This is a genomic window from Viridibacillus sp. FSL E2-0187, assembly GCF_038006425.1.
Taxonomy (GTDB): domain Bacteria; phylum Bacillota; class Bacilli; order Bacillales_A; family Planococcaceae; genus Viridibacillus; species Viridibacillus arvi.
Map to the genome: position 1 here is coordinate 461372 of NZ_JBBOVG010000002.1, position 57671 is coordinate 519042.

The 57671-nt window shown below is 36.6% G+C and carries 58 protein-coding genes (2 of these 58 running past the window's edge); 43 read left to right on the forward strand and 15 right to left on the reverse strand.

The window, feature by feature from the left end; translation table 11 throughout:
• Nucleotides 1-1122: the 5' portion of a methyl-accepting chemotaxis protein gene (locus MHH85_RS21475; RefSeq protein ID WP_340708453.1), read on the reverse strand. Its footprint begins 348 nt before the window's first position; the window shows 1122 of its 1470 coding nt (coding positions 1-1122); its start codon is at nucleotides 1120-1122; its stop codon lies off the left edge, out of view.
• Nucleotides 1123-1359: 237 nt separating this feature from the next.
• On the opposite strand from MHH85_RS21475, the gene MHH85_RS21480 reads away from it, so the two are divergent.
• The 4 genes from MHH85_RS21480 (at nucleotide 1360) to hflX (ending at nucleotide 6858) form a co-directional block, all read left to right on the forward strand.
• Entirely contained in the window at nucleotides 1360-2991 is a 1632-nt protein-coding gene (locus tag MHH85_RS21480) for an AMP-binding protein (protein WP_340708454.1), read from the forward strand.
• Between the two features lie 178 nt (nucleotides 2992-3169).
• Nucleotides 3170-4657, forward strand: a complete 1488-nt coding sequence (putP, locus tag MHH85_RS21485) for a sodium/proline symporter PutP (RefSeq protein ID WP_340708541.1) — start codon at nucleotides 3170-3172, stop codon at nucleotides 4655-4657.
• Nucleotides 4658-4735: 78 nt separating this feature from the next.
• Nucleotides 4736-5428 (forward strand): VOC family protein, encoded by a 693-nt coding sequence (locus MHH85_RS21490; protein ID WP_340708455.1) that lies wholly within the window; start codon nucleotides 4736-4738, stop codon nucleotides 5426-5428.
• Nucleotides 5429-5589: 161 nt separating this feature from the next.
• Entirely contained in the window at nucleotides 5590-6858 is a 1269-nt protein-coding gene (hflX, locus tag MHH85_RS21495; protein ID WP_340708456.1) for a GTPase HflX, read from the forward strand.
• 41 nt (nucleotides 6859-6899) lie between these two features.
• Here the strand turns inward: hflX and MHH85_RS21500 are convergent, their stop codons facing one another.
• The gene (locus tag MHH85_RS21500; protein WP_340708457.1) at nucleotides 6900-8618 is read right to left on the reverse strand and encodes an ABC transporter ATP-binding protein; all 1719 of its coding nucleotides are present in this window, start codon (nucleotides 8616-8618) and stop codon (nucleotides 6900-6902) included.
• A gap of 228 nt (nucleotides 8619-8846) precedes the next feature.
• On the opposite strand from MHH85_RS21500, the gene MHH85_RS21505 reads away from it, so the two are divergent.
• The 7 genes from MHH85_RS21505 (at nucleotide 8847) to MHH85_RS21535 (ending at nucleotide 15445) form a co-directional block, all read left to right on the forward strand.
• The gene (locus MHH85_RS21505; RefSeq protein ID WP_340708458.1) at nucleotides 8847-10334 is read left to right on the forward strand and encodes a peptide MFS transporter; all 1488 of its coding nucleotides are present in this window, start codon (nucleotides 8847-8849) and stop codon (nucleotides 10332-10334) included.
• Nucleotides 10335-10707: 373 nt separating this feature from the next.
• A complete protein-coding gene (locus MHH85_RS21510; protein WP_053419146.1) occupies nucleotides 10708-11658 on the forward strand; it encodes an ABC transporter permease in 951 nt (316 codons plus the stop codon).
• Nucleotides 11651-12601, forward strand: a complete 951-nt coding sequence (locus MHH85_RS21515; protein ID WP_340708459.1) for an iron chelate uptake ABC transporter family permease subunit — start codon at nucleotides 11651-11653, stop codon at nucleotides 12599-12601. The genes MHH85_RS21510 and MHH85_RS21515 overlap by 8 nt, the downstream gene beginning before the upstream one ends.
• Nucleotides 12598-13359, forward strand: a complete 762-nt coding sequence (locus MHH85_RS21520; protein ID WP_038186197.1) for an iron ABC transporter ATP-binding protein — start codon at nucleotides 12598-12600, stop codon at nucleotides 13357-13359. The genes MHH85_RS21515 and MHH85_RS21520 overlap by 4 nt, the downstream gene beginning before the upstream one ends.
• Before the next feature lie 19 nt (nucleotides 13360-13378).
• Entirely contained in the window at nucleotides 13379-14359 is a 981-nt protein-coding gene (locus tag MHH85_RS21525) for a siderophore ABC transporter substrate-binding protein (RefSeq protein WP_340708460.1), read from the forward strand.
• A 1-nt stretch (nucleotide 14360) separates the two neighbouring features.
• On the forward strand, nucleotides 14361-14669 hold the full coding sequence (locus MHH85_RS21530) for an antibiotic biosynthesis monooxygenase family protein (RefSeq protein ID WP_193737698.1): 309 nt from the start codon (nucleotides 14361-14363) through the stop codon (nucleotides 14667-14669).
• Between the two features lie 149 nt (nucleotides 14670-14818).
• A complete protein-coding gene (locus MHH85_RS21535) occupies nucleotides 14819-15445 on the forward strand; it encodes a phosphatase PAP2 family protein (protein WP_340708461.1) in 627 nt (208 codons plus the stop codon).
• 366 nt (nucleotides 15446-15811) lie between these two features.
• Here the strand turns inward: MHH85_RS21535 and MHH85_RS21540 are convergent, their stop codons facing one another.
• Nucleotides 15812-17005 (reverse strand): MFS transporter, encoded by a 1194-nt coding sequence (locus MHH85_RS21540; protein WP_340708462.1) that lies wholly within the window; start codon nucleotides 17003-17005, stop codon nucleotides 15812-15814.
• A 247-nt stretch (nucleotides 17006-17252) separates the two neighbouring features.
• Here MHH85_RS21540 and zupT point away from each other — a divergent pair, with 247 nt between their 5' ends.
• The gene (zupT, locus tag MHH85_RS21545) at nucleotides 17253-18062 is read left to right on the forward strand and encodes a zinc transporter ZupT (RefSeq protein ID WP_193737694.1); all 810 of its coding nucleotides are present in this window, start codon (nucleotides 17253-17255) and stop codon (nucleotides 18060-18062) included.
• A 43-nt stretch (nucleotides 18063-18105) separates the two neighbouring features.
• Here zupT and MHH85_RS21550 read toward each other — a convergent pair whose 3' ends face one another.
• The 4 genes from MHH85_RS21550 to thrC form a co-directional block, all read right to left on the reverse strand.
• Nucleotides 18106-18741: an NAD(P)-dependent oxidoreductase gene (locus MHH85_RS21550; protein ID WP_340708463.1), complete on the reverse strand. Its 636-nt coding sequence runs from the start codon at nucleotides 18739-18741 to the stop codon at nucleotides 18106-18108.
• Nucleotides 18742-18810: 69 nt separating this feature from the next.
• A complete protein-coding gene (locus MHH85_RS21555) occupies nucleotides 18811-19224 on the reverse strand; it encodes an Rrf2 family transcriptional regulator (RefSeq protein WP_340708464.1) in 414 nt (137 codons plus the stop codon).
• Between the two features lie 152 nt (nucleotides 19225-19376).
• Complete coding sequence (thrB, locus tag MHH85_RS21560; RefSeq protein ID WP_340708465.1) at nucleotides 19377-20276, reverse strand: homoserine kinase; 900 nt, start codon at nucleotides 20274-20276, stop codon at nucleotides 19377-19379.
• Entirely contained in the window at nucleotides 20273-21325 is a 1053-nt protein-coding gene (thrC, locus tag MHH85_RS21565; RefSeq protein WP_340708466.1) for a threonine synthase, read from the reverse strand. Before thrC ends, thrB begins: the two co-directional genes overlap by 4 nt.
• 209 nt (nucleotides 21326-21534) lie before the next feature.
• Here thrC and MHH85_RS21570 point away from each other — a divergent pair, with 209 nt between their 5' ends.
• From MHH85_RS21570 to menC, 12 genes are all read left to right on the forward strand, one after another.
• A complete protein-coding gene (locus MHH85_RS21570; protein ID WP_340708467.1) occupies nucleotides 21535-22752 on the forward strand; it encodes an MFS transporter in 1218 nt (405 codons plus the stop codon).
• Nucleotides 22753-23047: 295 nt separating this feature from the next.
• Nucleotides 23048-23389 (forward strand): DUF6054 family protein, encoded by a 342-nt coding sequence (locus MHH85_RS21575; protein ID WP_340708468.1) that lies wholly within the window; start codon nucleotides 23048-23050, stop codon nucleotides 23387-23389.
• Between the two features lie 25 nt (nucleotides 23390-23414).
• Nucleotides 23415-23954 (forward strand): adenylate kinase, encoded by a 540-nt coding sequence (locus tag MHH85_RS21580; protein ID WP_340708469.1) that lies wholly within the window; start codon nucleotides 23415-23417, stop codon nucleotides 23952-23954.
• A 133-nt stretch (nucleotides 23955-24087) separates the two neighbouring features.
• Nucleotides 24088-24834, forward strand: coding sequence for a gluconate 2-dehydrogenase subunit 3 family protein (locus MHH85_RS21585; RefSeq protein WP_053419160.1), 747 nt, complete (start codon nucleotides 24088-24090; stop codon nucleotides 24832-24834).
• 17 nt (nucleotides 24835-24851) lie between these two features.
• A complete protein-coding gene (locus MHH85_RS21590) occupies nucleotides 24852-26564 on the forward strand; it encodes a GMC family oxidoreductase (protein WP_340708470.1) in 1713 nt (570 codons plus the stop codon).
• A 17-nt stretch (nucleotides 26565-26581) separates the two neighbouring features.
• On the forward strand, nucleotides 26582-26776 hold the full coding sequence (tatA, locus tag MHH85_RS21595; RefSeq protein WP_038186132.1) for a twin-arginine translocase TatA/TatE family subunit: 195 nt from the start codon (nucleotides 26582-26584) through the stop codon (nucleotides 26774-26776).
• Between the two features lie 15 nt (nucleotides 26777-26791).
• A complete protein-coding gene (gene tatC / locus MHH85_RS21600; RefSeq protein WP_340708471.1) occupies nucleotides 26792-27673 on the forward strand; it encodes a twin-arginine translocase subunit TatC in 882 nt (293 codons plus the stop codon).
• Nucleotides 27674-27885: 212 nt separating this feature from the next.
• Nucleotides 27886-28683, forward strand: coding sequence for an MIP/aquaporin family protein (locus MHH85_RS21605; RefSeq protein ID WP_053419163.1), 798 nt, complete (start codon nucleotides 27886-27888; stop codon nucleotides 28681-28683).
• A gap of 30 nt (nucleotides 28684-28713) precedes the next feature.
• The gene (gene glpK / locus MHH85_RS21610; protein ID WP_193737684.1) at nucleotides 28714-30207 is read left to right on the forward strand and encodes a glycerol kinase GlpK; all 1494 of its coding nucleotides are present in this window, start codon (nucleotides 28714-28716) and stop codon (nucleotides 30205-30207) included.
• Nucleotides 30208-30565: 358 nt separating this feature from the next.
• A complete protein-coding gene (locus MHH85_RS21615; RefSeq protein ID WP_193741095.1) occupies nucleotides 30566-31861 on the forward strand; it encodes an acetyl-CoA hydrolase/transferase family protein in 1296 nt (431 codons plus the stop codon).
• A 176-nt stretch (nucleotides 31862-32037) separates the two neighbouring features.
• Nucleotides 32038-33183 (forward strand): M20 peptidase aminoacylase family protein, encoded by a 1146-nt coding sequence (locus MHH85_RS21620; protein ID WP_340708542.1) that lies wholly within the window; start codon nucleotides 32038-32040, stop codon nucleotides 33181-33183.
• A gap of 67 nt (nucleotides 33184-33250) precedes the next feature.
• Nucleotides 33251-34357, forward strand: coding sequence for an o-succinylbenzoate synthase (gene menC, locus MHH85_RS21625; protein WP_340708472.1), 1107 nt, complete (start codon nucleotides 33251-33253; stop codon nucleotides 34355-34357).
• A gap of 40 nt (nucleotides 34358-34397) precedes the next feature.
• On the opposite strand, the gene MHH85_RS21630 is transcribed toward menC, so the two are convergent.
• Complete coding sequence (locus MHH85_RS21630; RefSeq protein ID WP_193737681.1) at nucleotides 34398-35204, reverse strand: GNAT family N-acetyltransferase; 807 nt, start codon at nucleotides 35202-35204, stop codon at nucleotides 34398-34400.
• A 313-nt stretch (nucleotides 35205-35517) separates the two neighbouring features.
• Here MHH85_RS21630 and MHH85_RS21635 point away from each other — a divergent pair, with 313 nt between their 5' ends.
• Complete coding sequence (locus MHH85_RS21635; protein WP_340708473.1) at nucleotides 35518-36444, forward strand: manganese-dependent inorganic pyrophosphatase; 927 nt, start codon at nucleotides 35518-35520, stop codon at nucleotides 36442-36444.
• Nucleotides 36445-36512: 68 nt separating this feature from the next.
• Here the strand turns inward: MHH85_RS21635 and MHH85_RS21640 are convergent, their stop codons facing one another.
• Nucleotides 36513-37892, reverse strand: a complete 1380-nt coding sequence (locus tag MHH85_RS21640) for an FAD-dependent oxidoreductase (protein WP_340708474.1) — start codon at nucleotides 37890-37892, stop codon at nucleotides 36513-36515.
• 117 nt (nucleotides 37893-38009) lie between these two features.
• On the opposite strand from MHH85_RS21640, the gene MHH85_RS21645 reads away from it, so the two are divergent.
• Nucleotides 38010-38717, forward strand: coding sequence for a DsbA family oxidoreductase (locus MHH85_RS21645; RefSeq protein WP_340708475.1), 708 nt, complete (start codon nucleotides 38010-38012; stop codon nucleotides 38715-38717).
• Between the two features lie 133 nt (nucleotides 38718-38850).
• Nucleotides 38851-39492 carry an FMN-dependent NADH-azoreductase gene (locus MHH85_RS21650; protein ID WP_340708476.1) on the forward strand — a complete coding sequence of 214 codons (642 nt, stop codon included), beginning with the start codon at nucleotides 38851-38853 and terminating at the stop codon, nucleotides 39490-39492.
• Nucleotides 39493-39556: 64 nt separating this feature from the next.
• Here MHH85_RS21650 and MHH85_RS21655 read toward each other — a convergent pair whose 3' ends face one another.
• The 3 genes from MHH85_RS21655 to MHH85_RS21665 all read right to left on the reverse strand — a co-directional run bounded on the left by MHH85_RS21655 (nucleotide 39557) and on the right by MHH85_RS21665 (nucleotide 41770).
• On the reverse strand, nucleotides 39557-39955 hold the full coding sequence (locus tag MHH85_RS21655; RefSeq protein WP_340708477.1) for a DUF2500 domain-containing protein: 399 nt from the start codon (nucleotides 39953-39955) through the stop codon (nucleotides 39557-39559).
• 309 nt (nucleotides 39956-40264) lie between these two features.
• Entirely contained in the window at nucleotides 40265-40789 is a 525-nt protein-coding gene (locus MHH85_RS21660; RefSeq protein WP_340708478.1) for a YceI family protein, read from the reverse strand.
• A gap of 123 nt (nucleotides 40790-40912) precedes the next feature.
• The gene (locus MHH85_RS21665; protein WP_340708479.1) at nucleotides 40913-41770 is read right to left on the reverse strand and encodes a VOC family protein; all 858 of its coding nucleotides are present in this window, start codon (nucleotides 41768-41770) and stop codon (nucleotides 40913-40915) included.
• Between the two features lie 147 nt (nucleotides 41771-41917).
• Between MHH85_RS21665 and MHH85_RS21670 the strand changes: the two genes are divergently transcribed.
• From MHH85_RS21670 to crcB, 6 genes are all read left to right on the forward strand, one after another.
• Nucleotides 41918-42223, forward strand: coding sequence for a winged helix-turn-helix transcriptional regulator (locus tag MHH85_RS21670; RefSeq protein WP_193737674.1), 306 nt, complete (start codon nucleotides 41918-41920; stop codon nucleotides 42221-42223).
• 77 nt (nucleotides 42224-42300) lie between these two features.
• Nucleotides 42301-43224, forward strand: coding sequence for a UDP-N-acetylmuramate dehydrogenase (gene murB, locus MHH85_RS21675; RefSeq protein ID WP_340708543.1), 924 nt, complete (start codon nucleotides 42301-42303; stop codon nucleotides 43222-43224).
• A gap of 90 nt (nucleotides 43225-43314) precedes the next feature.
• On the forward strand, nucleotides 43315-44067 hold the full coding sequence (locus MHH85_RS21680; RefSeq protein WP_340708480.1) for an exodeoxyribonuclease III: 753 nt from the start codon (nucleotides 43315-43317) through the stop codon (nucleotides 44065-44067).
• A gap of 117 nt (nucleotides 44068-44184) precedes the next feature.
• Entirely contained in the window at nucleotides 44185-46560 is a 2376-nt protein-coding gene (locus MHH85_RS21685) for a penicillin acylase family protein (protein WP_340708481.1), read from the forward strand.
• Nucleotides 46561-46578: 18 nt separating this feature from the next.
• Nucleotides 46579-46950: a fluoride efflux transporter FluC gene (locus MHH85_RS21690; RefSeq protein WP_340708482.1), complete on the forward strand. Its 372-nt coding sequence runs from the start codon at nucleotides 46579-46581 to the stop codon at nucleotides 46948-46950.
• Nucleotides 46947-47297 carry a fluoride efflux transporter CrcB gene (crcB, locus tag MHH85_RS21695; protein ID WP_340708483.1) on the forward strand — a complete coding sequence of 117 codons (351 nt, stop codon included), beginning with the start codon at nucleotides 46947-46949 and terminating at the stop codon, nucleotides 47295-47297. The genes MHH85_RS21690 and crcB overlap by 4 nt, the downstream gene beginning before the upstream one ends.
• A gap of 39 nt (nucleotides 47298-47336) precedes the next feature.
• Here crcB and MHH85_RS21700 read toward each other — a convergent pair whose 3' ends face one another.
• Nucleotides 47337-48317: a P1 family peptidase gene (locus MHH85_RS21700; protein ID WP_340708484.1), complete on the reverse strand. Its 981-nt coding sequence runs from the start codon at nucleotides 48315-48317 to the stop codon at nucleotides 47337-47339.
• A gap of 163 nt (nucleotides 48318-48480) precedes the next feature.
• Here MHH85_RS21700 and MHH85_RS21705 point away from each other — a divergent pair, with 163 nt between their 5' ends.
• The 3 genes from MHH85_RS21705 to MHH85_RS21715 are packed head-to-tail and all read left to right on the forward strand — an operon-like array spanning nucleotide 48481 to nucleotide 52080.
• Entirely contained in the window at nucleotides 48481-48846 is a 366-nt protein-coding gene (locus MHH85_RS21705) for an ArsR/SmtB family transcription factor (RefSeq protein WP_340708485.1), read from the forward strand.
• Nucleotides 48806-50941, forward strand: a complete 2136-nt coding sequence (locus MHH85_RS21710; RefSeq protein ID WP_340708486.1) for a heavy metal translocating P-type ATPase — start codon at nucleotides 48806-48808, stop codon at nucleotides 50939-50941. The genes MHH85_RS21705 and MHH85_RS21710 overlap by 41 nt, the downstream gene beginning before the upstream one ends.
• A 29-nt stretch (nucleotides 50942-50970) precedes the next feature.
• Entirely contained in the window at nucleotides 50971-52080 is a 1110-nt protein-coding gene (locus tag MHH85_RS21715) for a GNAT family N-acetyltransferase (protein ID WP_340708487.1), read from the forward strand.
• Between the two features lie 41 nt (nucleotides 52081-52121).
• Here MHH85_RS21715 and MHH85_RS21720 read toward each other — a convergent pair whose 3' ends face one another.
• Entirely contained in the window at nucleotides 52122-52277 is a 156-nt protein-coding gene (locus tag MHH85_RS21720) for a lmo0937 family membrane protein (RefSeq protein ID WP_157059314.1), read from the reverse strand.
• Nucleotides 52278-52373: 96 nt separating this feature from the next.
• Here MHH85_RS21720 and MHH85_RS21725 point away from each other — a divergent pair, with 96 nt between their 5' ends.
• The 7 genes from MHH85_RS21725 to MHH85_RS21755 all read left to right on the forward strand — a co-directional run bounded on the left by MHH85_RS21725 (nucleotide 52374) and on the right by MHH85_RS21755 (nucleotide 57331).
• Nucleotides 52374-52682: a late competence development ComFB family protein gene (locus MHH85_RS21725; RefSeq protein WP_227751943.1), complete on the forward strand. Its 309-nt coding sequence runs from the start codon at nucleotides 52374-52376 to the stop codon at nucleotides 52680-52682.
• A gap of 83 nt (nucleotides 52683-52765) precedes the next feature.
• Nucleotides 52766-53185, forward strand: coding sequence for a transcriptional regulator MntR (gene mntR, locus MHH85_RS21730; protein WP_053419185.1), 420 nt, complete (start codon nucleotides 52766-52768; stop codon nucleotides 53183-53185).
• A gap of 26 nt (nucleotides 53186-53211) precedes the next feature.
• The gene (locus tag MHH85_RS21735) at nucleotides 53212-54072 is read left to right on the forward strand and encodes a CvfB family protein (protein ID WP_340708488.1); all 861 of its coding nucleotides are present in this window, start codon (nucleotides 53212-53214) and stop codon (nucleotides 54070-54072) included.
• Between the two features lie 251 nt (nucleotides 54073-54323).
• Nucleotides 54324-55256: a DUF1002 domain-containing protein gene (locus MHH85_RS21740; protein WP_193737664.1), complete on the forward strand. Its 933-nt coding sequence runs from the start codon at nucleotides 54324-54326 to the stop codon at nucleotides 55254-55256.
• A 187-nt stretch (nucleotides 55257-55443) separates the two neighbouring features.
• On the forward strand, nucleotides 55444-56418 hold the full coding sequence (locus MHH85_RS21745) for a ring-cleaving dioxygenase (protein WP_340708489.1): 975 nt from the start codon (nucleotides 55444-55446) through the stop codon (nucleotides 56416-56418).
• A 36-nt stretch (nucleotides 56419-56454) separates the two neighbouring features.
• Nucleotides 56455-56736, forward strand: coding sequence for a GNAT family N-acetyltransferase (locus MHH85_RS21750; RefSeq protein ID WP_193737662.1), 282 nt, complete (start codon nucleotides 56455-56457; stop codon nucleotides 56734-56736).
• 136 nt (nucleotides 56737-56872) lie between these two features.
• A complete protein-coding gene (locus MHH85_RS21755; RefSeq protein WP_193737661.1) occupies nucleotides 56873-57331 on the forward strand; it encodes a DUF4064 domain-containing protein in 459 nt (152 codons plus the stop codon).
• A gap of 40 nt (nucleotides 57332-57371) precedes the next feature.
• On the opposite strand, the gene MHH85_RS21760 is transcribed toward MHH85_RS21755, so the two are convergent.
• On the reverse strand, nucleotides 57372-57671 hold the 3' end of the coding sequence (locus MHH85_RS21760; protein WP_193737660.1) for a TetR/AcrR family transcriptional regulator. It continues 306 nt past the right edge of the window; only the last 300 of its 606 coding nucleotides appear in the window; the start codon falls outside the window, past its right edge; its stop codon occupies nucleotides 57372-57374.

Here is a 57671-nt window from a genome sequence, read left to right on the forward strand (position 1 = left end):
GTTACGTAAGTTCGAATCAATTTTCACGAGTGTTTCATCCGTTACACTAGCAAGTTTACGAATTTCATCTGCTACGACAGCAAAACCTTTTCCATGTTCACCAGCACGAGCTGCTTCAATGGATGCGTTTAATGCTAGTAAATTCGTTTGCTCCGTAATTTGACGAATGGCTACTGTAAAGGAATTTGTTTCAGATATTTTTTCTGTTAAATCTTTGAAAGCCATACTTAAATCGATAAAAAACTTTGTGAAGTCATCAATATCATTTTTCATGACTTGCATCCGAGTAGCACCATTCGTTGCTTGGGTACCAGCCTGGCTCGATTGTTGTACAGCCTCTTTCAGTGAAGTAGAAATACTACGGATTGTATGTGTTGTAGCTTCTGAGTTTAGTACGATATTTGAAATTCGATCAGCTTGTTGCTCCGAACCTGCGCTGATCTCGTTAACAGCGATCAGCATTTCTCGTTGTGCAGCTGTCGCACTGTTAGTATTCTGTGTAATGCTTTGAAGATTTGTTGTGATCGTTTGAACTGAAAAAGAAAGTTTGTCCATCAACAAAGTTTCTTGATGAGATTTCGCTTCTAATTGTTCATAGAGTTTCGCGTTATTATTTGCGTTGTGAGTATTCTGATGAATTTGTAAAAAGATTGCAATACCAGATAGGAAGTGCACAAGTAATAAGTTTTTATATTGTCCAGCCATCATATCCACTTGTCCAAAATATATTTGGTTAAAGACCATCGAAATAGCGCTTAAAAGGTAACCAAAGATCAGTAGCTTTTTACTCGAGTGTATACTAGATACCATTAATAAGAAAAAAGATAATGCTATAGAACCCAATGTGCTAACGCCTTCACCAAGTATTGAACCCATGATAGTGAAGAAAACCATTAACAGAATGAAGTACGGAAAGAAACGTTCGAAAATAGCTAATTTACGTTCAATAAGAAAAGAAATGAATACGAGTGCAAAAATACTACCTACCACAAGTTTGACCATTGGATGTGAGTCGAAAAGTAACTGTGCTAGAAAACCTATGCCTGAAGCGATGATTGTTACTAGGAAAATAAAAAAGTTCTTTCTCTTCCAATCTTCTTTAGATAATAATTGCATGTTCATAGGAAAGGACCTCCTTAAGTGAATTATTTTCAATTTCTATAGACAGGTATATAGTATCTTTTTTTGGAAATTATATAATTCTTATTAACCAATAATAATGTAGAGAACAAAAGATTACTATACTTTATTGGAAGAAATAATAATAAATAATAAACCCTACCATTTTGTAAGTTAATTAATCAGAATTTTATGATAAAATAACAAAAGATAATACTTCGATCAAAGGGGGCATGTTTTATGTTATTTCATAAGACTGTTGGGGAAGTTTTACGTAACACAGTGGAAGCGTTTCCGAATAATGAGGCATATGTATATCCTGAAAATAATGTGAGAAAAACGTATGCGGAATTTAATCAAGAAACAGATGAATTAGCGAAGGCATTTATCGGTATGGGTATTGCAAAAGGGGAGCATATTGCCATTTGGTCGGATAATAAGAGAGAATGGCTACTAAGTCAGTTTGCATCAGGGAAAATGGGAGCTGTTCTTGTAACAGTAAACACGAATTATCAAGAAAAAGAGCTTGAATATTTGCTAGAGCAATCGGACTCAACGACATTAATTTTAGGAGAAGAATTTAAAGGTACTTCTTATATTAATATCATCCAAAAAATATGTCCGGAACTAATGAACTCTAAAAAAGGTTTTATTCAATCAGAGAAATTACCACAATTCAAACGTGTAATAGTTATGAGTGAAAATGATTATCCAGGCATTTATAAATGGAGTGAACTCGTAGAATTTGCTAAGCAAGTGACAAATGAAGAATTAGAAGAACGTTTTCAATCTCTGGATCCAGGTGATGTTATTAATATTCAATATACATCAGGTACGACAGGTTTTCCTAAAGGGGTCATGTTAACACATAATAATGTCGTTAATAATGCTCAGTTAGTTGGAGAGTATATTCACTTAACGGAGCATGATCGTTTGTGCATCCCAGTACCATTCTTCCACTGCTTTGGTTGTGTGATGAGCACATTAGCTTCTGTATTACGCGGTGCCACAATGGTCGTGTTGGAACAATTTGAACCGGGCTTAGTGTTACAAACCGTCCAAGATGAAAAGTGCACAGCTTTACAAGGGGTACCTACAATGTTCATCGCAGAATTAAATCATCCTGACTTTGGGGAATTTGAATTATCTTCACTACGTACAGGTATTATGGCGGGGTCAATTTGTCCAATTGAGGTAATGAGAAAGGTCATTAACGATATGGGTGCTCGTGAAATTACGATTTGCTATGGTCAAACAGAATCTTCACCAGTTATTACACAAACAAGCACGGATGATTCGATTGAAAAGCGTGTATCTACAGTTGGTAAGCCACATCCGAATGTAGAGGTAAAGATTATTGATCCAGTGACTGGAGATGAAGTGAAAAATGGTACACCAGGTGAATTATGTGCTCGTGGCTATTTAATCATGAAGGGTTATTATAATAATCCAGAAGCTACACATGCAGCAATTGATCATGAAGGTTGGCTTCATACAGGAGATATCGCAGTTATGGATGAGGATGGTTATATCGACATTACGGGGAGGATTAAGGACATGGTGATTCGTGGTGGTGAAAATATTTATCCACGTGAGGTGGAAGAATTCTTATATGAGCATCCACAAATACAAGATGTTCAGGTTGTCGGAGTACCGGATGAAAAATACGGGGAAGAACTAATGGCTTGGGTCATATTGAAAGAGGGGGCATCTGTCACGGAAGAGGAGCTTAGAGCATATTGTAAAGGGAAGATTTCCTATCATAAAATTCCGAAGTATATTCAGTTTACAGATGAATATCCAATGACAGCTTCAGGGAAAATTCAGAAGTTTAGATTAAGAGAATTATCGCAAGCACAACTAGTTAAGTGAGTTGTTATGAGGTAGGGTAAATGTTGGAGACTTGTATATTTCGTTTGCGCTTTTAGTAATTTAATAGATGAGAAATGTTGGCGCATTATGAATAAATATACCACCCTAGTTACTTATGCTAGGATAATCATGATAAAATGGCTATACCATATAGGTGAAGGGAAGAGTGAGATTTATCATGTCTGATAATACGTATCAACTCATTGCGATCGTTATTTATATGATTGCAATGTTAGTAATTGGCTGGTATGCATTTAGGCGTACGACTAATTTGACAGATTACATGCTCGGCGGGCGTTCATTAGGACCTGCAGTTACAGCATTAAGTGCTGGAGCAGCAGATATGTCGGGTTGGTTATTAATGGGACTACCAGGTGCAATTTACGCAAGTGGATTAATAGAAGCCTGGATTGCTGTTGGTTTAACTGTAGGAGCATATTTAAACTGGGTGTTTGTTGCACCACGTTTACGTATGTACACACAAGTATCAAATAATTCAATAACAATTCCAAGTTATTTAGATAACCGCTTAAGAGACAAAACGAAGTTACTTCGCATTGCTTCAGGTTTAATTATTCTTGTGTTCTTTACTTTCTACGTTTCTTCGGGAATGGTTGCAGGGGGAGTATTTTTCGAGAGTTCGTTTGGATATGATTATCATACGGGACTATTAATTTCATCTGGTGTTGTAATTGCATATACACTATTTGGAGGGTTTTTAGCTGTTAGTTATACAGACTTTATTCAAGGGTTAGTCATGTTTTTAGCACTTATAATTGTCCCGATTTTCGGTTTATTCTTAACAGGTGGATTTGGAGAAACTGTAGATTCAATTAAAGAAGTTGATCCGAAATTATTAAGTTTATTTGCTGGAACAACGATTACAGGAATTATTTCTACTGTGGCATGGGGGCTAGGCTATTTTGGTCAGCCACATATTATCGTTCGTTTTATGGCTATTAAAAGTGTGAAGGAAACAAAGCAAGCTCGTAGAATCGGAATAAGCTGGATGTTACTAAGTTTATTTGGTGCTATTGCAACCGCGCTTGTTGGTGTTGCCTATTACCAACAAAATGCAGGAGTATTAAAGAATCCTGAAACAGTCTTTATTGTTTTAGGGCAAATTTTATTCCATCCGTTCATAGCAGGTATTATGCTTGCTGCTATTTTAGCAGCAATTATGAGTACGATTTCATCTCAATTAATCGTAACGTCATCTGCATTAGTGGAAGACATTTATAAAGCTGTATTTAAATCAAATTCTTCAGATAAACAATATGTATTTTTAGGACGTATGGCTGTACTTTTAGTATCTATTTTAGCTATGGCGTTAGCCTGGAAACAGGATAATAAAATTTTAGATTTAGTGTCCTTTGCTTGGGCTGGCTTTGGTTCAGCATTTGGCCCTATTATTTTATTGACATTATACTGGAGGAAAATCACAAACTGGGGTGCTTTAGCAGGTATGGTAACGGGCGCAGTGACAGCTTACGTTTGGGGCTCAAATGATAAGCTTCATGCGGCTATGTACGAAATTGTACCTGGATTTATCATCTGTTTACTCGTAGCGATTGTTGTTAGTTTATTAACTTATAAACCTAATAAAGAAATTGAAGAAGAGTTTGATAGAACAATAGAGTTATTGAAAGAAGAACAAGAAGGCTAATCATTCTTGTGTCCGTAGTTGGCTATGCTTGCATACATACAGCTACGGACTTTTCTATATACATAAGGGGTGATAGGGATGTTTGAATTAGATCATGTCGTATATTTCACAACAAAAAATCCGCAGCAAGTAGTCGAACAGGAAAAAATTGAAGGTTTGCATCCTGTTGAAGGTGGGCAGCATTTGGATTGGGGTACGTATAATGCACTATTTTATACAAAGAATAGTTATATCGAATGGTTGGCTGTTGAACATGAAAATATAGTAGAACAATCAACTCAGCCTCTAGTGAAACAACTTTTATATGATATTGTCGATGGTGAAGGTTTTGCATCATTATGCCTACGTTCAAACGATTTAGAAAAGAAGAATCACTATTTTCAAAAAATGGGCTATCGTACATCAGGCATTATCCCTGCCGAGAGAAGAACGTCCAATGGTGGCTTGCGCAAGTGGAAAATGCTTTTCATCGATCATAAAATAGACCATACTTTACCTTATCCATTTTTTATACAGTGGGAGCAGACGGATGAAGAACGTTATTTGTCATTAAGAAAAGATGGAACAGTTAAACCGGAAAATGAAGAGTTGACGATTAAACGCTGTATCTTCCATGTGAAAAACGTAGAAGAGAAGCTTATTCATTGGTCAAGACTATTATCGTTACCGACAAAAGGAAATACTTTGATACTGGGGAATACAGTATTTGTTTTTGAGGAAAAACATGATAGTAAGGAACGATTGCATACAATCGAAATTGCAAAAGGTTGAGAGTTAAGAAATGAATATGTTAGGATAAATTTACCTTTTTAAATTTTATGTTTAATAGTAAGTGAAGAGTGGATATATCAGCTCTATTCTACTGTTTATTTCAGTGGAAATTAAAAATATATTCATACTTTTTGTGTTGCGTAGTAAGAGGAGGAAATTTATTGGATGAATTAATTGAAAAAGCCGTATTAGTTGGTGTTAATTTACGAGGGGATGTTCATTTTGAATATTCGCTTGAGGAGCTCCGAAATTTAGCGGAAGCGCTAGATGTAGAAGTAGCTGGCACCGTTACGCAAAATTTAGAACGTGTAAATCCATCTCATTATGTTGGAACAGGTAAAATAGAAGAAATTAAAAATTTCTATGATGAATCAGACGCAAATTTAGTCATTTTTGATGATGAGTTATCACCATCTCAAATACGTAATCTTGAGGCTGATCTAGAATGTAAAGTTATTGATCGTACAATGTTGATCTTAGATATATTTGCTAGACGTGCAAAATCAAAAGAGGCACAAATGCAAGTAGAATTAGCACAGTTACAATATATGCTACCACGCTTAGTAGGTTTGCATGCGTCCCTTAGCCGCCAAGGTGGAGGGACAGGTGGCGGCTTCAAAAACCGTGGTGCAGGTGAAACAAAACTTGAACTAGATCGCCGCAAAATCGAGGATCAAATTGCAAAATTACGCCGTGATTTAGAAGTGGTCAAAGAACAGCGAGAAACACAGCGTAAGCAACGACGCAAAAATGAAATACCTGTTGTATCCATTGTAGGGTATACAAATGCTGGAAAATCGACGATTATGAATCAGCTGTTACGTAAAACTGAGCATGAAGAACATAAGCAAGTATTCGAAAAGGATATGCTTTTTGCTACTCTTGAAACATCAGTTCGACAGATAGAATTACCAGATCATAAAAGCTTCCTATTAACTGATACTGTTGGTTTTGTTAGTAAATTACCTCACCATTTAGTAAAGGCGTTTCGTTCTACTTTGGAAGAAGCACGAGATGCAGATTTACTTTTACATGTTGTGGATTCTTCAAACGAAGAATATCAGTATATGATGGAAGTAACGAATGATACATTACATGCTGTTGGAGTTGAAGATGTACCAACAGTATATGTGTATAATAAGGCTGATCTTGCTAATGCAGAGTATCCGCAAGTAAGTGGAGATACGGTATGGATGTCTGCAAAAGAGGGAGTGGGATTAGACGAACTTTTACAAGTTGTTCGTCGCCACATTTTTTCTGATTATGTAACATGTCGTATTTGCATACCATATGATCGAGGGGATATTGTCTCATATTTAAATGAGTATAGTAATATTCATGAAACAGCATATGAAGAAGAAGGTACTGTGTTGAAAGTTGAAATGAGAGAGGCAGACGCAAATCGCTTTGCTGAGTTTATCTTGAAATAAAGAAGAGTAGAGAGTCGATGTTAAACCGACTCTCTACTCTTTTAGTTTTGATTAAATTGAATGTTGTGTAGCTTTGTGAAAATTCCGTTTGCTGCGACAAGTTCATCGTACTTGCCATCTTCAGCAATTCCGTCTTCAGTGACAACTACTACTCGATCGGCATCTCGTATTGTTGCAAGGCGGTGAGCGATGACGAGAGTTGTACGATTTTTTGCAAGTTCATTTAAAGCACGTTGAATAATTTTCTCTGTTTCTGTATCTAGGGCAGATGTTGCTTCATCTAAAATGAGAATAGGAGGATTCTTTAGGAACATTCGTGCAATTGCTAGTCGTTGTTTTTGACCACCAGATAACTTCAATCCTCTTTCACCAATTTGTGTATCATAACCATCTTGAAGACCTTCGATAAATTCCACTAAATGAGCCTTTTTTGCAGCCTCTTGGATTTCTTCAAATGAAGCCCCAAGTTTACCATAAGCAATATTATCGCGGACCGTTCCCGTAAATAGGAATACGTCCTGTTGTACGATGCCAATTTGTGATCGTAAAGAGTGTAACGTCATATCACGTACATCGATGCCATCAATTGAAATCGAACCTTCAGTGACATCATAAAATCTTGGTATTAATGAACAAATCGTTGTTTTACCAGCACCTGAAGGACCAACGAATGCAATTGTCTGCCCTTCTTGAATCGATAAATTAATATTGGACAAAATCTCTTTATAAGACTCGTATCTGAAATGTACATTTTTGAATTGAATATTTCCAGACAACGCATGATTATCGATTGCATTTTTACGATTTTGGATGTCAGGTTCTTGGTCAATAAGCTCACGAAATCTCTTGAATCCAGCCATTCCTTTAGGATACAACTCTAAGAGGGCGCTAATTTTATCGACTGGTTTAATCAGTACATTTGAATAGAGCACGAAACTAACCAATTCACCATAAGTTAGCGAACCGTTGAAGCTCAACCATGCTCCAAAAACCAATATGATTAGTGTGACAAGGCGGGTCATCATATAAATGCTGGAATGTGTACCAGCCATGATTTTATATGCGGAAAGCTTTGCAAGACGGAAACGACCGTTATTTACTTTAAAGCGATCCATTTCAAATTGTTCGTTTGTAAATGCTTGTACAACACGTACGCCTGACACGCTATCTTCTACACGAGCATTGACGTCTGCAATACTGCCATACATCGATTTCCAAGCTACATTCATTTTAACATTGCAATATGTTACTAACCAAACTAAGAAGGGTACCATTATTATAGCGATAATGGCTAGTTGTGGATTAATACTGAACATAATAGCAAAAGCACCGAAGAACGTCATAATGGCAATAAAGAGATCTTCAGGACCGTGATGAGCGAGCTCACCAATATCAAATAAATCATTCGTAACCCGACTCATAATATGGCCGGTTTTCGTGTTATCAAAAAAGTGGAATGACTGTTTTTGTACATGATTAAAGAGTTCTTGTCGCATATCGGTTTCAATATTAATGCCAAGTTTATGACCTAAATAACTGACGATATATTGCAACAGGGTACTAAAAAGGTAAATGATCAAAAGGAGTACACTTACTGTCACGATTGTACCCCATTCACCGCTTGGTAAAAGTTTATCAATAAACCATTGTACGGCAATTGGGAAGGCAAGTTCTAAAATTGCAACGACGACAGCACTTGTAAAATCGACAATAAATAATCGCTTATGCGGTTTGTAATAGGAAAAAAACTGTTTTAGCATGTATTTGCTCCTCTGTAAATTCAATTATTTGTATTATAACGAAAAAGATAGATAAATGTAATAACTTATCCAACCTATAATTATTTCACAATTCAAAAAAATGTTAAAATAATCAATATTTTGCAAACTTCTATTCTTTGACATGCGTACAACTGTCTATTTATAATAGACTTACTGTTTTTTCAGAAAATAGATATCCTATTTACTTATTGGAAAGAGGGAATTTAAATGATAACGAAAGAAGATATCGTTAAATCGGTACCCCAAAAAGGTTTTGTTGGTCATCCTAAAGGACTATCAACCTTATTCTTTACTGAATTCTGGGAACGTTTTTCATACTATGGCATGCGGGCCATTTTACTTTACTTTATGTACTATAGTTTAAATGATGGTGGTCTAGGATTAGATCGAACTACAGCTAACTCAATTTTCGCTATATACGGCTCACTTGTATATATGTCAGGGATTATTGGTGGTTGGATTGCTGACCGTGTATTAGGTACCAGAAGAACCGTGTTTTACGGTGGTGTCTTAATAATGCTAGGTCATATTTGTTTGGCATTCCCAGGTGGATTGACAATGCTACTAATTTCAATGGTATTCATTGTAATGGGGACAGGCTTATTAAAACCAAACGTTTCAAGTATTGTTGGTGACATCTATGCTGAAAGTGATAACCGTAGAGACGCTGGATTCAGTATTTTTTATATGGGTATTAACTTAGGTTCATTCATCGCACCTTTAATAGTCGGAACAATTGGACAAAAGTACAGCTTCCATTTAGGTTTTGGTGTTGCTGCAGTCGGAATGTTTGTTGGTTTAGTTATGTATGTAATTACTGCTAAGAAATATCTAGGTTTAGCAGGTAAACAAATTAATAATCCATTAACAAAAGATGAATTCTCAAAATTAGCAATAAAAACAATTATTGGCGTTGCAATTGTTGCGGTACTCGCAGTGATTGCTTATATTAATGATCAATTAACAATAAACAATGTTATATTATTTATTTCTATTTTAGGGATTCTAATTCCTACTGCGTTTTTTGTGGTGATGTATAGAAGTCCAAAAACTAACGCAGAAGAAAAATCGCGTGTGTTAGCTTATATACCAATGTTCATTGCTGCTGTAATGTTTTGGGCAATCCAAGAGCAAGGTTCAAATATTCTTGGAACGTATGCAGACTCACGTACTGATTTAAACCTTGGTCCAATTAAATTGGAATCTTCTTGGTTCCAGTCATTAAATCCGTTATTTATTATTACAATGGCACCGTTATTTGCTTGGATTTGGATGAAACTTGGAACGCGCCAACCGTCTACACCAGTTAAATTTTCATTGGCGTTATTTTTCTCCGGATTCTCATTCATTGTCATGGTAATTCCCGCATTTCTTTCTGGTGGTACAGCTTTAGTAAGTCCTTGGTGGCTAGTACTAAGCTTCTTCCTAGTAGTAATAGGAGAATTATTAATTTCTCCAGTAGGGCTATCTGTTACAACGAAATTAGCACCAAAGGCATTTAGTGCACAAACCATGAGTTTATGGTTCCTAACGAGCGCAGCAGCCCAAGCGGTGAATGCACAGTTAGTAAAAATATTCGATAAAATTAGTGAAGTTGCATACTTCGGTACAATTGGTACTGCGTCTGTACTTCTTGGTATCGTGATGTTAGTAATTTCACCAATGATTTCGAAAAAAATGCAAGGTATTCGATAATAAACAATTTTAAAAGCGCTGAGATTGACTAAATCTTAGCGCTTTTTATTTTTTATGAAATATAAGAAACTAATGCATAAAATCCTAGGATATTATGTATTTATAACGAAATTAGTCAGAATAAACAAGGTTAATTAAAATCTAATAGAGTGAGAAATCTTGAAAGCGTTTTACTTTTAAGTGTTACTATACCTGTGTTTTAAGGCAATGATCAACTTTCTGAATTCACAAAACTGCCAATGTAGTATGATAATCATTTTCATTTAGGGTTGACGGAAAAAGTCGTCATGTTATAATGGAAATTGTGAGTCAATGATAATCATTTTCAATAAGAAGATTATGTACTCATAAAATGAATACATCGGGGATTACAATGAAGAAACGATACCTTTTTATAGCACTTATCTTGTTATCATTAATATCGCTTTTTGTGGGAGTGAGCCGAATCTCTCCGACAGATTTGCTAGATTTTGAATCTGAAGAAACTCAAATTTTCTTAATTAGTCGTGTACCTAGACTAGTAGCCATCATTTTAGCTGGTATGGGAATGAGTATAGCAGGTTTGATCATGCAAAGTTTAAGTAGAAATAAATTTGTGTCGCCAACAACTGCAGGTACATTAGATGCCACTAAGCTAGGCATACTAGTATCGATGTTACTGTTTGCGAATGCATCTTTGATTGAAAAAATGGCGGTTTCATTTGTATTTGCGCTAGCCGGCACGCTTTTATTTATGCAAATTTTAAATCGTATTAAATTCAAGGATGCCATTTTTATTCCACTTGTTGGATTAATGTTCGGTAATATTTTATCGTCTATCACGACGTTTTTCGCTTATAAAGCGGATGTCATTCAAAATATATCTTCGTGGTTACAAGGTGATTTTTCTATGGTTATGAAGGGGCGTTATGAACTTCTATACATAAGTGTACCTATATTAATCATCGCTTATTTATATGCGAACCGATTTACGGTTGCGGGTATGGGTGAAGATTTCTCAAAAAATCTTGGCCTTGCTTATAAAAGAATCGTTAACTTTGGTTTAATCCTCGTGGCACTCGTTACAACAACCGTTGTGCTAACGGTTGGTATGATACCTTTCCTTGGTTTAATCATTCCGAACATTGTATCGATCTTCAAGGGAGATCATTTACAAAAAACACTTCCGCATACCGCATTATTAGGTGCGATTTTCTTATTAGCCTGCGATATTCTAGGTAGGATATTGATTTATCCATATGAGATTTCAATTAGCTTAATGGTTGGGGTAATTGGTAGTGGCGTCTTCCTATACTTGTTATTTAGGGGGAAGGCGTATGCGTAACAGTACAAAAATGATACTATTAGCAGCATTTGCTGTAGTATTCTGTGGATTATATTTGTTTCAAGGTTTAAATGGAAGTTATGACTATGCATTGCCTCGCCGAGGTATTAAAGTGCTAGCAATGGCCATAACGGGTATTGCAATTGCGTATTCAACAGTTGTATTCCAAACAATTACGCATAACCGCATTTTAACACCAAGTATTATGGGACTAGATTCACTTTATTTGCTATTGCAAACAGTGATAATCTTCTTCTTAGGTTCCGGGCATATAGTAGTTCTCAATACAAAAGTAAACTTCGTTATTTCATTAGTCGTCATGATTGGGTTCGCACTTCTACTATACAAATTTCTTTTCCGTACAGGAAAACAACCAATTTATTTCCTACTTCTTGTAGGTATTATTCTTGGTACTTTGTTAGGTAGCATAACGACATTCATGCAAGTATTAATTGATCCAAACGAATTTATGCGCGTGCAGGATAAAATGTTTGCCAGCTTCAATAACGTAAGTGGAGACTTAGTATGGTTTGCATTAATTATTGTACTAGTTACGATGATATATGGGTGGCGAATGGTTCGCGACTTGGATGTATTATCTCTAGGGAGAGATAATGCCATCAACCTAGGTGTTCCTTATGATAAAGTCGTCAAACGTATGCTTGTTATTTCAGCGATTTTAATTGCTTCGTCTACTGCACTAGTAGGACCGATAACTTTCTTCGGTTTAATCGTTGCAAACTTGTCTTATCAATTCTTTAAAACGTACAAGCATACTGTGTTAATCACTGGTGCTGGTCTAATGAGTTTAGTGGCGTTAATTGGTGGGCAATGGATTGTTGAGCGTGTATTCACATTCTCAACAACATTAAGTGTTATCGTCAACTTTGTCGGTGGTATCTACTTCATCTATCTATTATTAAGGGAGAGTCGATCTGCATGATCCAAGTAAAAGAAATATCTAAACTATTCGGCAAGAAAGTTGTAGTTGATAAGGTAAGCGTCGATATTCAACGCGGCAAAATCACGTCTTTTATCGGCCCAAATGGTGCAGGTAAATCTACGCTTCTGTCGATGGTAAGTCGTTTACTTGATGCAGACACTGGAGATGTATTACTAGACAGCTCAGATGTAAAAAAATTAAAATCAAATGATTTTGCTAAACGAGTATCAATTTTAAAACAATCAAACTACATGAATGTGCGTTTGACGATTCGTGAGCTTGTATCTTTTGGCCGTTTTCCATATTCTCGAGGTCGCTTAAATGAGGAAGATGTAAAAATGATCGACCAAGCGATAGAGTATATGAATTTAGAAGAAATCCAATATGATTTTTTGGATGAATTATCTGGTGGCCAACGTCAACGTGCTTTCATCGCAATGGTTATCGCACAAGATACCGAATATATATTACTTGATGAACCACTCAACAACTTAGATATGAAGCACTCAGTGCAGATTATGAAAATCCTAAGAAAACTTGTGGATGATTTAGGGAAAACAGTAGTCATTGTTTTGCATGATATTAACTTCGCTTCTGTTTACTCAGATCGAATTGTTGCTTTGAAAGATGGGCGTATTGTAAAAGATGGCCCAACTAATGACATTATCAACTCAGAATCTTTAAAAGAAATTTACGATATGGATATACCTATTCAAGAAATGAATAGTTGCCGTATTTGTGTCTATTTTAATTCATAACAAAAGGAGACTTTACCCAATGAAAAACTGGAAATTACTTACGTTAGTTTTTGCAATGCTTTTAGTATTAGCAGCTTGTGGCTCTAAAGACGATAAAAAAGAAGAATCAACTTCAGGTTCAAAAGCAGAAGAAATTACGATTACAAATGACTTCGGTATTTCAAAAGATGATGGAACTTCTGATAACGTTAAAGATGAAGTGAAAGTTAAGAAAAACGCTGAAAAAGTTGTTGTATTTGATATGGGATTCTTAGATACTCTTGACACTTTAGGTGTTAAAGTTGCTGCATTACCGCAAGATTCAGTTCCAAGTTACCTTGAAAAATATAAAAGCGCTGATTATAAAAACGTTGGTTCTTTAAAAGAGCCTGATTTTGAAGCGATTGAAGCATTAAAACCAGATGTTATCTTCATTTCTGGTCGTCAAGCTAGTCTTTATGAACAATTAAAAGAAATCGCTCCAACTGTATATGTAGGATTAGATACTTCAAAATACATGGAATCATTCAAAGCTAACGCAGAATTAGCTGGTAAAATCTTCGATAAAGAAGATCAAGTAAAAGAAGAACTAACAAAAGTTGATGATAAAATTGCTACAATTAATGAAAAAGCATCTGCTTTAGATAAAAAAGCATTAATCATTCTAGGTTCAGAAGGTAAAATCAGTGCTTACGGTCCAGCATCTCGTTTTGGTGTAATTCATGATGTATTTGGTTTTAAAGCAGCTGACGAAGGTATTGAAGCTTCAACTCACGGACAAAACGTATCATTTGAATATGTACTAGAAAAAAATCCAGATATTATCTTTGTGGTTGATCGCGATGCAGTAGTAACTGAAGGTGCATCTGCTAAAGACGCAATTGAAAATGCTTTAGTGAAGAAAACAAATGCTTATAAAGACGGCAAAATGTTCTACTTAAACCCAGAAGTTTGGTACCTATCAGGTGGCGGATTACAATCAGTATCATTAATGGTTGATGAAGTAGAGAAGGCACTATAATATGTTTTATCAAGCGAAACGAATAATTGTACAGGAAGGTTTTTCTGGACAAGTTGTGGAGCGTTTTAGTGGCGATACACCATTAGCAAAGCAACCTGGTTTCATTGATATGAAAGTGCTTGTGAAAAAAGTTAGACGTGGAGACGAGGAAGTAATGATTCTTGTTCAATGGCAAAGTGAAGAGGATTGGAAAAATTGGGAGAAGAGTCCGGAGCACATCGCTGGTCATAAAGCGAATATCGGCAAGCCCAAACCAGAGTATATAATCGAATCAAGCCAAAACGTCTATGAAGTAAAAGCAACAAAATAAAGTAAGCTCCCCTAGCTTATTATTACTAAAAATGCTCTAGCTTGATGCTAGAGCATTTTTTTATTGTTTTTGTTCATATTGCTATTACATCGAGTAGAAAAGAGATATAGTAGAAGAAATGTTAATCGCAAGCTTGAGGAGGGATTAGTATGAAAAAGTTATTTTATCCACTTGCGATAGTTACCACAATCGTTTATATCGTGCTCTTTTTAAATATAAAAAGTAATTGGGTATTCAATCTAGATCAGTGGGCATCAGATTTGTTGATGGATAATAAATTTTTAGGTTTTTTCCATTACTTTGGTGAACCAGCTTTCGTAGTTGTTGTCGCTATTGTTTTATTATTAGTGTTGTGGATAAGGGATCATAATTACCGTGGAATGTTTTTTGCACTTGTAACAATAGCAGCCGGTAATGTGCTTAATCAGTTATTAAAAGTGTGGGTGCAGAGACCACGTCCTGACATACCGGATCAGCTAAAAAGCTTTAGTTTTCCATCTGGACACTCCATGACCGGGATATTATATTTATTTACATTGGCTTATATAGCAACAGAATATCAATCTTCTAAAAAAGTAAAGATATTCACTTGGATAGGAGCTGTTGTCTTGACGGTGCTTATTGGTATGTCACGTGTTGCTGAGAGTCGTCACTTCGCTTCAGACGTGTTGGCGGGCTGGTCGATGGGCTACACATGGTTTATCATTGCAGTAATATGGTATGAACGGAGAAAAAGAATATTTAAAGAGTTATCTCAGAAAAAAATAGAAGAGTAAAAAAGTACTTAGTATTACGTTATTTAAAATTAATTATCAAAAAACAACCAGTCGTCGAGAAAGTATCGACAACTGGTTGTTTTGTTTTGAAATCTGCTTAAAAGCAGAAGCAAGATCATTATTTATGCTAAGAAGCTTTTTATAATTAGATGGTTCTAACAAAGATTCCTGCAAAACCTTCACTTTGAAATCTGTTTTCTATTAGAGTTGAAAATGGGGCGACTACATCTCCATTTTTTACTGGTGAAAAGATAGGGAAATTATCAAAAGAACTATATCTACTAATTTAATAATTTCCACAACAACTAACGATAGAATAATCATTTAGATGAAGTAAGTTTTGTCAGTTACTTAACCTCATTTTCCCTATAGAGCTTGCTCATGCAGAGTTTTACGTAAGTAGAAAGCTAAGATGAAAGTGGCGAGTAGAAAACTTGTAATCATACCGATAACCCCATTCCAGCCATATATGGTCCAGAAGATTCCTCCTACCGTTCCGCCAACACTTGAACCTACATAGTAAAAGAATAAGTATAATGAGGATGCTTGTGCTTTATCGTGTGTAGCTCGTCGACCAACCCAACTACTAGCAATAGAGTGACCACCAAAGAAGCCGAATGTGAAAATGGCGATGCCAGTTATTTTTAAAAGTAAGTGGTTTTCTAGTGTGAAAATGCCACCGATAAACATAATGACTATTGCAATGACTAACATTTTATATTTTCCAAAACGATCAGAAAGACTGCCAAACCAAGTAGAACTAAATGTACCTACAAGGTAGATAATGAATATCCAACCGACAATTGTTTGACTTAAAGAAAAGGGCGGTTCTACTAATTGAAAGCCGATATAATTATAAAGCGTAACAAAGCTCCCCATTAACAAAAAGCCTAATCCGAATAAACTTAGTAAAGCAGGATCTCTCAAATGAAGGATCAATGAATGTAACAGTGCTTTTACATTAAGTTTCTTCGCTTTAAAGTGTTTAGAAGATGGTAGCAAAAAGTAGAAAGCAAAGCTCACTATAAAACTAATTAGCCCAATTGCGATCATCCCAATACGCCAGCTGAATAAATCGGTCATCGTCCCAACGATGATTCGCCCACCCAATCCACCAATTGTATTACCACTAATATATAATCCCATAGCAATACCTAAACTTTTTGGTTCGATTTCTTCTCCTAAATAAGCCATAGCAATGGCGGGCAACCCGGCAAATACAATGCCTTGTATAATTCTTAATGTAAGCAAAATTGAATAATTAGGTGCAAAAGCAATAAATAAAGTTAAAATAGCACCTGCGAACATAGAGAATGTCATAATTCTTTTTCTGCCCCAAGCCTCTGATAATGAGCCAATGATTAGCATGCTGAATGCCAATGTTAAAGTGGTTACAGATAATGACAAACTAGCTACTGTAGGTGAAATGTGGAACACTTTTGTGAAAGCCGGGAGTAGTGGTTGTGTCATGTATAAATTTGCAAAAGTACTAAAAGCTCCAGCGAACAATGCTAAATTCGCATTTCGGAAGCTAACGGTACCACGTTTTATATAGTCCATGAGAGGTCACTCCAAAATTGAATTAGTTAATACTTATTATAAGGATGTACAAATCATAATAACAATTGATTAGATTTGTAAATGGATTTAAAGGGGTATTCATGAAAGTTGTATACGTGTATAAGGTGTTATGACTTTTAAAGTTTTCTCTCCCTCACTTTATTTTTGTTAGTTAAAAAAAGTTGCATTAAGGAAACAATTTGCATACAATGAAATTAACATTTTAATAGAGAAAGTAGTTGAGTATATGGATGGAAATGTCGTTTTTGCTTTAGCGTTAACGCTCTTTGCTGGTTTAGCAACAGGAGTAGGTAGTTTAATAGCATTTTTTACATCGAGGACGAATACGAAGTTTTTATCGTTTTCATTAGGTTTTTCTGCTGGTGTCATGATTTATGTTTCACTTGTTGAAATATTTGTAAAAGCTAAGGATTCGCTCGTTGGTGAGTTAGGGGAAAAGCAAGGATACACATTCACGGTAATTGGTTTTTTTGCCGGTATGCTGTTAATCGCACTCATTGATAAAATGATCCCAAAACACGAAAATCCTCATGAAATAAAAAAGGTTGAAGATATGCAGGCAGGACCATCAAATGATGAATATGCTAAGTTAATGAAAATGGGTATATTCACCGCGCTTGCAATTGGAATTCATAACTTTCCAGAGGGAATTGCAACATTTGCATCTGCCTTGCAAGATCCGAATCTCGGTATTGCGATTGCAATTGCGGTTGCTATTCATAATATTCCAGAGGGAATTGCTGTCTCTGTCCCGATTTTCTTTGCGACAGGAGATCGTAAAAAAGCATTTAAACTTTCATTTTTATCAGGTTTAGCAGAACCGGTTGGAGCGTTTGTAGCATATTTGATTTTAATGCCATTCTTAAATGATATTGTGTTCGGAATGCTTTTTGCTGGTGTTGCCGGAATTATGGTATTCATTTCGTTAGATGAATTATTGCCAGCCGCAAAGAAATATGATGAGGCTCATACATCTATTTATGGTGTTATTGCTGGCATGGCTGTAATGGCTATTAGTTTAGTATTATTAGTTTAAAAAACAGGTCCCATTTTTATGGGGCCTGTTTTTAGTATGCCATTTAGTTTTCAGATGCTACAGTGAATCTTTCATTCACATGTTTTGGATTTTCTAGTTCGTCTAATACAGCAATTGCATAGTCAGCATAGCTAACGTAGCTTTCACCTTTAGTATTGACTAATAGATGGTCTATTCCTGCGATATATTGACCAGTGCGTGGACCTTCTGGATCGAAGAAAGCAGAAGGACTTAAGAAAGTCCAAGTGATAGAAGATGCTTTCAAGTCCTCTAAGTTTTTGCCTTGGTTTTTAGCTGTTGGTAAGTAAATTGCAGGGAAATCTGGTGTAGACATCACTGTCACTGTTTTTTCTGGGTCAACAAAAAGGCTACCTGCTCCGCCAATTACAAATAGTTTTGTGTCTTGTGCATCTTGTAGAATATCGATAAGGTTGCGACCAGCTTCTACGTGTAAATGTTCTTCACCTGCTGGAGCCCCGAATGCATTAACGATAACGTCAAACTTCTGTACATCTTCTGTTGTTAATGAAAAGATATCTTTCTCTATAACAGCAACATTTTCGGCGTCTAATTTTGCAGCACTACGAACAATTGCAGTTACCTCGTGTCCGCGAGATACTGCTTCTTTTAAAATGAAGTTACCAGCTTTACCTGTTGCACCAATAATACCAATTTTCATAATGATTTCCTCCTTAGAATAAGTTGTAACTAATATGGTTACAAGTTGTTTGTAAAAAAAGATCGCCTCTTAGTGGAAGAGTTGATCTAATACATCTTGTAGCGTTTCTTCTGTCAATTTATCTTCCATTGCCCGCTGAACAGATTGAAATACGTTATCTAAAGTGGATTGAATTCTTTTTCCGACAGCACATTCCGGGTTCGGGTTATCGTGTATTGCAAATAACTCCTCTGGTGCCTGTACGGCTTTATATATGTCTAGTAGCGTAATGTCTTTCGGTTCTTTGACTAATTGATATCCAGCAACTCCTGCATTGGAGGCTATTAAGTTTGCCTTTTTTAACTGGCTACTAATCCGACGTATGACGACGGGATTAGTGTTAACACTGCTAGCAATCCATTCAGATGTAAGTTGGTTAGAATCATTTGTTGTAGCGATTAAAGAAAGAATGTGTATAGCGACAGAAACACGACTGTTTACCATATCGGTCACCGCCTAACATGTAATCATTATAGTTACAGGGCGAGGTGATGTCAATTCATTTGAATTAGGAAAGATCATAACTTTAACACATCGGTGATTTTTGCCAAGAAAAAATGCCAAGTGTCACATACTCTTGGCATTTTCCATTTCTATTATTCGCTTGTTACTTGAACACCTTTTTTATCGATAGGAACGGCTTTAATATCATAAGAAGGGAATAGGGGCTTCATCTTTACAACGAAAGCATCTATGCGATCTTTTGAGATTAAAGAGATAACAGTCGGACCAGCACCGCTTATAGCTGTACCAAAGGCACCTGCATCCTGCGCAGTTTGACGAATTTCATGATAATTAGGGATTAAATTTGCGCGAAATGGTTCATGAAATAAATCTTGCTCCATGAATTTGCCTGCACGTTCATAATCCTTTATAAGTAATGAGGCAGTTAACATATTGGCATGGGCACTTGCGTGAACAGCGTATGCTTTGTCATAGTTTGCCGGTAATGCTTTACGAGCTTCCTCTGTTTTTAATTCAACATTTGGAATGAATACAGCGAACGCAGCGTCAACATCGCGTGCATTAATCAATTCTAATTGACCGTTTGGCAATGTTGAGGCAATCGTTAGACCACCATATACAGATGCAGCTGCATTGTCAGGATGCCCTTCAATTTTCGAAGCAAATTTACAACGTTCTTCAATAGAGAGTTGTAAATCACATACTTGATTTGTGAGTTCAATACCCGCCACAATAGCAGATGCACTACTTCCAAGTCCACGAGCAAGTGGTAGTTCACTGTTCATCACGACTTTACAAGAAGGAAGTGTAGCTTTGTATCGTTCAGCTGTTTCTTTAGCAACTTTATAGACGAGATGGTCTTCAACTTTAACATTTACGGGCAGGTGTTCTGAACGATGCTCAAACTCCCAATGATCTTGTAGAGTTACGTCTAATTTTAAATAGAGACCTAATGCTAGTCCAATAGAGTCGAATCCTGGTCCAAGATTAGCGGTGCTTCCCGGAACAGATATGGACCATTTAGTTGTCATAGCAATCCCTCGATGTAAGTACGGATTTCCCCTTCGTCATTTGCTAAAGAAATCATATCGACTGTAGAAGCTTTTACGGCTGTATCAGGGTCTTTTAATCCGTTACCTGTTAATACAGCAACTACACGACTCCCTTTAGGGATTGAGCCATTTTCAACAGATTGTAGAACACCAGCAATAGAAGCGGCTGATCCTGGTTCTGCAAAGACGCCTTCTTTAGAAGCTATTAAGCGGTATGCATTTAAAATCTCTTCATCTGTAACTGCAGCGATTTTACCTCCAGATTCATCACGAGCAGCTTCAGCTAGTTTCCAACTTGCTGGATTCCCTATACGAATAGCAGTAGCAATAGTTTCAGGGTGGGCTATTACTTCGCCACGTACTATTGCTGCAGCACCTTCTGCTTCGAAGCCAAACATTTTTGGTAGACCTGTTTGCTTTTTGGCATTGTATTCTTTAAAGCCTTTCCAATAAGCGCTAATGTTACCTGCATTGCCGACAGGGATTGCAAGAATATCTGGTGCACTGCCTAGACCGTCGCAAATTTCAAAAGCAGCCGTTTTTTGACCTTCTAATCTATATGGATTAACTGAGTTTACTAATGTTACAGAAGTATTTTCACTAATGTCACGAACAATTTGAAGTGCTTCATCAAAGTTACCATCAATTTCAATGATTTTTGCACCATACATGTAAGCTTGTGCTAGTTTACCAGCAGCTACTTTACCTTTTGGGATAACGATAATAGCTTGAATGCCCGCACGTGCTGCATATGCAGCGGCTGCAGCTGATGTGTTGCCAGTTGAAGCACAAATAACAAATTTACTTCCAGCTTCAACGGCTTTTGCTACTGCCATTACCATGCCACGGTCCTTGAATGAACCTGTTGGATTTAAACCTTCATATTTAACATAAAGATCGATTTCTAGTTCCTTTGATAACGTATTTAAATGAATGAGTGGTGTATTACCCTCATGTAAAGTAAGAGCGGGTGTATTTTCTGAGACAGGTAGATATTCTTTATAGTGATTAATAAGACCTTTCCACATATAACATTCTCCTTTTTGTTCATCCTGAAAAAACATTTGTTTTTCTATAAGAGACATTTTAACTCATTTTGGGTATATGTTTCAATAGTTAATTGCTAAATTTTCGGAACAATTGAATATCTTTTGCATCTTGTCACAAAATATAAAGATGTGTATAGTTAGGGTAGTCAAATGTGTATTCAAGTGTAAAGACATACGGGGGAATAATAATGACAACGAATCAACAGGCAGGTACTAAGGTAATATCTCGTAATAGGCTTTTAGGTATTGCGGGAGTTGGGTGGATGTTTGATGCATTAGATGTGGGGATTTTATCTTTTGTCATAGCAGCTTTAGCAAAAGAATGGATGCTATCACCAAGTGAAATGGGGTGGATTGGTAGTGTTAACTCAATCGGAATGGCAGTTGGTGCTTTAGTATTTGGTATATTAGCTGATCGGATTGGCCGTAAATCGGTATTTATATGGACGCTTGTAATTTTCTCTGTTGCTAGTGGTTTATCGGCGTTGACGACGACTTTAGCAGCATTTATGATTTTAAGATTTTTCATTGGTATGGGTCTAGGTGGTGAATTGCCAGTAGCTTCAACGCTTGTTTCTGAAAGTGTTGCGTCACATGAACGTGGACGCATTGTTGTTTTATTAGAAAGCTTCTGGGCTGGTGGTTGGTTATTAGCAGCACTTATTTCATATTTTGTTATACCAAACTACGGCTGGCGAATTGCTTTATTATTAACAGCTCTTCCAGCAGTTTATGCGATATACTTGCGGTTACATTTACCTGATTCGCCTCAGTTTACTGCTAAAAAGGATGTTGTACGAAATATTGGCCAAAATATTAAAGATGTTTGGTCGAAAGAATATGCTCGTCGTACGTTAATGCTTTGGATTGTTTGGTTTACAGTTGTCTTTTCTTATTATGGCATGTTTTTGTGGTTGCCTAGTGTTATGGTTATGAAGGGTTTTAGTTTAATAGCAAGTTTTAAATATGTGCTGATAATGACGCTAGCACAATTACCAGGTTATTTTACTGCTGCTTGGCTAATTGAAAGAGCAGGCAGAAAATTTGTCTTAGCTACCTATTTGTTAGGAACTGCTGTAAGTGCACTTGTTTTTGGTAATGCTGAAACAATTGGTCTTTTACTTGTAGCTGGAATGTTCTTATCATTCTTTAATCTAGGAGCATGGGGTGCATTGTATGCTTATACGCCTGAGCAGTATCCAACGATTATTCGTGGTACAGGTGCGGGTATGGCTGCCTCTGTTGGCCGATTAGGAGGAATATTCGGACCGTTGCTTGTAGGTTCACTTGTAGCAAAAGGATATGAATTGAATTTGATCTTCGGTATCTTTTGTATTTCGATAATAATAGGTGTAGTTGCAATTATTGCACTAGGTACAGAGACAAAACAGACAGAGTTAGAATAGGGACTTATAAGAGGGCCTATCCTTCTATAAGCCTTAATAATATTAATAACGATCTTCTCTCATTATTTAATAGAGAGAAGATCGTTTTATTTTGTAAGTACCTTCAATGAAGGGGCATTATGTTATTATTACTGATTCAAAATTAGAGCAACATATTGTAGAACAGTTTAGCAATACAAATGTTCAATTAATTCTTGCCCAAGATTAATCTTTATATTATGAGAATTTTCCCTTAATTTGAAACCAATAGTAGATTCATAACGTAATAAAGTTATACATAAAAGGAGTGATCGCTATGGATGTAACAGAATTTTACGTCTCAATTGAACCACATGATGTATTAAAACGTATTAAAACAAACATTGTGGAAGGCAGTTTTTCTGGCAAGCTTATTGATCAATATGAACGTATTGTAGGGGATCAACAAGTAGTAGTTTGTATATTTGAAAAGTACTATATGCGTACTAGTAATCGTGCAAGCTTAACAGTAACAGTTGACAATTTAGAAGGTAAAACGAAAATTCATGCGGTCGCTTCTGGTGGTGGAGAAGGCGCCTTTTTACGTTTTGATTGGGGAGTGGGAAATACCTTTGTTAATAGCGTAGCGAAGGCATTAGAAGAGTTCATAATAAAATAGTAAAAAAGGGTAGGAGGGATGTTAGGTGAAATACCCAGCGAAGCATCAAAGGGTTTTGATTATTGGATCTGGAGGGGCAGGGAAATCAACATTGTCGCGTACATTAAGTGAATTATGGGAATTGCCTCTCATCCATTTAGATGCTATGTATTGGAAATCGGGTTGGCAGAAATCTGATAAAGTAGATTTTATTGAAAGGCTTCAATTAGAACTTGAAAAGCCTACTTGGATTATTGATGGAAATTTCGATTCGACACTAGAAATGCGAGCTAAATATGCAGACCTTATTATTTTCCTCGATTTTTCTAATAAGCTTTGTACTTATCGAGTGATAAAACGTACTATTCAATATCGCGGGAGGACAAGGCCTGATATGGGGGAGGGGTGCCCTGAAAAGGTTGATGCCGAGTTTTTACAATGGATTTGGCGCTTCCCTGTTGATGCCAGACCAGGGATAATGAATATTATGATCCAATCTAATGTAAACAGTATAATATTTTCTTCGCCTACCCAGCTAAAAAAATGGTTGAGAAATTGTAAAAAAGGGAAAAGTAGTCTCAAATGAGGCTGCTTTTTTATTTTTATGAGTGTAAACACTGGAATTTTAAATTAAATATAACTTACAAATTCAGAACAATCAGTTTACTCATCGGGGTAAATAGCCGCTATCACGACTTTTGTTAAGGAGGATTGTCTATATGAGTCAAGAAGGGAAGAACTTATCGAGACGTGATTTTTTGAAAACCACGGGTATTGCTACAGGAACATTAGTCGGTGGTGGAATAATTGGCGGTTTGATTGGCTACAACACCAATAAAAAATCTAAACCATCTAATAATGCCAATAATACAACAGGACATGATGAGCATTCTGGCATTCCGGCCCGAATGTTCTTTATGAGTCAGACGGATTTTCAAGTCTTATCAAATGCCACTGAACGTATTTTTCCAAAGGATGATCTAGGGGCAGGTGCTATTGATTTAGGAGTACCTTACTTTATCGATCGTCAATTAGCAGGGAATTATGGTAGTAATTCAAGAGAGTATATGAAAGGTCCGTTTGCTGTAGGAGCGCCAACACAAGGATATCAAAGCCATCTAAATCGTGCGGAAATATTCACACAAGGCATTATAGCTCTAGAAAAAGAGAGTAAAAAGCGCTATAAAAAAGGATTTTCAGATCTTAGTGAAAAACAAATGGATGAAGTGTTAACTGCATTTCAAAAAGACGAAGTTAAGATACCAGGTGCATCTTCTGCAATGTTCTTCGGTTTACTTCGTTCAGCTACGCTTGAAGGGGCATATTCTGACCCAATGTACGGAGGTAACAAGAATTTAGAAGGTTGGAAAATGAAAGGATTCCCTGGACATCAAATGGCATATATCAGTGAAATTGAAAAAGATGAGTTTAAAAAATATGAACCTAAGTCCTTAGGGTCTATCTAGTATGGAGGTGGATAGTAATGGTTAAGACTTTACCAAAAGTAGATGTTGTAACGGTAGGGGTTGGTTGGACTGGAGGAATTATTGCTGCAGAATGTGCAAAAGCCGGTCTAAAAGTAGTAGGACTTGAACGTGGACAGAAACGCGGTACATCGGATTATCAGCAAATTCACGACGAATATCGTTATGCTATACGTTATGATTTGATGCAAGATTTATCGCGTGAGACGATAACGTTCCGTAATAATCGGAAAATGAAGGCATTACCAATGCGTCAATTAGGATCCTTTTTATTAGGAGAAGGTTTAGGAGGATCAGGAACGCACTGGAATGGACAAACATTCCGCTTTTTACCCTATGATTTTCAAATAAAAACAATGACTGAAAAAAAATATGGTAAGAATAAGCTAAGTACCGATTATTTAATTCAAGATTGGGGTTTAACTTACGATGAACTTGAGCCATATTTTGATACATTTGAGAAAACAACTGGTATTTCAGGTGATGGTAAAAATAAACATGGCGGTAAGAGATCAAATCCATATCCTACACCTGCGATGAAAACAACGCCCCTTTTAAAAAAGTTTGAGAAGGCAAGTGGGAAATTAGGTTATAGCCCATATATGATGCCGTCTGCTAATTTGTCGGAACCATACAAAAACCCCGATGGTGAGCAAATAAATGCCTGTCAATATTGTGGCTTCTGTGAACGTTTTGGCTGTGAATACGGAGCAAAAACATCACCAGAAATTACTGTTGTTCCAACAGCGACTAAAACAGGGAACTTTGAACCCCGATTTCATGCCAATGTTGTAGAGGTTGTAAAAAAGGGCAATAAAGTAACAGGTGTTAAGTATATAGATACAATATCAGGTGAAGAATTTATTCAGCCAGCTGATGTAGTAGTGCTAACAAGCTATGTCATGAATAATGCAAAATTACTTATGGTATCGAATATCGGTGAAATGTATGATCCGACAACAGGAAAAGGAACATTAGGTCGGAATTATTGCTATCAAATTTTACCTGGTGCTTCAGGCTTTTTTGATGAACAATTTAATACATTTATGGGTGCAGGTGCTTTAGGCATGTGTTTTGATGATTTAAATGGTGATAATTTTGATCACTCAGATTTAAAATTTATTCATGGTGCTAATGTCGCTTTAACGCAAACGGGCACAAGACCAATTGGTACAAATCCTATTTTACCTGATACTCCTACTTGGGGAGCAGAGTTTAAAAAGCAATCTATTGAAAATTTTACGCGCTCATTAGGAGTTGGTGGTCAAGGTGCATCAATGCCTCATAAAGAGAACTATTTATCGTTAGATAATGTTTATAAAGATTCCTATGGTGTCCCATTGTTACAAATGACGTATAACTTTACAGATCAAGATAAAGCATTACACAAACATATTTCGAAAAAATGTGGAGATATTTTAAAAGAGATGGGCGCGAAAACAGTTGTAGTCAATTCAGATCTTGACCAATATAATATTGTCCCTTATCAATCAACTCATAATACTGGTGGAACCGTTATGAGTCTAACACCAGAGGAAGGTGTTGTGAATAACTACTTACAACATTGGGATGTTGATAATTTATTCGTGGTAGGCGCTGGGAACTTCTCGAATAATAGTGGCTACAATCCTACTGGGACAGTTGGTGCTTTATCCTATCGCTGTGCTGAAGGTATTATCAAATACAGTAAAAAGGGCGGCTCGCTCGTATAATAAAGGAGGAAGGCAATATGTTTAGTCCATCAGCAATTGGCATACCAGGTTTAATCATTATTTTAGTTATTGTTCTTATTGTCTTTGGTCCAAAAAAACTGCCGGAAATTGGCTCGGCAGTAGGGAAAACTTTTGCAGAATTCAAGAAGTCTACAAAGGGATTAATGGATGACGACGATGAAACACCACCTGAAAAGAAAAAAGAAATTTAGGTAAGGATTTAGCCTATGGATCCTTATGAAAATAACAATAAAAAAATATTGAGCCCTTTAGACAAAGAACCTTATGAGCCAGAGACAACAAAAAAAAATGCATTAGCAGACAAGGGACAAGAAACTGTAGTTGCTTCAACATTACCCTCTACTGATTCATCTGCTACTGAATGGGCAGTCAAAGATGTGGTTAAATCATTATTTGATCATTTAGCAGATTTGCGTAAGCAGCTCATTAAAGGATTAGCGGTTTTTATCTTTTTCTTCTTTGTTGTATTTGCAACAGTTAACTGGTGGTTTCCTTTTATTACGAAAGGAAACTCACTTGTTATTTTAGGGCCGTTAGAGGTTGTGAAGTTTTATATGTCGATCTCTAGTACTATGGCTCTTGGGCTAGCTTTACCTTTTCTAATGCATTTCGTATGGAGTTTTATAAAACCAGGATTGAAGGAAAATGAAAGGCGATTCCTTGGTATGTATTCTCCGGTAATGTTGTTCCTATTTTTACTTGGCATTTCTTTTGGTTTTTTTGTGGTTAACCCACTTAGCTATAAATTTTTAATCAGTATCGGTCAGGCGAATTTTGATGTTATGGTATCGGCGAGTGAGTATATTCATTTCTTAATAATGACAACTGTGCCCATCGGCATTTTATTTGAGTTGCCAATTGTTGCTCTATTTTTATCTTCAATTGGTTTACTTACAGCGGATATAATGAAAGCAATTCGAAAATGGGCTTATGTATTTATGGCTGTTTTTGCATCGATGACTACGCCACCTGATTTTGTTAGTCATTTATTAGTTTTAATACCGATGATTTTGTTATATGAAATCAGTATTTTTTTAGTTAAAAAAATAGAGCGTAAACAAATGCTGAAGAATGCAATTAGTGAGTAAATAGCGCAACTAGATGACCTTTCAGATAACTAAGTTATTTGAGGGGTCTTTTTTTTGCAAATAAATGTAATACTTTTTAAGCATATTTTTTTACATAGTAAACCTTGAAACATATTATTATTATAATTGAATTAGCATAACTTGAATTCTATGAGAATATATTTTATTGTTTACGCTTTCATTATATCGTTATGAAAAAGGAGGAGTACGGTATGTCAACTTTTATGGCCGAGATGGTAGGGACAATGATTTTGATATTGTTCGGGGGCGGCGTGGTTGCGGCTGTTTCTTTGAAAGGTTCTAAAGGAAAAGATGGTGGTTGGATTGTTATTACTATTGCCTGGGGTCTTGCAGTAGCTATGGGAGCATTTGCAGTTGGAGGGATAAGTGGTGCACATTTAAATCCTGCATTAACAATTGCATTGGCAACGATTGGAAAGTTTGAGTGGGCAGATGTTCCAATGTTCATACTTGCTCAAATGATTGGAGCAATTATCGGGGCTATTTTAGTTTACTTAACTTATTTAGCGCATTGGAAACCAACTGAAGATCCGGATGCTAAACTAAGTGTATTTTGTACAGCGCCAGCATATAATCATCCGTTATCAAATTTAACAACGGAAATGATTGGCACATTTATCTTAGTTCTTGGTATTTTAGCTATAGGCACAAATAATATTACAGATGGCTTAAATCCCTTAATAGTAGGTGCTTTAATTATCGTAATTGGTATGGCACTTGGTGGCCCAACAGGGTATGCTATTAATCCAGCACGTGATTTAGGGCCTCGTATAGCACATTTCTTCCTACCGATTCCAGGGAAAAGAGATTCCAACTGGAGTTATTCGTGGGTACCAGTAGTCGGTCCGATTATTGGTGGATTATTTGGAGCATTATTTTATAAGCAAGTTTTTGAAGGAGAAAATAGTATCACATTTTGGATAGTTGGAGTAATCGTGCTAGCAATTTTCGTAGGAGCACAATCTACAGTGAATAAAGTTGTAAGATAGAATAATAAATTAAAATCTGGAGGTCATCATATGACAAAAAAGTATATTCTGGCATTAGACCAAGGTACTACAAGCTCACGTGCAATTTTATTTGACGAAGAAGGCAATATTTTTAATAGTGCTCAACAGGAATTTCCACAATATTTCCCACAATCAGGATGGGTAGAACATAATGCAGAGCAAATTTGGAGCTCAATTTCATCTGTCATAGCTGGTGTCCTTTCAGAGAAAAATGTCCACGCAGATCAAGTACAAGGGATTGGTATCACCAATCAACGTGAAACGACAGTTGTTTGGGATAAAAATACGGGAGTACCAGTGCACAATGCCATCGTATGGCAATCACGCCAAACTGCAGGCATTTGTGAAGAGTTGAAAGAGAAAGGCTATAATGATTTATTTAGAGATAAAACGGGATTACTTATTGATGCATACTTCTCAGGTACAAAAGTGAAGTGGATATTAGATAATGTTGAAGGGGCAAGAGAAAAAGCGGAGAATGGTGATTTATTATTCGGTACGATTGATACGTGGCTGATTTGGAAACTAACAGATGGGAAAGTACATGTAACCGACTATTCGAATGCTTCTAGAACATTAATGTATAATATTTACGATTTGAAATGGGATGAAGAGCTATTAGAGATTTTGGGTGTCCCAGTATCAATGCTGCCAGAAGTTCGACCTTCATCTGAAGTATATGGTTTAACAGATGGAAATCACTTCTTTGGTCAAGAAGTACCTATTGCTGGTATTGCGGGTGACCAACAAGCTGCTTTATTCGGCCAAGCTTGTTTTGAAAGTGGTATGGTGAAAAACACTTATGGCACAGGTTGCTTTATGCTTATGAACACAGGTGAAAAGGCGGTTAAATCCGATAACGGTTTGTTAACAACGATTGCTTGGGGAATTGATGGTAAAGTAGAATATGCATTAGAAGGTAGCATTTTCGTAGCGGGCTCAGCTATTCAATGGTTACGTGATGGTTTACGAATGTTCCATGATTCAAAAGAAAGTGAGCGTTATGCAGAAAAGGTTGACTCAACTGAGGGTGTATACGTTGTTCCGGCATTTGTTGGGTTAGGTACACCGTATTGGGATAGTGACGTACGTGGTGCTGTATTTGGTTTAACGCGTGGTACAGAAAAAGAGCATTTCATACGCGCAACACTTGAGTCATTAGCGTATCAAACAAAAGATGTGTTGGGTGCTATGGAAGCAGATTCAGGCATCTCATTAAAAACATTACGAGTGGATGGCGGAGCTGTCATGAATAATTTGTTAATGCAATTCCAAGCAGATTTACTTGATGTTCCAGTAGAACGTCCATCAATTAATGAAACTACAGCACTTGGTGCAGCGTATTTAGCTGGGTTGGCAGTTGGATTCTGGAAGGATCGTGACGAAATTTCTAAGTACTGGGATTTGGATACACAATTCAGTCCGAATATGGAAGAAGAAAGACGCGAAAACTTATACAAAGGCTGGAAAAAGGCTATACATGCAGCCCAAGCGTTTAAATAATAGTTATACACATGTAGCAGTTCACTTTTTAAAGGTGGACTGCTTTTTTTATAGCATTTTGTGTATAGTGGGGATAAAAATGTGTATAGTGGATAAAAAAATGACGTTTATTGATATTTATTTAATTCTCTCTGGTTAATTAATGGGTTTTTCCACTGTTTTTTCGGAAAATGTGGATATCTCTAAGAATATTGTTAATATTTTTAGAGGAGAATAGTATTTTGGAGAAAGGGAATCATATGATTTCCCTTTCTTTTTGTATGTAAAAAAACCGGGAAAATACGAAGATTATGTTACGCTAAGGGAAAGGTGATATTTTTTAAAGAAATGCATGTTTAATATAGAAATGGAGAGTTATATGGTGACTATTTTTCAAGGGCTTTACAAAGCGAAGTTAAAAAAACCTCAAGATGTTCTCTCATATATTGAGGACGGAGCAGATATTATTATACCAATAGCGAATGGAGAACCAGTAAAGCTATTGGATATTTTGGAAGAGAACGCAGAATACTTAAAAGAAGTACGTATTCATCAGATGTTAACGATGCATCCTCGTAAATATATAGACGGAGCTTATAAAGGGCACTTGTCACATGTCTCATACTTTTTGAGCGGTGCTACACGTAAGGCTTATCATAATGGGCATTGTGAATTGATGCCAAATTATTTTCATGAAGTACCAAGTATTATGAAGGATTATACAAAAGCATCTCTTGTAATGGCAGTTGCTTCACCAATGGATGAGCATGGATATTTTACGCTTGGAACACAAGCCGATTATGCTGCATGCTTTATAGGTAATGCTCCCTTTTTCTTGGAAGTAAATGAGCATATGCCAAGGACGTTTGGTCAAAATTTAATACATATAAGCCAAATAGAAGGCTTTATTGAGCATCATACACCGCTCGTGAAAAATCCGGAACCAGTAATCGAAGAAAAAGACATACGTATTGCAGAATATGTTGCAGAATATATTAAAAACGGTGATACATTGCAAGCTGGGATAGGTTCAATTCCAAATGCAGTTATTAGTTTACTAAATAATCATCGCCATTTAGGTATTCATACAGAACTGATAACGGACGGGGTAGTTGGTTTAGTGGAGAAAGGTGTAATAGACGGGTCTCAGAAGAAAACGAATAAAGGGAAAATCGTTGGTACTTTTGCGTTAGGGACGAATAAGTTATATGAATTCCTGCATAATAACCCGATTGTTGAATTTCAAACAGTAGATGTAACGAACGACCCTCGCTTAATTGCCAAAGAGGATAATATCGTTTCAATTAATGCCACAACGGAAGTGGACATATATGGTCAATGTGCCTCAGAAACAGTTGCTGGCAAGTATTATTCTTCCACTGGGGGGCAGTTTGATTTTGCACGTGGAGCAAATTTTGCGGAAAATGGTCGCGGATTTATATGTATGCATTCGACTACGAAAAACGATACGATATCGAGAATAAAAGTTTTATTATCAAATGGATCAGTTGTAACAACCTCCAAAAATGAAGTAGATAAAGTAGTAACGGAGTATGGTGTAGCCGAGCTAAAAGGCAAATCGATATCAGCGAGGGCGAAGGCGCTAATTGAAATTGCGCATCCGAAATTTAAGGACGAGCTTATATTTGAAGCAAAAAAACTAAATTTAATGTAAGAAATACTAAACCCGTTTTTTCACTAAACGGGTTTTTTTGATGAATATTAAACATTGTTCACGATATCAAATCGGCATGTCACATATATATACCTATAAGAGAGAAAAAAATTATGTTGGGAAATGCTAAGTATAAAAATATATTTTCAAAAATAAATAGATAGGAGACGCTTATGATGAAGGAGCAGTTAACATTACTTGAACCACAATTGAAAAGTGTTTTTAAGTATCTGCATGAAAATCCTGAAATTAGCTGGAAAGAAAGGCGGACTACAGATTATATTAAAGGAATATTAGAACAAGAAGGGTACGAGGTGCATACGTTTGCAGATAGTACTGGTTTATATGTGGAAATCGGTGAGGGGAGACCGGTTGTAGGTCTACGAACTGATATCGATGCCTTGTGGCAAGAAGTTGATGGTGAATTTCGGGCACATCATTCTTGTGGACATGATGCACATATGACAATGGTGATTGGTGTTTTACTATTATTAAAGCGCTTGAAAAGAACATGGAGAGGAACCATTCGAGTATTATTTCAACCTGCTGAGGAAAAAGGACAGGGAGCATTGTCCTTCGTTGACCGTGGATTGGTAGACGATATGGATTATCTATTTGGTGTACATGTTCGTCCGGTGCAGGAGCTAAGTGATGGCACATTTTGCCCAGCGCTATATCATGGCGCATCCAGACTATTATGTGGCCAAATTAACGGTGTGGAATCACATGCCGCAAGACCTCATTTAGGTAAAAATGCCATTGAAATTGGAGCAAGCTTAATCGAAGCACTTAAAACGATTCATATAGATACAATGATCCCATTTTCAGTAAAAGTAACTAAATTTCAAGCGGGTGGAGAATCAGGGAATATAATTCCTGCGAAGGCCTATTTCACGATTGATGTACGTGCTCAAACAAATGGAGGAATCGAGCAATTGCATGATGGCATAGAGCGTACTATAAGAGCAATTGAATCGTTATATGAAGTTTCAATTGATTTACAAGAACAGGTCAGGGTTGCAGCAGCTGAAGTAGATGACGAAGCAAAGGAAATAATCGAGCAAGCAATTATTGAATCAGTAGGTGAAGAGTATCTACGCCCTCCTGTTATTACACCAGGTGGAGAAGATTTTCATTTTTATACTGTTAAAAGGGCAAATGTAAAGGCAGCCATGTTAGGCCTTGGTTGCGGATTAACGCCAGGGCTGCATCATCCAAAAATGACATTTAATAAGGCTCAGTTAATTGTTGGAGTAGAAATTTTGGCACGTACAGTATTAGGTGCATTTGCACAAGCAGAAAAGGAAGCCATCTCTTGCTGAAAATCTTATATTAGCGTATGTTTTATTAAAATGTTAATTTAGGTTGAGTAGTGGAGGGTGCGGAAGTGTGAAGATAACAGAAATTAAAATTCGGCAACTAAGTATGCGAATGAAATCGCCATTTTCAACAAGTTTCGGTACAGTGCAAGATAAGCAGTTTTTAATATTAGAAGCTAAAGATGATAGTGGAATATCTGGGTGGGGAGAAGGGGTTGCTTTTGAAATCCCTTGGTATACTGAGGAGACAGTTAAGACGAGTTGGCATATGCTTGAAGATTTTCTTATTCCACTAGTGCTTAATAAAGACATTCAGCATCCAGATGAAATAAGTAATATGTTCAAAGTAATTCGCCAAAATAAGATGGCAAAGGCGACTCTTGAATGTGCGGTATGGGATCTTTACGCAAAGAGTACAAAGCAGTCACTTTCGAATGCATTAGGCGGGGCGAAAAAGAAAATTGAAGTGGGTATTAGTATCGGTATTCAGCCGACAATTGACCAACTGTTACAATGTATTGATAATAATATTTCAGCTGGCTATAAACGTATGAAGGTTAAGATTAAACCAGGTAAGGATATTGATATCATTCAGGCAATCCGAGCAAAGTTTCCAGAAGTTCCGTTAATGGTGGATGCCAATTCGGCATATACTTTAGATGATATAGAGTTGCTTAAAAAACTAGATGAGTACAATTTAATGATGATTGAACAGCCTCTTGCATCGGATGACATTATCGATCACGCAAAGCTACAAAAGCATTTGAAAACGCCCATTTGTTTAGATGAAAGCATTTGTTCTTATGAGGATGCACGTACTGCGATTGAACTTGGAAGCTGTGGTATCATCAATATCAAGTTTGGTCGTGTAGGCGGTTTAACTGAGGCAAAACGAATTCATGATTTATGCCAGCAACATAATATTAAGGTTTGGTGTGGTGGTATGTTAGAATCGGGTATTGGTCGAGCGCATAATATCGCACTTACTACGCTAGAAAACTTTGTATTGCCAGGGGATACTGCAGGATCTAGTCATTATTGGGACCAAGATATTATCACTCCGGAAGTGCATGTTAAAAATGGCTACATTTCAGTGCCAGAAAGTTTTGGAATTGGTTATGAACCGAATATAGAATTGATGGATCAACTTACTGTAAGTCAAAAAGTTTATCGGTAAACTAAAAAAGCTATGCAAAATTTGCATAGTTTTTTTGTGATTAAATATTTAATAGTTTACTCATATATAGTTCATCTTCAAATTCTTCGTTCATTTTCAATGATTTTTTACGCTCACCATCTATTATAAAGCCGAATTTGTTGAACATATTGATTGCGATAGCATTTGATTTACAAACACTCAATTCAAGTCTTTGAATACTATTTGATATTGCCCATTTTTCAGCCTCTTTTAAAAGTGCTATACCAATGCCTTGGTTAGTAAATTTCTGTATGATCCCGAGGTAAATCGATGCACGGTGTTTAGTGCGTGGAGCTTTATTACCTGAAATAGAGATCATGCCCCCGATTTGACCTTCTACAACGGCTACTATAATGGAACTAGAATTGTTTTTACGCAAGTTAGTAATTTTCTTGCGTACACTTTGAACAGATGGATCGCGTTCGTTTTTACCATAGAGCATAAAATCTGTCTCTGCATCTAACGTAGATAATAATTTTGCTAAATCACGTGCATCATCCATTTCAATGGAGCGAGTGATAAAAGTATTTTTCGCATTTTCTAAACTATTCAAATCAGCATTACTGTTACTTGAAGGTTTTTCAAACGTCACATGATAACCGGGCTGTATTGTAGTTACATAGTATCCTTGTTCTATCCAAGCTAGATAATGTTTTAGAGGAGGTTTAGTTTTCTTCCACCAACTCTTATTTAAATAGGAGGAGTTAGGTAATGAATGTCCCATAATAGTTTCTATTTCTGTGAAGGAAAGTTGAATTTTATCATCTTTTGCGGAGCTGAAATATTCAGCTAGTGGTATATATTTCTTTTCAATCTTATTTTCCATTATTACCCCTCTTTATTATATGTATATATTATATTAGAAATAGTAACATAGTATTAAGTCTAATTACATGATTTTTACGATTATTATTTATTTTTATGGATAAAAAAGACTATGTTGTTCTAAAGGAATATTGGAGCAGATGATGTGTTTTGTAAAATTAAACTTTATTAAATAGAATCCATGAATAATATACTTTTAACTCAGGACATAATAATGTTTGAACATTAACCATCAAAGTGCTGGCATTCTTTTTCGGTGCTATGTGTGATAAGATATATTCGGAAATTATTGAAATCTAGGAGGAAAAATTTAAATGAGTAAAGTACTTGTATTCGGACACAAAAACCCAGATACTGATACAATCACATCTGCGTTAGTATATGCATATTTAAAAAAACAGCTAGGCGTTGATGCTGAAGCAATTCGCCTTGGCGAATTGAACAACGAAACAGCTTATGCTTTAGAGAAATTTGGATTTGAAGCGCCACGCTTAGTGGAAAAAGTTGCAGGAGAAGCTGCTCAAGTAATCCTAGTTGATCATAACGAACGTCAACAAAGTGCTGATGATATTGCTGAAGTTCAAGTAATGGAAGTTATTGATCATCACCGTATTGCTAACTTTGAAACAGCAGATCCATTGTACTACCGCGCGGAACCAGTTGGTTGTACTGCAACAATTCTAAATAAAATCTTCAAAGAAAATGAAGTTGAGATTCCAGCTAACTATGCAGGTCTTATGCTATCTGCTATCATCTCGGATACATTATTATTCAAATCGCCAACATGCACTGAGCAAGATGTGAAAGCCGCAAATGAGTTAGCTGCACTTGCAGCTGTTGACGCTGCTGAGTATGGGCTTGCAATGTTAAAAGCAGGTGCTGATTTAAGTGATAAATCATTAGAAGATTTACTTTCTCTAGATGCAAAAGAATTCAGCATGGGAGACCACAAAGTTGTTATCGCTCAAGTAAATGCTGTCGATGTAAATGACGTTTTAGATCGCCAAGCTGATTTAGAAGTTTTATTGAACAACACTGTTGCAGAAAAAGGTCTAGACCTCTTCTTCTTCGTCGTAACGGATATCATCAACAATGATTCTGTTGCTGTTGCAATAGGTGCACAAGCTGAAAAAGCTTATGCTGCATTTAACGTTGTTGCAGATAATAATCGTGCGCTATTAAAAGGTGTAGTTTCTCGTAAAAAACAAATTGTCCCAGCATTAACTGACGCATTAAAATAATCCTCATTAGAGAAAGAACTGCCTATTTCAATTGGAATAGGCGGTTTTTTTATTGCTGAAAATTACACTTATAATCCACTTAGGTCAAGTGGATATACTGCAGGCCCCTCAAGTACTGCACCATCCTTTGAAAAACGTGAACCATGACAAGGACAGTCCCATGTTTCATCTGCTTCATTCCATCTAGTTTTACAACCTAAATGAGTACAACGAGGCATAGCACGACGAGTAACATGACCTCCGACAAAATCCTTCGTTACTTTTCCTCCTAGTTTTAAAGCTTGTAAAACAGCATCTCCGAATTTAGTATGCTTCGGAGAATAAAGAGAGAGTCCGACATTCTGTTTTCCGACAATACCATCTCGTAGTAGTTGTGCGGCCACAATTGAATTAGCTAACCCCCATTTTCTGAAACCAGAAGCCATCCAAATATTTGGTAAACGTGAACTAATCTGCCCAACATAAGGAATTAAATCTACCGTTTCAGGATCTTGCGCTGACCAGTGATAGTTGCAGTTACTAGCTGCGAATTTATCTTTAGCCTCTGATTGCAACGCCTCATAATACATGGAGGTATTGGAAATAGTACCTGCAGGGTGGCTATCCCCAGCTAATAATATAAAAGGTTTATCATCGATTAATGTTGTTCGAATAGAGCGACCAGGTTTATCGATAGATAAATACTGACCTTTATACAATTCGCTTGCTTCAAAAGCCACGATATAAGAACGAGTGACTTCCAGTTTGAAAATTTGCATACCAATAATAGCTTCTAGTGGATAATGGGAGCATAGGATTAGCTCTTTATAACAAACTGTATGACCATTCTCTAGTTCTACACATGGCTTTAAAATATTGACCTTTTGCACGCGTGAATGCTCGTAAATCTCTGCTCCTGATTGGATTGCCTTTTCTGCAATAGTCCGTCCAAAGCGTACTGGGTGGATTTGAGCTTGTTTGGGCATTTTTAAGGAAGCGGCAATGTCATATGGAATTTCGCAATCGGCGTTCCATTCTCCAGGAATACCAAGAGTTTGGTAAGCCTTCCATTCATCTTCTAAGTCCTTTTTACCGTCAGCTTTCTGTGTATATAAAAAGGAATCAGTATGTTGTACACAACTGGGTTCTGCTAAATTAAATGATAGTTCAACAGCTTGCTGGTTGAGCTCATAATACTGTTGAGCTGCTTCCATCCCAAATTTAGTAATAAGCTGGCTATATAATAGACCTTGTTGTGCAGTTACCTTCCCAGTGGAATGGCCAGTAGTACCTGAAAATAAAGTATTGCCTTCTAATAAAGTAACCTTCCTCCCAACTTTTGAGAGTAAGTAAGCAGCGAGTATGCCAGATATACCACCACCAATAATACAGATGTCCGTTTCGATCGATTGTTCGAGTGAAGGTCTTGCAAAAGGTGCTTGTTTATCTAGCCAAATTGAAGATGCCATAAGATGCCTCCAAGTACATTTTTTTTAGCATGTGGAGTATTTGAGAAATTATGTATAAGCAGATAAATTGCTGTTTCATATGTTCACATATACAATATTTTCAAGAGGTGAGCATTGATGAAAATTGAAATTTGGTCAGACTATGTATGTCCATTTTGTTATATCGGTAAAAAACAATTAGAAAAAGCTTTGCAAGATACAGGATTCAGTGAACAAGCGGAAGTAATATTCAAGAGTTATCAGTTAGATCCAAACACTCCAGCTACTTCGGATTTATCTATGTACGAAGCCCTTGCTAAAAAATTTGGCTCTACAATTGAAGCTGCAAAAGCCCAAACAGTTGGTGTTGCAGGCCGTGCAAAAGAAGTAGGATTAGATTTTGATTTTGAAAATATGAAACCTGCTAATACGTTCAAATCCCATCGTTTAGCAAAATACGCGGAAGCAGAAGGTAAAGCTGCTGAAATGACTGAGCGTTTATTACGTGCGCACTTTATTGAAGGAAAACAACTTGGCTTAACAGAGGTATTGGTAGAGTTGGCAACAGAAGTTGGTTTAAATTGTGAGAGAGTACTAGATGTACTAAATTCAGATATTTATTCATCAGAGGTATTGGCTGATATTCAAGAGGCTTCACAAATAGGTGTTAGAGGTGTCCCATTCTTTGTATTAAATCGTAAATATGCAATTTCAGGTGCTCAGCCACAGGAATTATTCGAAGAGACAATTCGAAAGGTGGCAGCTGAAGAGGGGATTCAACCGGCACTTAAAATGATGGGTGCAGAAGGTACAGGCATTTGTGAAGATGGCAAGTGTGAGCTTTAGTCTATAGTCTTCAGTCAAAAGTATGAGTGCAGATGCATTGACAGTGCATCTGTTTTTTTATAAAATAAAATTATCTTGAATTTGAGATATTTTTTTCGAGAACTATTTTTAACTAAGAGAGTGAGAGATTAAATTGACAAACGTATTAGTTGTTAAAGCAAATAACCGTCCTTCTACTGAAGGCGTTTCTAGTAAAATGTATGAAGTATTCATGGAGGAAGTAAAAGGTGCACAAGATTTAAACGTGACTACATTTGATGTATTCGCTGAAGATCTACCATACTTCGGACAAGATTTATTCAACGCATTTGGTAAAGTACAAAATGGTGAAGAACTTACAGATTTAGAAGGTCGCCTACTTGCTGCAAAACAAAAAGCAATGGACGCATTAACTGCTGCTGACGTAGTAGTATTCGCATTCCCATTATGGAACTTAACAATTCCAGCTAAATTACAAACTTTCGTTGATTACGTATACCAAGCAGGTTTTGCTTTCAAATATGATGCAGAAGGTAACATGATTAACTTAATGCCAGAGAAAAAAGCTATTCTTTTAAGCGCTCGTGGTGGTATTTATTCAACTCCAGAAGCAGCACCAATGGAAATGGCTGTAAACTATATGCGTAATGTATTCGGTGGCGTATTCGGTATGTCAGTTGAAGAAGTAGTAATCGAAGGCCATAACGCAATGCCAGACAAAGCAGAAGCAATTATTTCTGAAGGTATGGAACGCGTTAAAGAAGCAGCAAAATCATTATCAGCTGTTCACGCTTAATTTTAAAATAATAGTAAATGCCTAATGTTTAGTTGGGCTATTTATAAAGAAAGAGGGAGGCCCATTAAATGGTGCTTCCCTCTTTTCCATTGCGTTCAAAACCTTTATAACGAGTGCCTTGAAATGTTAGTAAACCAAGGTCCCCCTCAACGAGCATACCGTATTCGCGTCCGCTTACAGGCAACTCAATTCGGTCTCCACTTTGTACCTCGAAGGTCGTATAATACCTAGTGCTAGCTGAAGTATTTCCACTGCCACCAGACGTTTTTGATCGCTTTGTAACAACCTCTGCGGGCACAGTTAAAATAGGAGAAGCGTTATTTTTAGACCACTGAGAAATTCCTTTTACAATAACAAATATAAATGCACTAACAATAATAAGGAAAACGATGACAAAAAATACCCCAAATAATCCAGTACCTACAAAAAAAGCTATATCATCACCGAACATGCCATCCGACATAATCAGCACTCCCATACTTTCTATATAATATCATTTACGGAAATACCATTAGAATAGTTTCAAAAAAGGTGATGATAACACTTTCTGGTTGTCGTTCAAGATGTAGGCTACTTTAATAGCTTCTCCTGCTGAAGGTATAAATAAGTTGGTTGCAATTCTTCTTGTTGTTCCATATTTAATCGTATTAATAGGGAAGTCACAATTGTACTCTGCTTTAATGCAAATATAACAAAAATAACCAGTCACACTTGGGTGACTGGTTAAGGCTTGCTATGCTAATAGCAAATTGGTTATAAGTTTATATTTGACTTAAGCAGGGTTTGCTTCAAGTTCGATATTAATTTTGATATCATCGCCAACTAGTACGCCACCAGTTTCAAGTGCTGCGTTCCAAGTTAAACCGAAGTCTTTACGATTAATTTTAGTTTCCGCTTCAAAACCTACAACTTCTTGACCCCATGGGTTAGTACCTTTACCACCGTATTCAGCTTCAAAAGTCACAGATTTTGTTACATCTTTAATTGTGAAATCTCCAGTAATTTCGTATTCGCCGCCACCAGTAGATTTAATGTTTGTTGCAACGAAAGTCATTTTAGGGAACTGCTCAACATCGAAGAATTCATCTGACTTTAAGTGGTTATCACGATCTTCATTATTTGAATTTACACTCGCTACATCAATTACAAATTTAATTGAAGCACCAGTTAAATCTTCTGGATTAGCATCGATATCAGCAGTGAAAGAACCGAAGTTACCTTTAACTTTTGAAATCATCATGTGTTTTACTTGGAAACCTAAATGAGAGTGAGCTTGGTCTACGTTATATTTTGTCATTTTTAAATTCCTCCTAAAAAGTGTTTGTTATTTAGTACATTTATCATAATACAAAAGTATCTCGAAATCAAGAGTTTTTAATTAAAGGTAATTTCAGTGTTATGTTACAGATAAATTTTATGCTTATACATAGAAAATCATGTCACTCTTATTTAAATCTTTTACAATTATTTTCCCCTCATTTTCAGAGAATGAAACATTGTAGGTTTGTAAACTTTCTTTCAGTTTGTAAAATTCATCTTCTGAAGATAGCTTAAGAGAGTAGCCTATTAATCCAGTAGCATTTTCTGGTGGGAGTGGAGCACCTACACCTTGCCAAATATTTGTTGCAATGTGGTGATGATATCCACCAGCAGACATAAAGAAAGCTGAATCCATAAAGTTAGTCATTAAATCTAATCCTAGAGCCTCTAAATAGAAGCGGCTTGTTGCATCGTCTAAGTTCGTAACGTTTAAATGCATATGGCCTAAAATTGTACCTTCCGGGAACCCTGTCCATGTACGCTCAGATTTATACAAAGCCATGATGCCTTTGAAATCGATCGGTTCAGTAGCTGTGTTCACTTGACCGTTTGGTTCAATCAGCCACTCACTTCTTGGTAGATCTCGGTATATTTCAATTCCGTTGCCTTCTGGATCACTTAGATAGAAAGCTTCAGAGTAAAGGTGGTCACCTGCTCCAGAGATAGGAGCACCAATTTCTAATAAATTACCGATAACATACGCTAAATCTTCTCGACTTGGTACTAATATTGCGAAGTGGAAAAGACCTGTAGTACGTGTAGGTCTAGGAACAACGTCCTGTGTAGTAGTTAATATTAGAATTGGTTCAGTACTACCTGCACCAAATATAACTTCTGTAGTGGATTCCTTAATAATATGGAACCCTAACATTTGATAAAACTCTTTTTGTTTTTCTAGAGATTGTACACGTAACTGTACATATCCTAACGCCATTTTGGGATCTAGTTTGAAAGTCAAAGTAGTTCCTCCTCTCAAATAATTCTTTTCACTTACTTTTCGTAACTAACTATAAAATAATAAATTACTTACGTCAAGTAAATAAGTTACCGAAAGTTTACTTTTTAAAATAATCCCGCTACAATAGCATATATAGAGGTGAAACAAATGAAGGAATCGGCATTATGCCCTCGTTTAGCAAAGTCTATGGATTTGATAGGTAAACGCTGGATGGGCTTAATTTTATATCAATTATTAGAAGGGCCGCAGCGCTTTAATGAAATCGAGTCATCGATGCCAATTAGCGGGCGACTACTATCTGAGCGTCTAAAAGAACTTGAAAAAGAAGGTCTTGTTGAGCGCCATGTGTATACTGAAGTACCCGTTCGAGTAGAATATACTTTGACAGAAAAAGGCCAAGGTTTAAAAGCTGCAATCAATGAGATTGAAAATTGGTCAAAAAAATGGCTTTAAGTGAAAATCACTTGTAAAAATGCCGTTGTCTATTCATACTATGAAGGAATAGAAGTTTAGAAAGGAAAGGTCTTTCAATAATGAAACAACAATGGGCAGCAAAATTATCTACTATAGTAAATCCAGTAAACGTTAAAATAGATGAACCACTAGATCAATACACGATGACAAAGCTAGGCGGTAGCGCCGATGTTTTTGTCATGCCTTCTACTGAAGAAGAAGCAGTAGCAATCGTAAAATATGCGAATAACAATGATATCCCGATTTTGCTATTAGGGAATGGCTCTAATATGGTTGTACGTGATGGCGGAGTTAGAGGAATTGTCCTGAACTTTTCGAAATTGGATGCAATCCGTATTGATGGCACAACTGTTTATGCACAAGCAGGTGCATTGCTTAAAGACGTATCAATAGCAGCGGCAGAGGCAACTTTAACAGGTTTAGAATTCTCATGTGGTATTCCAGGATCTATTGGTGGCGCAATGGCTATGAATGCAGGTGCTTACGGCGGGGAAATAAAAGATGTTATTTTACAATCAACTATACTAACACCAACAGGCGAAATGTTAGTTTTAAACAAAGAACAACTTGATCTAAGTTATCGTAAAAGTATTATCTCTAAAAAAGGCTACTACGTATTATCTTCTGAGTTTGAATTACAACGGGGCAACCAACAAGAAATTGATGCAAAAATTGCTGAGTTAACATTTTTGCGTGAATCGAAACAACCGCTTGAATATCCTTCTGCAGGAAGTGTATTTAAACGCCCTCCAGGTTACTTTGCAGGTAAATTGATTCAAGATAGTGAGCTACAAGGTAAAGGTGTAGGTGGTGCAGAGGTTTCTACGAAGCATGCTGGCTTTATAGTAAATAAAGGTGGCGCAACAGCTACTGATTACATCAACACAATTAAAATGGTGCAAGCAACTGTGAAAGAAAAATTTGATGTTGATTTAGAATTAGAAGTAAAAATCGTTGGTGAAGAACCTTCTAAAAACTAATCATTGCAAATTTTATTAAACTAAAAACTACAGAGAACGCCTTTCGTATTACATGCGGAAGGCGTATTTATATTTAAAGGGGAGATTACTATGAAATTTGTATCTTGGAATGTTAATGGAATTCGAGCGTGCTTAAACAAAGGATTTTTAGATTATTTTAATGAAATGGATGTGGATTTTTTCTGTATTCAAGAGTCAAAATGCCAAGATGGACAAGTTGAATTAGATTTGCCAGGCTATGAGCAATATTGGAATTATGCAGAGCGCAAAGGCTATTCAGGTACAGCTATTTTTACAAAACATACGCCATTGTCTGTTAAATATGGTGTAGGTGACCAATCAACGCAAGAAGAGGGCCGTATCATTACATTAGAATATGAAGATTTCTATTTAGTAAATGTGTATACACCAAACTCAAAAAGGGACTTAGCGCGTCTTGATTACCGAATTGAATGGGAGGATGAATTGCGAGACTACTTACAATCCCTAGACGAAGTAAAGCCTGTTATTTATTGCGGTGATTTGAATGTTGCTCATGAAGAAATAGATATAAAAAATGCTAAGGCTAATATAGGGAATTCTGGTTTTACAGAAGAAGAGCGTGGCAGAATGACAACGTTGTTAGGTTCAGGATTTACAGACACTTTCCGTTATTTATACCCAACACAAACAGATACTTATACATGGTGGTCTTATATGAATAAAGTAAGAGAACGTAATATTGGTTGGCGGATTGATTACTTTATCGTCTCAGATCGTTTGCAAGAGAAAATTGAAAGTGCAGAAGTACATGCTAGTATTCTAGGGAGTGACCATTGTCCAATCGTATTAAAATTAAAATAATATGTTTTATATAGAAAAATCACGTTTTTTGTCGAAAAATCGTGGTTTTTTTATTTTATTTAAAAGGGTAAAACACTTCGAGAGCCGAATATAATAAGAGTAAGGGGAGGCGAAATTATGGTCAAAGAGAACAAGCGTGGCCGATTATGGAAATGGCTAAGTTGGACTATAGGGGTTTTAATACTTATTGCATGTGTTGCACTTATTTTTGTTAACGGTTACATAAGCAAGTCTAAACCAAAAATTGATGGTGAAATGCAAGTTGCAGTATTGGATGAAAATGTGAAAGTAGTAAGAGATGACAAAGGAGTACCACATCTTACAGCTAAATCGGATGCAGATTTATATCGAGCGCAAGGTTTTGTGCAAGCTCAAGATCGATTATTCCAAATGGATTTAGCGAGAAGGCAGGCAAGCGGTAGACTGGCAGAGGTCGTAGGTGAGTCAGCAGTAGATACGGATAAGTTCTTCCGTACATTTAGTTTGCGCTCGGCTGCCGAAAAATCTGAAGCGGGTTATTCACAAGAGGCTAAGCAAGTTTTAGCTTGGTATGCTGAAGGTGTAAATGCATTTATGAAACAGGCAAAGAAAGAGGGGACTTTATCGTATGAATTTCGTTTGCTTGGCTACGAACCAGAACCATGGACAGCAGTTGATTCACTAACAATTGGTAAATATATGGCCTATGATTTAGGCGGAAATTGGGATATGTTAGCGTTTAGACATTGGGCATTAAACAATTTATCAGATGAAGAGGCTAAAGAGTTATTCATTAAATATCCAGAAAATGCGAAGTCAATTATTGCAGCTAATAAAAAAACACCTGTTAATGTTGCAGGACAATTCGATGCATCGCTACTACCCCATGAATTTAACGGTAGTAATAACTGGGTTGTATCCGGTAGTAAAACAGAGTCAGGAAAGCCATTATTGGCGGATGACCCTCATTTAGGATTAAGTACACCATCTATTTGGTATCAAATGCATTTGGAGTCTCCAACTCAAAATGTAAGTGGAGTTATTTTTGCGGGGATACCTGGAATTATTTTAGGTCATAACGAGAAGGTAGCATGGGGGGTGACGAATGTTGGTCCAGATGCACAGGATTTATATATCGAAACACCAAATCCAAGTAATGCAACTGAATTTAAATATGAAGGCAAATGGGAAAAGGCTACAGTACGTGATGAACCTATCAAAATTAAAGGTGGCAAAACGGTAGACTTTGAAGTGATAGAAACAAGACATGGTCCAATTATTTCAGAGTTAGCATTTAAAAAGGAAAAGCCAACTGCGGTTTTCTCTATGCAATGGACAGCTCTAGAACCAACGCTGGAATTACAAGCGATACTGAATATGAATCGCGCAGAAAATTGGGAGCAATTTGAAACAGCTTTAGAAGATTTCCAAGCACCAGCACAAAACTTTGTTTTTGCTTCAGAGGACGGCACGATTGCTTACAAAGCAAATGGACGTATTCCAATTCGTAAAAAAGGTGATGGACAATTACCGGTACCAGGGGATTCAAAAGAATATGACTGGAAAGGTTACATTGATTATGACAAATTACCAAAAGTCGTAAACCCTAAGGAAGGTTTTATTGCGACAGCAAACAATGAAATAGTCGGGGAAGAATATCCATATCATATTACGAGCTTCTGGGCACAGCCATATCGTTTTGAACGAATTTACGAAGTGCTAGAAAACAATAATAAGCTAACTGTAAAAGATATGGAAAACCTGCAAATGGATCAGAAAAATTTATATGCGGGTGAATTCTTGGGAGATATGCTTAGCTCAGTAAAAAAATCAGATAGTAAAAATGAATATAAGGATATTTTGAAAATGATGAAGGATTGGGATCAAGTTGATTCAAAAGAATCGGGTGCCCCGCTAGTTTTCAATTTATGGATGATTAATGTTCAGAAGGAATTGTTTGAAGACAATTTGCCAGAAGACGTTTATGAAATGATGTCAGGAAAATACAATATTACAGATGAAATCTTACGCCAAGCCTTTGCAGGAAAGCAAGGTGCATGGGTGACAAAAGCCGCTGGAATTGACCAACTTATGTATAATTCTTTTAAAACAACTATTAAAGATATTGAAGGTGAGTATGGTAAGAGTTTTAAAAAGTGGCAATGGGGAGATTATCATCAGTTAACATTTAACCACCCACTATCGGCAGCTTCTCCAATTCTAGCAAAATTACTTAATCCAAAGCCAGTACCAATCGGAGGTTCTAAATTTACAGTACAAGCAGCTGCAAACAAAGACAATGGTAATGTAAATCACGGGGCATCTTGGCGTTTTGTTGCAGATTTAAGTGATTTATCGAAGGGTTATCATATTGTGGGACCTGGGCAAAGTGGTCATATGAAGTCTGAGTGGTATAACGACCAAGTTGACGATTGGGCTAATGGCAAGTATCATGAAACCATTATTACAGGTGATGTGCCTAACGGTAAGAAATTATTATTAAAGGCTCAATAACATAGAAGGTGTTTTATTATGGTAGAAATAATATCGGTAGCTCTGGGTGGCATGATAGGAGCAATACTCCGCTATTGTGTGACTATAACAGTGCCCACTGAATGGATGTTGTGGGTTGTCAATGGTATTGGAAGTGCCGTATTAGGGATTCTAAACGGGCTATTTATTCGATACAAACCATCCAATTCATTGCGACTTCTCTTAACAACAGGTATGTTAGGAGCATTTACGACATTTTCCACTTTTTCTGCAAGTTGGTTTGCTCTCATGCAGACTAACACGTTATTAGCTATCTTGTATGCAATTATGATGACAGCTGTTTGCGTTGCTTTAGCCTCTTTTGGTTACTTATGTACATCACCAAAAGTAAAAGCAGGTGAACGATTATGATTTGGCTATTAATTGCTACAGGTGGTGGGCTCGGTGCTATCACTCGCTATGGTGTGATAGAGTGGATGAAGCATAAGGATCAGCCCTTTTTTATAGCTACCTTTCTTGTAAATAGTGTTGGTTCGCTATTAATGGGGATGGCTTTACATTTAGGAGCTGAACAAGCGACGGTTTCTTCATTCTTCACAATTGGCTTTTTAGGAGCATTCACTACATTTTCTACATTTGCTTTTGACGTTGTAAAATTAATAGAAGAACGTGATTATCGGGCAATGCTATTGTATCCAGTACTCACATTATTTGTAGGAATTGTTTTCGTAACGCTTGGTTGGCAAATATTCGTTTAATACCAAAAGGAAGCTCGGCAAAAATGCCAAGCTTCCTTTTTATAATTGTCCTTTGCTAATTATACGATTCTTCCGTCCAGTTGTCGTTTCAGCATGTAGTAAAGATTGGTATACAGATTCTTCAGTTGCCTCAATCACCGCTTGGAAAAGGTTATTCATAACGTCTGTATCATCACGTAATATTGAATATTCTTTAGTCATTGAATTTGATGTGTGTGGAATTGTATATGCATTTGAAAAGCTGATAATAATATCACCACTACCGTTATGGATATGTGTACCTGTTCTACCTAAGCCAATGGAAGCACGTTTAGCCAAGCGTTTTAGTTGACGTGCATCAACTGGAGCATTGGTGGCAACGACGATAATGACTGAACCATCTGGTTTGTCGATTTGTTCCTGTTGCCAGTTAGCGAATTTGCATTCATGTGCATTACCAAAGTTCGTTAAGGATAATACTCCAACTGTATACGGTTGATCTTCGTTCTCTACAATTCTAGAAGAGGAGCCAATTCCTCCTTTGACACCGTAACAAATCATACCTTTACCAGCACCTACAGCTCCCTGTTGAACATAGCCACTCTCAGCGTGTTGGATTGCTTTTTGTGCATGTTCAGGTCTAACTGCCATTAAACGCATGCTATTTAAATGACTATCGTTACACTCTCCAACAACAATATTAAGTGAACTAGTAGAATCTCCAATTGACGGATTTTCTTGCAACATATGCTGCAAAGTGCCTTCTAAAACTGCACCAACACTAAATGTGTTTGTTAGCATGATAGGTGATTCTAGTACCCCTAACTCTTCTATTTGTATAAGACCTGCTGTTTTACCAAAGCCGTTTAACACAAAACTTGCAGCAGGTACTTTTTGTTCAAATGGATTTTGGTTATGAGGTAAGATGGCTGTTACACCAGTGCAAATTGTATCTTCTTCATCAATCTTCTTATGTAGAGTGATATGACCAACATGTACATTTGGGACATCCGTTATAGCATTCCATCGCCCTTTTTTCATAACTAATCTCTCCTAACACCCTTTTTATAATTATATTGAATATTCTGTATATAAACAATAATAAAAAGTGTCTTGAACAATCAAACAGATATTTGAATAATATATGTAAAAAATGTATACTGTTATCAACAATCAAATGGGTATTTGAATGAGGAGGTATAAGATGCAAAAAGATTTGTGTGAAGTAACTAAAGTACATGAAGAAGCGGTAGAGCGAGTACAAAGTCAAATTCCTGAATTGCAGAAATTAGCCCAATTCTTTAAAGCATTTTCAGATGAAACACGATTGAAGATTCTATACGCATTAACAATTGAAAAATCTTTGTGTGTCTGTGATGTAGCAGCCATTATTGGTTCATCCACAGCCACAGCTTCACATCATTTACGCTATTTACGTGATAATGCATTAGCAAAATCACATCGCGAGGGAAAACTAATTTATTATGAACTTGCGGATGACCATGTTGAACAGCTTGTGAAAATTGCATATGAACATTCGAAAGAAGGGGATTGCATTGAAGAAAAGTGAGCAGCAGGAATATCGATTGCAGAATTTATCTTGTGCAAGTTGTGCAAAAAAATTTGAGAAGAACATTCAAAATATCTCTACAGTAGAAGAAGTACAATTGAATTTTGGAGCAGCTAAGCTCACTGTAATAGGAGAAGCATCAATAGAGCAACTTGAAGAAGCAGGTGCCTTTGATGGCATAAAAGTTAAACGCGCAGATGACAGAAGGGTTGAGAAAAATACGCCTTTTTTTAAAAAGAAAGAAAATATCTTAGCTGGTATTTCGTTAGTATTCGTTTTAGCAGGCTATTTAGCAGCATCGTTTAAAGGTGATGATTATTTACCAGCAATTGCGCTATTTTTATTAGCGATAGTGATTGGTGGATATGATATTTTCAAAACGGGATTTAGAAATTTAATCCGGTTAGAATTTGATATGAAAACGTTAATGACGATTGCGATTATTGGAGCAGCAATAATAGGTGAATGGCAAGAAGGGGCAGTTGTTGTCTTTTTATTTGCTGTTAGCGAGGCGTTAGAAGCGTATTCAATGAATAAAGCGAGACAGTCAATTAGTAGTTTGATGGATATTGCGCCAGCAACTGCAATGGTACGGAGAGGAAATCAATTAGTAGAACTTGCTACAGAGGACATTCTAATTGGTGACATTTTAATTGTTAAACCCGGTCAAAAGATTGCCATGGACGGTAAAGTACAAAGTGGTATTTCAAGTGTAAATCAAGCTCCAATTACGGGTGAATCCATTCCAGTGAAGAAAGAAATAGGTGACGAAGTATTTGCTGGAACATTGAATGAAGAGGGCGCATTAGAAATCGTTGTTACGAAGCATGTAAAAGATACAACGATTGCGAAAATTATTCATTTAGTAGAAGAAGCCCAGGCAGAAAAAGCTCCTGCCCAAAAGTTTGTAGATCAGTTTGCAAAATATTACACACCATTGATTATTTTAATCGCTCTATTAGTGGCATTTGTAACGCCGCTATTTTTGGGAGATTGGAATCATTGGATATACCAAGGGTTGGCTGTTTTAGTAGTAGGTTGCCCATGTGCGCTTGTTATTTCAACCCCAGTGGCTATCGTTACTGCAATTGGAAACGCAGCAAGACAAGGAGTGCTCATAAAAGGTGGGGTTCATCTAGAGCAACTGGGGCGTATAAAAGCAATTGCGTTTGATAAAACAGGTACATTAACTAACGGCGTTCCTGAAGTAACAAATGTATTAGTGGCGGATCATGTAACGGAAGAAACTTTGATTCGTTTAGTAGCTGCAGTAGAACAGTCATCACAGCATCCATTAGCTCGAGCGATTTTACAATATGCTAAAGAACAGAAGATACAACCAGCAATTGCCGAGCAATTCCAATCGGTGACAGGTAAGGGAGCCTATGCAGAAATAGAGGGTGTACGTATTTCTGTAGGTAGTTTAACATGGATTCAAGAAACCGTAAGTGTTCCAAAAACTATGCTATCTGCTATTAACAATCTTCAAAAAGAAGGGAAATCTGTCATTGCTGCAATGTCTGGGGAAACTTTCCTTGGTTCTATAGCAATAGCGGATAAAGTTCGTAGTAATAGTGTAAGTGTTATTCAAAAACTTCGTGCCAATGGTATTGCACATACTGTCATGCTAACTGGTGATGCTGAGCCTACAGCTAGAGCGATTGCACAGGAGCTTCAGTTAACAGATATTCGTGCTGGACTATTACCTGAAGATAAACTACAGGCAATGAAGGAATTACAGTCACAGTATGGTTCTGTTGCTATGGTTGGTGATGGTATAAATGATGCTCCTGCTTTAGCGAATGCAACAGTGGGTATTGCGATGGGTGGTGCTGGTACAGATACAGCATTAGAGACAGCGGATGTTGCATTAATGGCTGATGACCTTGAAAAGTTGCCATATACGATAAGACTTAGTCGAAAAACGTTGCGAATTGTTAAAGAAAATATTATGTTTGCATTAGGGCTAAAATTGATAGCATTACTTCTTATAATTCCAGGATGGTTGACACTCTGGATTGCTATCTTTGCAGATATGGGTGCAACCCTACTAGTAGTATTAAATTCGTTACGTTTAATGCGCATGCAGAAATAACGGTATCGTGTAATCGGAGGTCGAGTGTTGTGAAACTAATAGAGTGGACAATGGAGGAACAGGAGCAGTTAATTCATTTTATGACGATGAATACGTGGCCGTATCACGTCAATTCTCATCCTGGTCGTGAACTAATTGAAAAAGCGATTGATGAGGGTGGCTACGAATCAGAAGAAGTGAAGACGTTCTGGTTAGAAAGCGATGAAGGTGAAAAGGTAGGTATGGTGAAAATCTATGATCTACAAGATGAAATACCCCTTTTTGACTTACGTATTGCGGAGAATTGGCGAGGGTTAGGGCATGGAACTGCTGCATTAAGACTTATATCAGATTATGTATTTCGTATGCCTGAAAAGAAAATTCGTCTTGAAGGGCATACACGACAAGATAACTTCCCTATGCGAAAAACATTTGAGCGTGCTGGCTTCTTAAAAGAAGCACATTTAAGACAAGCATGGTTTGTGCCAAAAGAATATGCATATTACGATGCTGTCACATACGGCATCACTCGTGAAGACTTTTTAGAAGGAAAAACAACGCCAGTTAGTTGGGACGATGAAAAAGTGAAAGAGGAAGTTCGTTTCGAAAAAAACTGGGACTTCCCTAATTCATTTAATTCTGAAAGATTGATAATACGTATGCCACTTATGGAAGATGCCGAAGTAGTTTGGGATTCGATTATTCAATCAGCAGGTTCATTAAAACAGTATATGCATTGGGCGCAAACTTTGCCTAAATCTGAAGAGACAAGAGAGAATATTCGGCTAGCTATTGCAGATTTTTTTGCTAGAAAAGAATTGAGATTGCATATATTTTTGAAAGAAACAGGAGAATTTATAGGTAGCTCTGGTTTACACAAAATCGATTGGGATATTCCGAAATTTGAAATTGGCTATTGGTTAGATGTACGTCATGAAGGTAAGGGTTATATGACAGAAGCAGTCGAGCGAATTACACAATTTGCTTTTGAAGAGTTACACGCAGCACGTATAGAAATTCGTTGCGATACTGAAAATATTCGTAGTCGGGCTGTTGCTGAACGAGCACAGTATCAGTTAGAGGGTATCTTTAAAAATGATTCCCTTTCTGCTAACGGTAAAGCATTGCGAGATACTTGTATATACGCGAAAACACAATAAAAAAACGAATGCCAATGCGTTTACGCATTGGCATTCGAATGTTATAATGATTTCCTTCCTGCCAGTAACTGAACGAAGAACAGAATACCTGCAAGAACTAAGATAATGTGGATGAGGCCACCGCCAATTTTGAAAAGAAAGCCAAGTAACCAAAATACGATTAAAATACTGATAATCCACCATAGCAGTTTCCCCATTAGGAACACCCCTTTTGTTGTTATGCATAAACAATTCCCCTTATTTAAAAACCTAAACATAAGGGAATTGTCGGAAGTAATTGAAGGAGAGATAATATGACGGAACAAATGAATACCTCGCTAGTTACAGAAGAAGCGCAATTGTTGAACGTAACTGAAGAAATCGTGCGGGGACTTGTGTCATTCACCATTCATGGTCCTGACTATCCAACATTTTGTCGCTGTAAAAAATGTGAATTAGATATTTGTGCCATTACGTTAAATCATTTAGATAATCACTTTGTGACAACAAAAGAAGAACGTGAGAAAGTGTATGCTATTTTAAAGACACCCGATAGTATCGAACAAATTAATAGACAAATTATTCATGCAATTCACATTGTCAGCCATAAATCTGGACATTAAAAGACAATCCTCTGTTATAGGTTACGTTTTATTAGTGCTTGTAGTAAACTATAGAGTAGGATACGGAAAGAGAGGGACATGAGATGCCGACACCGAGTATGGAAGACCACATCGAACAAATCTATTTATTAATTGATCAAAAGGGCTATGCACGCGTTTCGGATATCGCTGAAGCATTGTCAGTTCTTCCTTCCTCTGTTACCAAAATGGTTCAGAAGCTTGATAAAGATGGTTACTTAGTGTACGAACGTTATAGAGGCCTCATGTTGACCCCTAAAGGCTCCAAGCTAGGCAAGCGTTTAGTAGAACGACATGATCTACTAGAGAATTTTTTAAGACTAATTGGTGTAGATGAAGAACGAATTTACAATGATGTTGAAGGAATCGAGCATCATTTGAGTTGGAATTCCATAGACCGTATTGCAGATCTTATACAAGTAATGGAAGAAAATCCTGCATTTATTCAACAGCTTGAGGAGTTAAAAACTCAGCAAAGTGAATGATATGTCATATGAAGGGAGCTAGATGTATGGCAGAATTACAATCAGGCGATATCGTTAAACTATTTGTGAAAGAAAAACAAGATTCAAAGTATATTCTTACTAATGATTTTGTTGATATTCCACTTAATATTTCGGAAGTAACGGAGCCTTTAGAATTAAACAGTAAAATTGAGGTATTTTTATTCGCTGACCGTAGAGGAAATCTATCAGCTACAACAGCTATACCTCATATTAATAAAGATGAATACGGCTGGGCACGCGTATTACATGTAAAAGATCGTGATGGTGCTTATGTTGATATTGGTACTTCAAGAGAAGTATTGGTACCAGCGGAAGATTTACCGAAGCTTAAGCCGCTATGGCCAGAGCCAGGTAATCATTTATTCATCACGTTGCGCACAGATCGTGATGGAGGGTTATTCGGACGACTTGCTACAGAAGAAAAGGTATTGGAATTGTATGAAGATGCAGAACCAGAACTTTTCAACCAAAATATTATTGCTCGTCCGTATCGTTTATTGCCAGTTGGAACTTTCCTTATTGGCGTAGATAAGCCTTATCGTATTTTCGTACACGAATCAGAGCGTAATGCAGAGCCTCGCCTTGGTGCAGATATCTCAGTACGTGTAATTGAAGTGAAAGAAGATGGTACGATCAATGCTTCAATGTTGCCACGTAAGTATGAACGTCTATCAGATGACGCTGAAAAAATCTTCGCTTACTTGCAAGAAGTTGGCGGTAAAATGCCATTCGGAGATAAATCGTCACCTGAGGAAATTAAAGAGATGTTCCATATGAGTAAAGCAGCATTTAAACGTGCTTTAGGAACATTAATGAAAGCCGGTCGAATTACGCAAGTAGATGGCTGGACAGAACTTAAAGACTAAAATTGATGGAGCAAAAGTAGAAAGTTTCCATACTTTCAGAAACTTTTTGCTCCTTTTTTTCGTATTAATACATAGAGGTGAGAAAATTAAATTATAGTTACAGCAATTGCCATCAAAATAATGCAATAATGTAGTTACATGATCAGTTTTCCTATGTCTCATTACTAATAATTGTTCTTGAACGCATCATTATGAAAAAATCGACTCTAATAATGTATATGAATGACATGTAAATGAAGGAGGAAGAAAAGATGAAGAAGAAATTTTTAGCCGTTTTAACGGCAATGTTTTTAATAACTTCAGTTGTAGCACCATCTATTAGTTTTGCAAGCACAACTGATACTTCAACAAAAAAAGGGATTAATGAAAAATTAGGAGTGCCAATCGTTGTTTACGGTGGTAACCTATCAGATACAGAAAAAGAAAGTGTAAAGAAAAGTCTAGATGTAGCAAGTGAAGCGGAAGTAGAAGAGATTACAGTAACAGGTGCGGATTTAGTAAAGTACATCTCAGATGGTGATGCACGTTCTCGCATGTATTCATCAGCGAAGATTACGCGTAAAGATGCTGGAGCGGGATTAGTCATTAATATCGTAACACCACAAAATATCACGCAAGTAACATCAGATATGTATTCAAATGCTATGTTAACAGCTGGTATTGAAGATGCAGTAGTAGAAGTAGCAGCTCCAAAAGCAGTTACAGGACACTCTGCACTTGTAGGAATTTATAAAGCATATGAAGTAACTACTGGAGAAAAGCTTGACACAGAACGTACAGATGTGGCGAATGAAGAACTTTCTGTCGCAACAGATTTAGCACAAAATTCAGGTGTTGATGATGAGAAAGTAAGTCAATTATTAACTGAAATTAAAAAGCAAATTGCAGAACAAAAACCAGCTACAAAAGAAGATGTTGAGAAGATAGTAAACGAACAACTTAGCAAATTAGAGATTAATTTAAGCGATAAGGATCGTCAATTACTAATTGATTTGATGAATAAAATCAGTAACTTAGATATCGACTTTAGTAAATGGGGAAGCCAGTTAGAAGACTTAAGTAGTACAATAAAAGATAAACTAGGTAGTATTACAGAAGATATTAAGAGCGATACAGGCTTCTGGGCAAGTGTAAAAAACTTTTTCCAAAATATAATGGACGGTATTAGTGGTATTTTTAACTAAGTGCTGATAATGCCAATTTAAGAGACAACTTCGTACCATCGGTATGGAGTTGTCTTTTTATATGGTGGAAAATTAATTGAGCATTGTAATTGCAATCGATATATTAGAGTGATAATATGTGAATAATAAATATCTCGAATTCGAGATATATTTAAAGCGATTTTTTATATAATAGGAGGCATTTTATATGTCATTACATTTAGCAGGAATTCACCATGTTTCAGCAATTACAGCTAGCGCAGAAAAAAACCATCATTTTTTCACGAAAATTTTAGGGATGCGTCTTGTGAAAAAAACAGTTAATCAAGACGATACGTCTTCATATCATTTATTTTACGCAGATGCAGTCGGTACACCTGGATCAGATATGACGTATTTTGATATTCCAGTAGCAGGTCGTACTTATCCAGGAGTTTCAAGTATTAACAACACTGCTTTTCGAATAAAATCTAAAGAAGCATTACAATATTGGTTGAGTCGCTTTAAAGAATTAGATGTAGAGCATGATGAGGTGATGGAGCGCTTTGGCCGCCAAACGCTAACATTTCGGGATTTTGAAGGCTCACGATTAATGCTTGTAGTAGATAATGGGGAAGGTGTACCTTATGGAAAAGAATGGACAGAAACAGATATACCAGCTGAGTATGCAATAGTTGGGTTAGGGCCTGTAACATTAACTGTCCATATAGCTAGGCCAACTGAAACCGTATTATCGAAAGTTTTGGGGTTTGAAAAAGTGGGAACATATCCATCAGCTATACCTAATATGCCGGATATTATTGTCTATACAACAGGTCAGGGTGGTGCCGGTGCTGAAGTGCATATTGAAGAGCGACCAGACCTTCCACGTGAACGTCCAGGCAGAGGAAGTGTACACCATGTCGCTTTCCGAGTAAATACTTTTGAAGAATATGATTTATGGGAAGAAAAGTTGAGAGAGCATGGCTTCCATACTTCAGGTAAAGTAGAGCGTTTTTATTTCCGGTCAATTTATTTCCGTGAACCAAATGGTATTTTATTTGAATTAGCAACAGATGAGCCGGGCTTTACATCAGATGAACCTCTTGAAAGTTTAGGGGAACAATTAGCATTACCACCATTCTTGGAGTCTCAACGTGAAAAAATTGAAGCGAAATTGCGACCGCTAACACTGTCAGAATAAATTGTGCTACACTAAATTAAAAAAGGGGTGTGTAATATGGAATTTCAATTTAATAATCGTGGCAACGAAGAATTTGCTTTTGAGTACAAAGAAAATGATGAACTTTTAGCGGAAATTTGTTGGACAAAATTAGGGGATATTATGGTTGTTGACCATACATTTGTGTCCGAAAAATTACGTGGACAAGGTGTTGCTAAAAAACTATTAGATCGTGCAGCTGATTATGCTAGAGAAAAAGATTTTAAGATTGAAGCTGTTTGCACTTATGTAGTAGCCGCTTTTGAAAAATCTAACGCATATGATGACATTAAAATATAATTACTTTCATACAATTGAACAGTAGGTTTAACGAAACAGCTCACTAAAAAATTTAGTGGGCTGTTTTTAATAAAAGTGAAACCAAATTAAAGGAAAACCGTATAGTAAGTAGAAATGATAATTAAGAGGTGATTAGATGAAGAGAACTGGAGAAATGGCTTTAGGTATTATTGGTTCTGTATTAAATGTATTTGTAATTATTGCACTTGCTATATTGATGTTCGGTATCTCAACATTTGCGAATGATTCAACATTCACAGATGAAGTATTGTCAGATATGCAAAATGATCCTAATTTAACTGCAGGAGAGATTGAAGCGGCAACTACTTTAATTGATAATATGCCAACTTACATAAATGCTTTTGGATGGCTTGGTGTTGTTCTATTAGTAGTATCGCTTGTGTTAGGCATTTTAGGTGTTGTGTATATTAGAAAGAGTGATAAACAAAATGTAGCAGGCACTTTCTTTATATTGGCAGGTGTATGTGCAGGAATTATCTCACTAACTGCAATTCTATTTTATATTGCAGCAATCATGAGTTTTGTAAGAAAGCCAAAAGTTGAAGAAATTGATACTTTTTATGTAAATGAATAGAATAAAAGAGCTCTCAGTAAAAACTGAGAGCTTTTTTTATTTACTGGTGAAACAGTTTTCCTTCTACTATGCTCAAAAGTATATGGTGAATATCTTTAGGTATTTCTTGTAGGTTAAGATTGGGTTCGTAAATACTTTTATGCGTTAGCATTGCAAGAAATGAACCAATCAATCCTACTTGAAAGAGAATAAGGTCGAGCCTTGGTAACTTTCCTTCATCCATACGTTTTAACAACTCTTTATCGGCATTTGTTAGTTGATGAATGTGCCGAATATAATTTTCGGATAGTTCAGGATGTCTTGGAGACTCTGAGAAAATAATTGAATACTGAGGACGATT

Excerpts from the sequence above, each read along its gene's own strand:
- MHH85_RS21480 (WP_340708454.1), top strand. The coding sequence starts at position 1,360 with ATGTTATTTCATAAGACTGTTGGGGAAGTTTTACGTAACACAGTGGAA.
- putP (WP_340708541.1), top strand. The coding sequence starts at position 3,170 with ATGTCTGATAATACGTATCAACTCATTGCGATCGTTATTTATATGATT.
- MHH85_RS21490 (WP_340708455.1), top strand. The coding sequence starts at position 4,736 with ATGTTTGAATTAGATCATGTCGTATATTTCACAACAAAAAATCCGCAG.
- MHH85_RS21500 (WP_340708457.1), bottom strand. The coding sequence starts at position 8,618 with ATGCTAAAACAGTTTTTTTCCTATTACAAACCGCATAAGCGATTATTT.
- MHH85_RS21505 (WP_340708458.1), top strand. The coding sequence starts at position 8,847 with ATGATAACGAAAGAAGATATCGTTAAATCGGTACCCCAAAAAGGTTTT.
- MHH85_RS21510 (WP_053419146.1), top strand. The coding sequence starts at position 10,708 with ATGAAGAAACGATACCTTTTTATAGCACTTATCTTGTTATCATTAATA.
- MHH85_RS21515 (WP_340708459.1), top strand. The coding sequence starts at position 11,651 with ATGCGTAACAGTACAAAAATGATACTATTAGCAGCATTTGCTGTAGTA.
- MHH85_RS21520 (WP_038186197.1), top strand. The coding sequence starts at position 12,598 with ATGATCCAAGTAAAAGAAATATCTAAACTATTCGGCAAGAAAGTTGTA.
- MHH85_RS21525 (WP_340708460.1), top strand. The coding sequence starts at position 13,379 with ATGAAAAACTGGAAATTACTTACGTTAGTTTTTGCAATGCTTTTAGTA.
- MHH85_RS21530 (WP_193737698.1), top strand. The coding sequence starts at position 14,361 with ATGTTTTATCAAGCGAAACGAATAATTGTACAGGAAGGTTTTTCTGGA.
- MHH85_RS21535 (WP_340708461.1), top strand. The coding sequence starts at position 14,819 with ATGAAAAAGTTATTTTATCCACTTGCGATAGTTACCACAATCGTTTAT.
- MHH85_RS21540 (WP_340708462.1), bottom strand. The coding sequence starts at position 17,005 with ATGGACTATATAAAACGTGGTACCGTTAGCTTCCGAAATGCGAATTTA.
- zupT (WP_193737694.1), top strand. The coding sequence starts at position 17,253 with ATGGATGGAAATGTCGTTTTTGCTTTAGCGTTAACGCTCTTTGCTGGT.
- MHH85_RS21550 (WP_340708463.1), bottom strand. The coding sequence starts at position 18,741 with ATGAAAATTGGTATTATTGGTGCAACAGGTAAAGCTGGTAACTTCATT.
- MHH85_RS21555 (WP_340708464.1), bottom strand. The coding sequence starts at position 19,224 with ATGGTAAACAGTCGTGTTTCTGTCGCTATACACATTCTTTCTTTAATC.
- thrB (WP_340708465.1), bottom strand. The coding sequence starts at position 20,276 with ATGACAACTAAATGGTCCATATCTGTTCCGGGAAGCACCGCTAATCTT.
- thrC (WP_340708466.1), bottom strand. The coding sequence starts at position 21,325 with ATGTGGAAAGGTCTTATTAATCACTATAAAGAATATCTACCTGTCTCA.
- MHH85_RS21570 (WP_340708467.1), top strand. The coding sequence starts at position 21,535 with ATGACAACGAATCAACAGGCAGGTACTAAGGTAATATCTCGTAATAGG.
- MHH85_RS21575 (WP_340708468.1), top strand. The coding sequence starts at position 23,048 with ATGGATGTAACAGAATTTTACGTCTCAATTGAACCACATGATGTATTA.
- MHH85_RS21585 (WP_053419160.1), top strand. The coding sequence starts at position 24,088 with ATGAGTCAAGAAGGGAAGAACTTATCGAGACGTGATTTTTTGAAAACC.
- MHH85_RS21590 (WP_340708470.1), top strand. The coding sequence starts at position 24,852 with ATGGTTAAGACTTTACCAAAAGTAGATGTTGTAACGGTAGGGGTTGGT.
- tatA (WP_038186132.1), top strand. The coding sequence starts at position 26,582 with ATGTTTAGTCCATCAGCAATTGGCATACCAGGTTTAATCATTATTTTA.
- tatC (WP_340708471.1), top strand. The coding sequence starts at position 26,792 with ATGGATCCTTATGAAAATAACAATAAAAAAATATTGAGCCCTTTAGAC.
- MHH85_RS21605 (WP_053419163.1), top strand. The coding sequence starts at position 27,886 with ATGTCAACTTTTATGGCCGAGATGGTAGGGACAATGATTTTGATATTG.
- glpK (WP_193737684.1), top strand. The coding sequence starts at position 28,714 with ATGACAAAAAAGTATATTCTGGCATTAGACCAAGGTACTACAAGCTCA.
- MHH85_RS21615 (WP_193741095.1), top strand. The coding sequence starts at position 30,566 with ATGGTGACTATTTTTCAAGGGCTTTACAAAGCGAAGTTAAAAAAACCT.
- MHH85_RS21620 (WP_340708542.1), top strand. The coding sequence starts at position 32,038 with ATGAAGGAGCAGTTAACATTACTTGAACCACAATTGAAAAGTGTTTTT.
- MHH85_RS21630 (WP_193737681.1), bottom strand. The coding sequence starts at position 35,204 with ATGGAAAATAAGATTGAAAAGAAATATATACCACTAGCTGAATATTTC.
- MHH85_RS21635 (WP_340708473.1), top strand. The coding sequence starts at position 35,518 with ATGAGTAAAGTACTTGTATTCGGACACAAAAACCCAGATACTGATACA.
- MHH85_RS21640 (WP_340708474.1), bottom strand. The coding sequence starts at position 37,892 with ATGGCATCTTCAATTTGGCTAGATAAACAAGCACCTTTTGCAAGACCT.
- MHH85_RS21645 (WP_340708475.1), top strand. The coding sequence starts at position 38,010 with ATGAAAATTGAAATTTGGTCAGACTATGTATGTCCATTTTGTTATATC.
- MHH85_RS21655 (WP_340708477.1), bottom strand. The coding sequence starts at position 39,955 with ATGTCGGATGGCATGTTCGGTGATGATATAGCTTTTTTTGTAGGTACT.
- MHH85_RS21660 (WP_340708478.1), bottom strand. The coding sequence starts at position 40,789 with ATGACAAAATATAACGTAGACCAAGCTCACTCTCATTTAGGTTTCCAA.
- MHH85_RS21670 (WP_193737674.1), top strand. The coding sequence starts at position 41,918 with ATGAAGGAATCGGCATTATGCCCTCGTTTAGCAAAGTCTATGGATTTG.
- MHH85_RS21680 (WP_340708480.1), top strand. The coding sequence starts at position 43,315 with ATGAAATTTGTATCTTGGAATGTTAATGGAATTCGAGCGTGCTTAAAC.
- MHH85_RS21685 (WP_340708481.1), top strand. The coding sequence starts at position 44,185 with ATGGTCAAAGAGAACAAGCGTGGCCGATTATGGAAATGGCTAAGTTGG.
- MHH85_RS21690 (WP_340708482.1), top strand. The coding sequence starts at position 46,579 with ATGGTAGAAATAATATCGGTAGCTCTGGGTGGCATGATAGGAGCAATA.
- crcB (WP_340708483.1), top strand. The coding sequence starts at position 46,947 with ATGATTTGGCTATTAATTGCTACAGGTGGTGGGCTCGGTGCTATCACT.
- MHH85_RS21700 (WP_340708484.1), bottom strand. The coding sequence starts at position 48,317 with ATGAAAAAAGGGCGATGGAATGCTATAACGGATGTCCCAAATGTACAT.
- MHH85_RS21705 (WP_340708485.1), top strand. The coding sequence starts at position 48,481 with ATGCAAAAAGATTTGTGTGAAGTAACTAAAGTACATGAAGAAGCGGTA.
- MHH85_RS21710 (WP_340708486.1), top strand. The coding sequence starts at position 48,806 with ATGAACATTCGAAAGAAGGGGATTGCATTGAAGAAAAGTGAGCAGCAG.
- MHH85_RS21720 (WP_157059314.1), bottom strand. The coding sequence starts at position 52,277 with ATGGGGAAACTGCTATGGTGGATTATCAGTATTTTAATCGTATTTTGG.
- MHH85_RS21725 (WP_227751943.1), top strand. The coding sequence starts at position 52,374 with ATGACGGAACAAATGAATACCTCGCTAGTTACAGAAGAAGCGCAATTG.
- mntR (WP_053419185.1), top strand. The coding sequence starts at position 52,766 with ATGCCGACACCGAGTATGGAAGACCACATCGAACAAATCTATTTATTA.
- MHH85_RS21735 (WP_340708488.1), top strand. The coding sequence starts at position 53,212 with ATGGCAGAATTACAATCAGGCGATATCGTTAAACTATTTGTGAAAGAA.
- MHH85_RS21740 (WP_193737664.1), top strand. The coding sequence starts at position 54,324 with ATGAAGAAGAAATTTTTAGCCGTTTTAACGGCAATGTTTTTAATAACT.
- MHH85_RS21745 (WP_340708489.1), top strand. The coding sequence starts at position 55,444 with ATGTCATTACATTTAGCAGGAATTCACCATGTTTCAGCAATTACAGCT.
- MHH85_RS21750 (WP_193737662.1), top strand. The coding sequence starts at position 56,455 with ATGGAATTTCAATTTAATAATCGTGGCAACGAAGAATTTGCTTTTGAG.
- MHH85_RS21755 (WP_193737661.1), top strand. The coding sequence starts at position 56,873 with ATGAAGAGAACTGGAGAAATGGCTTTAGGTATTATTGGTTCTGTATTA.